Consider the following 55,702-nt stretch of genomic DNA (forward strand, 5'->3'; position numbering starts at 1 on the left):
CCTCTGCTATACGGCACGTAGGTTTTGCCGTGAGAGGCCTTATATAATGTCCGTCGACGCTGCTACCGTCCGCCGCATCGCGCATCTGGCGCGCATTGCGGTTTCCGAGGGCGAGGTTCCGCATCTGCAGGGCGAGCTCAACGCCATGCTCGCCTTTGTCGAGCAGCTCTCGGAGGTCAATGTCGAGGGCGTGGAGCCGATGACCTCGGTCACCCCGATGCAGATGAAGAAGCGGCAGGACGTCGTCAATGACGGCGAGATCGCTGACGATATCGTTGCCAACGCGCCTGCGACCGAAGGGCACTTCTTCCTGGTGCCCAAGGTCGTCGAGTAACTTTAGGGCATTGTCCGATGTGCATGCTTTGCGACGATGAGAAGGCCTATCAGGCCTACATGAACTACCTCGACAAGATGGAGCGGCAGGGCAAGGCTGCCGATCCCAATGTCGCCGTCAATGCCGTGCTCGACGAAATGCAGGCCGCCGCGAATGCGGCCGCCAAGAAAGACGACCCGGCCAACGACAAGACCCTGTCTCCGTTCTTCTGCAGCCCGATCAATAAATAAATGACCGATTTGACATCGCTGACGCTCGCCGAGGCCCGCAAGGGCCTCGCGGCAAAAACCTTCACGTCGCTCGAACTGACCGACGCGCATCTGAGCGCGATCGAGGCCGCGCGCGTGCTCAATGCCTTCGTGATGGAGACGCCCGACCAGGCGCGCAACATGGCGCGCGAGGCGGACAGCAAGATCGCCAAGGGCGACGCCGGCCCGCTCGCGGGCATCCCGCTCGGCATCAAGGATCTGTTCGCGACCAAGGGCGTGCGCACCACGGCGTGCTCGAAGATCCTCGGCAATTTCGTCCCGACCTATGAGTCCACCATCACCTCGCAGCTCTGGCGCGATGGTGCCGTAATGCTCGGCAAGCTCAACAATGACGAGTTCGCGATGGGTTCGGCGAACGAGACCTCGTGCTTCGGTCCCGTCGGCAATCCCTGGCGCCGCGAGGGAAGCAACACCACGCTGGTGCCGGGCGGCTCGTCCGGCGGCTCGGCGTCGGCCGTGGCGGCGCTGCTCTGCATGGGCGCGACCGCGACCGACACCGGCGGCTCGATCCGCCAGCCGGCGGCGTTCACCGCGACCGTGGGTATGAAGCCGACCTATGGCCGCTGCTCGCGCTGGGGCATCGTGGCTTTTGCGTCCTCGCTCGACCAGGCCGGTCCGATTGCGCGCAGCGTTCGCGACAGCGCGATGCTGCTGCGCTCGATGGCCGGGCATGACCCGAAGGATACGACTTCGGTCGACATGGCCGTGCCGGATTACGAGGCCGCGATCGGCAAGTCCGTGAAGGGTATGAAGATCGGCATCCCCAAGGAATATCGCCTCGACGGCATGCCGGCCGAGATCGAGAAACTTTGGACCGACGGGGCGGCCTGGCTGAAAGCCGCCGGTGCCGAGCTGGTCGAGGTGTCGCTGCCGCACACCAAGTACGCGCTGCCGGCCTATTACATCGTGGCGCCGGCGGAGGCGTCCTCCAACCTCGCGCGCTATGACGGCGTCCGCTACGGCCTGCGCGAGCAGGGAAAGAACATCATCGAGCTCTACGAGAACACCCGCGCCGAAGGATTTGGCGCGGAGGTGCGCCGCCGCGTCATGATCGGCACCTATGTGCTCTCGGCCGGGTATTACGACGCGTATTACCTTCGCGCCCAGAAGGTGCGCACGCTGATCAAGAAGGACTTTGAGGATTGCTTCGCCAAGGGCGTCAACGCGATCCTCACGCCGGCGACGCCGTCGGCCGCTTTCGGCATCGGCGAGAAGGGCGGCGCCGATCCCGTCGAGATGTATCTCAACGACATCTTCACGGTGACCGTGAACATGGCGGGCCTCCCGGGGATTGCCGTGCCATCAGGCAAGGATCGCCAGGGCCTGCCGCTCGGCCTGCAACTGATCGGCCGTCCGTTCGAGGAGGAGACGTTGTTCTCGCTCGGCGAGGTGATCGAGCAGGCCGCCGGCCGCTTCACGCCCGCGAGGTGGTGGTGAATGTCGCTGATTTCATCGCGAGCCTCGACGGCGCGGCGCCGGCGCCCGGCTTAAGCGCGCCGCTTGTCGGCCTCTGGTGGGCTGCGAAGGGCGACTGGGACCAGTCGCACAAGATCGTTCAAGACGACAATGGCCGCGACGCCGCCTGGGTGCACGCTTATCTGCACCGCGTCGAAGGTGATCTCGGCAATGCCGGCTACTGGTATCGCCAGGCCGGCAAACCCGCGGCAAAGGATTCATTGGAAGCGGAGTGGCAACGGATCGCTGCCACGCTGCTTGGGAGCACAACATGAGCACGGCCACGCACAAGCTTCTCAAGGGCGCCACCGGCGACTGGGAGATGGTCATCGGCATGGAGATCCATGCCCAGGTGACGTCGAATTCGAAACTGTTCTCGGGTGCTTCGACCGCGTTCGGCGGCGAGCCGAACACCCACGTGTCGCTGGTCGATGCCGCGATGCCGGGCATGCTGCCCGTCATCAACGAGGAATGCGTCAGGCAGGCTGTCCGGACCGGGCTCGGTCTCAACGCGAAGATCAATCTGCGTTCGGTGTTCGACCGGAAGAACTATTTCTATCCGGACCTGCCGCAGGGCTACCAGATCAGCCAGTTCAAGTCGCCGGTGGTGGGCGAGGGTGAGGTGATGGTCGAGCTCGACGGCGGCCGCAGCGTCGCCATCGGCATCGAGCGGCTGCATCTCGAACAGGACGCCGGCAAGTTGCTGCACGACCGGTCGCCGACCATGTCCAATGTCGATCTCAACCGCTCCGGCGTGGCGCTGATGGAGATCGTCTCCAAGCCTGATATCCGCGACGCCGAGCAGGCCAAGGCCTATGTGACGAAGCTGCGCTCGATCCTGCGCTATCTCGGGACCTGCGACGGCGACATGGAGAAGGGCAGCTTGCGCGCCGACGTGAACGTCTCCGTGCGCAAGCCGGGCGCGCCGCTCGGCACCCGCTGCGAGATCAAGAACATGAACTCGATCACCTTCATCGGCCAGGCGATCGAGTACGAAGCGCGGCGCCAGATCGAGATTCTCGAAGACGGCGGCGCGATCGACCAGGAAACGCGGCTCTACGACCCCAACAAGGGCGAGACGCGCTCGATGCGCTCGAAGGAAGAGGCGCATGACTACCGCTACTTCCCCGATCCGGATTTGCTGCCGCTGGAGTTCTCGCAAAGCTTCGTCGACGAGCTGAAGGCAGGGCTTCCGGAACTGCCGGACCAGAAGAAGACGCGCTTCGTCGCCGACTTCGGCCTCTCCGCTTATGACGCGAGCGTGCTGGTCGCCGAGCGCGAGAGCGCGGTGTTCTACGAGACGGTGCTCGACAAGCTCGGCAACCGTGCGCGCGACGGCAAGATGGCGGCGAACTGGGTGATCAACGAGCTGTTCGGTCGTCTCAACAAGGAAGGCCGTGATATTACGGGCTCTCCCGTCTCGTCCGAGCAACTCTCGGGGATCATCGACCTGATCGGCGAGGGCACGATCAGCGGCAAGATCGCCAAGGATCTGTTCGAGATCGTCTGGCAGGAGGGCGGCGACCCGCGTGCGCTGGTCGAAAGCCGCGGCATGAAGCAGGTCACGGATCTTTCTGCGATCGAAAAGGTTGTCGACGACATCATCGCGGCCAATCCCGACAAGGCCGCGCAGGTGAAGGACAAACCGCAGTCGCTCGGCTGGTTCGTCGGCCAGGTGATGAAGTCATCCGGCGGCAAGGCGAACCCGCAGGCGGTCAACGAGCTGCTCAAGTCCAAGCTCGGCGTCTGATCTTGCGCGCTCGGACGAGGTGACGACATGCTTCGTCACCTCGCTGAGAGTTCGCGATGCGACACTCTCGCGCGTCGTCGGCGGCAATCATCATCCCAATCAGGTGCGATGCGACGACCGAATCGCAATCCCGCGATTCGCGCAAAACGGCGGCTTGCACACGCTCAGACGAGCCCTTCGGCCGTTAAGCATGAAAATAATTTCGTTGCCAAAATTCGCGACTCAGAGTCCGCGACTCGCCTTCGCAAGGTGATCGCGCGCTCTGCGGCGTGCGTCATCACGTCGATCATTCGTGATGTGCGCGCGCAGAATAATACTTGCCGCATAGGATATTCTTGCAATCGCGGCGCTCGCTGACGTCGATGTCGCGAGAAGCATTTGCAATCGCGGACGCGTGTCTCTGTGCGTCGGCAAATCAAGCGCGGCTGGCGCACGCGCGTTACGTCGTCAACACTTCCTTAAGTGAGAAGATGTTTTTTTCGTCGTGTTGGTGTATTCGGGGTGAGTGCATTCGATCCCCGAATGCGCACAGCGATTAAAGCCATCTCACACATCGGAGGGCAACATGGCCAAGAAAGCAAAGAAGGCGAAGAAGGCGAAGAGCGCAGTGAAGAAGACTGCGAAGAAGACCCGCAAGGTCGCGAAGAAGAAGAAGTAACTTCGCTTCTGAAGTTGCCGGCTCCTAGCAGCCGGCACGTCATCAGCGCCTCCTAGAGGTTCTGGTCGACGATAGAGGGTGTCGGCGAGACATCAGGTCAACGGTCGGATCGTCAACTTCGCGAGCTTGCTCGTCAAAGTCCGGTCCGGCAGAAGAAACAAGTTTTCTTCGTTCGGTGCGGCTCTCCTTCAAAGGGGCTCCGCAATTCCACAAGCGGCCTTCGGGCCAATTTGGAATCTGGTCCTGACGTGTTCGCCGACGCCCTCGTTCCCTGAGGCCGGGGTATTGCCGGCAACCCTTTTCCCCACATTGTTGATCTGACCGCGACGTAGCCGCGCTGCGCTGTCGCGTTGCCTGCACCAAGCGGGCGAGGGCCGTGGCGAACTGTCGTTGCCGCGACGGCATTGCCCGGGTGTGTGGCTCCGAGCACGCAGGCGGCCATCCCGGCGCGCCGTACCTCGCAAAATGTAGCCACCGTACGCGCGCCACCGCGCCTGATGGTTATCGATGTCCCAAAATCCCAAGGTAAACCGAATCTGACGAATCGCAGAAGTGCCTGCGGATCAGGGATTTCCTGGATTCGCCACGCGGACGGCGCGGCCTCGCGTTTACGTCTGCTTCATCGCGATGCTTAAACTGCGATTCAAATTTCCCCGCCATCATCGCCTCCAACAAGCCGGCAAACGGCATCGGGCAAGAAGCCCTGGGGATGAGTTGAACAGTGCGGGATCCAGAAAGATCACGCACATCAGAGTTGGACGGGAGCCGCGCTCGGGGGAACGAGGCGGCATAAGAAAAAGGGGATGTGTCATGTTTCAGGGTACTTTCGATCTCGATACGGCGACGCCGATCGATGCCAGCGCGCTGTCGGACGTTCTGTTCGAGCGCGGGATCTATTGGGCGAGCGGCCGCTCCGGCCTGGTTGACCTCGTCGCCGCGCACAAATGGTTCAACCTCGCAGCCCTGAAGGGTCGCAAGGACGCCGTCACGCTGCGCCAGGAAGTGGCCGGCCAGATGTCGGAGTCCGAGATCTCGGCCGCGCAGCGCGAGGCGAGGGCGTGGGTGTCCGCGCACTAAGTCGAGCGCGGCGCATCCGGCTCCGCGGTTTCATGGGGCGATTGGGTTGCGCTAAATCAAGCTCTCGGGGCGTGCCGCCATCCAGACCCGTGCGGCATGAGCGATCCCGACAAGAGCCACTCAGGACTGAGTTCAGGACCAGGCGAATGGCTGCCGATTCAGCTCGCGCCTGACGATTGCGATCTGGAACTCGGACAGCCGCACAAAACAGGCATTCTGCCGCTCAGCTTTCCATGCCGCCGCCGGGCCGGTGTCTGGTTCAATGTCTGGGCGGACGAGGCCGTGCTGATCTCGCCGTCGCATTGGCGAATCTGGCGTCGCGAACCTAGCCGCACGAACACCCATATATAAGGAAAGCGCGCGTCGGTCTCAGCTCGCCCGCGCAAAAACCTTGCGCCTGGCTTTTGCAGCCGAGCGACGACCGCTTGCAGATGAAGAAATGCACAGAGCCTGATTCTGGGGCTGGGTGGCGGAGAGAGAGGGATTCGAACCCTCGATACAGCTTGAGACCGTATGACGCTTTAGCAAAGCGTTGCCTTCAGCCACTCGGCCACCTCTCCGGTGCGAGCCTTATGCATCTAATTCCTTGGGCGGGTCAATTTGGAAGCGTGTGTTTTCGTTCAAATATTCCCAACGAATTCCGCACGCATGCGCGCCAAGAGAGACGGCTTGCTCTCAGGTTTGAGAAGCGCCGTGCCGAAAGGGCGGGCTCGGATCCAACGCGTTTGGACGCGACGGCAGAGGTCAACCCCGCCGACGAATCTATGTCTCTCCAAATAAGTAATTGAATTTGCTGGAGAGTTTCTGCATGGCCAGCTTTCCGAGGAAGATGCCAGCTGGCCTACGTCGTCCGACGCCGATGAAGGACTGACCGGCGGGGGAAGGCCTCCGTCTCCATTTGCCGGATGCCGGCGCTGATTCTCCAATCGTCCGAATGACTTCAGCTGCAGCGAGAGTCCACGCGTCGTCGGCCGTTTGCACGCGTCCTGGCGGAGATCACCGAGAGTTACGGCGCGTGACTCATCCATCTTGAGTCGATCCACCGATTCCACGATTCGAGCGTGTCAGAGCCGCCCCTGTGTGTAAGCCGACCTCCGCACCGTCGGATCGGGAAATCCCGAGGCAAATGGAACCGTTCAGAAAACGGTAATGTAAACAATGTGTTGCGAGCGCCGTTCGATCACATCCACGTGTTATTTGTGCAACACTCTCCGGGAAACACGCTTTGCAGGCCCGTTTCGGAGCGTTCTGTTGTTGTGTGTGCAAGGACGTTCGGTAATTGTGACCGGGCGACGGAGGGGGGCATCCCAAGGTCGTCCCGTTTAGGTCTTTCGCTTAAGTCCCTCGCGTTCATGCGGGTGTGTCCGAAGACGCGAAGGCGGCCAGAGCGGTGATTTAAAGGGGGTTGGGGAATTGGCCATTCGGGTCAGTGACCTTCCCTGAAGAGCAACTTGGAGGTTTAACATGAAGTTGGTTAAGAGCCTTTTGCTCGGCTCAGCGGCGGGTCTGATCGCCGTGGGCGGAGCTCAAGCAGCCGATCTCCCCGTGAAGGCCAAGGCGGTCGAATACGTGAAGATCTGCTCGCTGTACGGTGCGGGTTTCTACTACATCCCGGGCACTGACACCTGCATCAAGCTGGGTGGCTACGTCCGTGCTGACTTGGTTCTCGGCGGCGCCGGCGACTACGGCTTCAATCAGAGCTCGGCCTCTGCGAACGGTGGTTCGAACAACCGTCTGACGAACTACTACTACACCCGCGCTCGTATGGACTTCAACGTCGATACCCGCACGGCGACCGAATACGGCGTGGTTCGTACCTATGCTGACATGATCTTCAGCTATGACACGGGCAACGTCACCGGTAGCGCTCCGTCGGCGTTCACCGCTGGTGGCGCGACCCTCGGCCTCTACCATGCGTTCATCCAGTTCGCTGGCTTCACGTTCGGCCGCACCGTGTCGATCTTCGACGCTCCGTGGCAGAGCTATCCGGCTGGCGGTCCCGATACCATTCCGGGCGGCTCCAACCACGTCACCGGTATCAACCAGGTCGCTTATACCGCTGACTTCGGTCAGGGCATCACCGGTTCGCTCGCTTTGGAGAACCCCGATACCCAGTCCAACGGTAACGGCAACCTCTTCAACCTTTCCGGTGCTGCTACCCCGGCGTTCCTGACGGGCGCGTACGGTGGAAACGGCTGGGGCGGAACGCGCTCGCCGGACATCGTCGGTGCTATCCGTGTCGACCAGGCCTGGGGTCTTGCCCAGTTCTCGGTTGCCGCGCATGACCTGCATCCCGGCTACTACGGCACGACCGAACCCACCGGTCACCCCTCCGACAAGTGGGGTTGGGCTGTGCAGGGTGCCTTGTCGATCAAGAACATCCCGACTGGTGCGGGTGACTCGATCAACTTGCAGGCCGTCTACACCGATGGCATGAGCCGTGAAAACTTCCAGGTCCTGTTCCCGCAGACCTTCTTCATGTACAGCGGCACGGGCGTGGCTGGTGCGTATCAGAGCGTCGGCTTCGCCGCCGTCACTGATGGCGTGTTCAGCGCAGCTGGCGGTGGCATCGAGACCACCAAGAGCTGGGGCTTCCGCGGTGGCTTCACCCACAACTGGAACCCCTACTGGGTTAGCGCCATCTACGGTGGCTACGGTGGGGTGAGCTACACCACCAACGCGAAGACCGCGATCTGCGCGACCTTCAACGCCACCTTCGCTGGTTCTGCTGCAACCGCGACCTGTAACCCGGACTTCAACTTCGGCGTTATCGGCGTCAACACCGTCTGGACCCCGGTCAAGAACCTGGCGTTCACGGCAGACCTGAGCTACTCGCGTCTGGACCAGAAGTATTCGGGCACCATCACTGGCCCGAACACTGCGATTGCTACCGCTGCGAAGCCGGCTGCAACGTATGAGCTGAAGGATCAGAACTCCCTGACCCTGCTGCTCCGCGCTCAGCGCACCTTCTAAGTTCGACTATCTACTCGAGCCCCCGGCGGGAAACCGCCGGGGGCTCTTGCTTTTTGGTGACGATGGCCTGATGGGCACATCAATCGAGAGATAATCATCGACGAGAGCAAGACGGACAGAACCGACCTTGTCTTTTGAAGCGAAAGAGGCCGCCCCGAGAGGCGGCCTCTTCGATTCCAGCCTACCGTCACCATCCCGGACTCAGGGCTCTGCAGCTGTCAGAGCTTGCGATATCGCTCCGGCTGGATAGGTGCGCGTCGCAAGTCCTGGAGTTGAAACGCTTCGGTGGGGTCTGGACCGCATGGCCCGACAGGGAGCATCCGCCCTGGCGGTTGCCAGCTGTTTTGACCGCGGATGTCGATAGGGCAGCGAGCATGCGTGCGATCGACAAAGGCAGCAGAGCGAAGTTGGACGTTGCCGGCCTCGTCGTGGCCTTGCTCGTTGTTGTCAGGCCGGCAAATGCTTGCGGCAGGACAGCGGGCAGGGGGGCTGGCATCGAGCGGCCTCACTCAATCCAGGCATGGCCAGAAATTGAGGTGAGCTTCGTTCGTTCGAGAAAGAGCCGGCTCTACTCCACGCTGCCGGCGCCGCGGCGCAGATCGGCATCGATCTGCAGGCGCGTACCGCCGCCGAAGCGGGCGCGGTAGACCTGAAGATTCTCCATGATCCGCTGCACGTAGTTGCGCGTCTCGGAGAAGGGAATCAGCTCCACCCAGTCGACTGCGTCGACCTTGGGGTCGCGCGGGTCGCCGTAGCGGTCGATCCATTTCCTCACGCTGCCGCGGCCGGCGTTATAGGCCGCGAAGGTCATGATGTAGGAGCCGCGATAATCCTCGAGCAGGCCGCCGAGTTCGGCCGCGCCAAGCGTGGCGTTGTAGGACGAATCGTTCTTCAGCCGCGACAGGTCATAGGTTGCGCCGTGCCGCTTGCAGACATAGCGCGCGGCGTCCGGCGTCACCTGCATCAGGCCATAGGCCTGGGCCGGCGACACCACGGAGGGGTTGAATGCGCTTTCCTGGCGCGCGATGGCGTAGACGATGCTGCGCTCGACCTCGGGGCCGATCTGCGAGAATTGCGGAATGCCGTTGACGGGGTAGGCGTAGAAGTCGAACGGCAGGCCGCGATTCAGTGCGGCCTTGCCGACCAGCAGCATGCCGCGCGCGTCGCTATAGCGCTGGGTCAGTTCGCCGAGGCCTGCCAGCGCTTCGGGATCGCCGTTCTCGCCCATGTCGGCAAGCATCGGCACGGCGAGTTCGCGCTCGTCGAGCTCGTAGAGCAATTGCGCCGCGCGCACGATCTCGAGCCGTTCGGCGCCGCGGCCATGCGGCTGGCTGTTGAGCCCGATCTGCGGCAGGCCGAGCTTGGCGCGCGCGAGCTGGCCGTAATAGCTCGTCGATTGCTCGGCGGCGCGAGCGTAGGCGTTGCGCGCTTCCTGCTGGCGGCCGGCGGCCTCCGCCGCGCGACCCTGCCAATAGCCGGCGCGCGCCAGCGTTGTCGGATTGACGCTGCCGACGCCGATGCGGGCAAAATGCTGGGCGGCTGCCGCGGGGTCGTTGAGGAAGCGAAGCGCGATCCAGCCTGCGGTGAACTCCTGCTCGGTCTTGTAGATGTCGCGCGTGGGCAGGGCTGCGTCCCGTGCGATCAGATAGGCGCTGCGGAAGTCCTCGGTGTCGATCATCTTGCGTGCCAGGAGGCGCCGTTCGATCCACCATTCGTCGAGATTGTAGAGCCGGTTCGGATCCTTCGGCGCCGACAGCATCAGCTGAGCCGCTTCTGGAAACTTCTCTTCGCGGCGCAGGAGCTGGATCTTGCTGAAGATGAAGCCGGGATCGCTGTGCAGCTCGCGCGGCACCTCTTCGAGCAGCGCACGCGTATTGGGCGCCTTCCTGTAAGAGGCAATGCGGGCCTTGGCGAGCGCGACATAGCCGGCGCCGAGCCGTCTGGCCGCGCGCAGCGCCGCCTCGTGCTCGCTTCCATAGAGCAGCGTGTCCATCCGCGCCTTCTGGTCACCCGGCGTGAGCAGCGCGCCGAACTGATCAAGCGCGTTGTTCTCGGTGTCTTCCGACATCGGATCGCTGCGCCAGGCTTCGCGCACCAGTCGCTCGGCATTGGCCCGGTCGCCTCGCGCGAGCATCGCCTTTGCGAGCACGAAACGGCCCTTGGCCGAAACAGGGGATTCGTTCTCGAACCACGACCACGCAACTGACGCGTCGCGCCTGTCGTCCCACATCGCAGCTTCAAGACGGCGTCGCAGGAAGGTCTGCGACGGCCAGCTCGGATTGGCGGAGAGGAAGGCGCGGTAGCGCTCGACGCTCGCGCCATTGTCCTCACTGCGCAGGATGATCCATTCCGCGAGCTTTCGCGCGACCGGATCGGAAATCGAATCGGCGTAATTGGTGGCATCGCCGGCCTTGCGCTTGCGCACGAGCTCGATGACGTTTTCCAGCGTGTCCTTGTCGGCTTGCGACGTCGACGAGGTCGCAGCGACCGCGGCCGGCGTGACCGGCTTGCGTGGCGCGGCGTGCTGGCGCGTCGCAGGCGCCAGCACGGGCGTTGCGATCGGTCTGGCGGAGACCGGGGCGGTGGGTCTCACGGCGGCCGTTGCCGCCGGCGTGGCCTTGGGAGCCGAGGCGTTGGAGGCCGGTCGTGACTTCGGAGTGGAGGCCGCGGCTGCGGGCTTCGGCTTGTCCTTCGCGGCATCCTTGCCCGCAGGTTTCTTCGCCGCATCCTTGGTCGGGGCAGGGGCTGCTCCCTTGCCTGCACCCTTGGCGGTTTCTTTACCCGCGCCCTTGGCTGTTTCCTTCGACGTTTCCTTCGACGTCTCCTTGGCGGCGCCTTTCGCGGGCTTCTTCGCGATGTCCTTTGCGGGCTGCTTGGCCGCTGGCTTCGCGGTTCCCTTCGTCGCCTGCTTGGCTGGCTCCTTCGCGGTGTCCTCACTCGTCTCGTTGGACTTGGCGAGCGCGACGCAGCCGATCGACAGGCCGGCCATCAGGCACAGGGCCAGACCGGCAGATCGCCATGCAGCACGAGGAAAGGAGGTCACGGCGGTTCGTCGCCCCGAATCAGTCAATTTGCTCAAGACCTATCTGTACAAGATCTGGCTGTATTTGATTGAATATGCGGACAAAATACCAACAGCCGCTTACCGTCGCCCGGTTTGCACCACCACCGCGGCAAAATCGCGGCTTAAACGGTGCGTCACACGGATGCAGGTCTTTTACCGGCGGGATAGACCCGGTAAGAATGGGGCTTGCTCTAAAATCTCGCCGCGTACGGAGGAAGTCCATGGCAGCCAAGACGAAATTCCGGGGATCGTTCACCGCCTTGGTCACGCCTTTCAAAAATGGCTCGCTGGACGAAGCGGCGTTCCGGTCGCTGGTCAATTGGCAGATCTCCGAAGGCACCAACGGCCTGGTCCCGGTCGGCACCACCGGCGAGAGCCCGACGCTCTCCCACGACGAGCACAAGAAGGTCGTCGAATGGTGCATCGAGGAGGCCAAGGGCCGCGTGCCCGTGATCGCGGGTGCCGGCTCCAACTCCACCAAGGAAGCGGTCGAGCTCGCCCAGCACGCCGAGAAGGCAGGCGCCAACGCCGTGCTGGTGGTGACGCCGTACTACAACAAGCCGACCCAGGAAGGCATGTACCAGCACTTCAAGGCGATCAACGATGCGATCGGCATTCCGATCATCATCTACAACATCCCGCCGCGCTCGGTGATCGACATGTCGGTCGACACCATGAAGCGGCTGTGGGAGTTGAAGAACATCGCCGGCGTCAAGGACGCCACCGCCAGCATGGTGCGCGTGTCGCAGCAGCGCGCGGCGATGGGCGAGGATTTCAACCAGCTCTCCGGTGAGGACGCGACCATCATCGGCTACATGGCGCATGGCGGCCATGGCTGCATCTCGGTGACCTCGAACGTCGCCCCGCGCCTGTGTTCCGAGTTCCACGCCGCTTGGGCGAAGGGCGACACCAAGGCAGCGCTCGCGATCCACGACAAGCTGATGCCGCTGCACAACAACCTCTTCATCGAGAGCAATCCGGCGCCGGTCAAGTACGCGATGTCGCTGCTCGGCAAGTTCGACGAGACGCTGCGGCTCCCGATGGTGCCGGTGTCCGAGCCGACTCGCGTCGCGGTGCGCAGCGCCATGGTGCACGCCGGCCTGATCAACTAGGGGCGTTCGTAGCTTCATCGTCACAGGCAACTCAGGGGGATCACCGATGCTGAAGGAATTCCGCGATTTCGCCATGAAGGGGAATGTCGTCGATCTAGCGGTCGCGGTCATCATCGGCGCCGCCTTCGGCGCCATCGTGACGTCGATGGTCAACGACATCATCATGCCGATCATCGGCGCAATCACCGGCGGCCTGGACTTCTCCAACTACTTCATCGGACTCTCGAGCAAGATCACGGAGCACAATCTCGCCGATGCCAAGAAGCAAGGTGCAGTACTGGCTTATGGCAGCTTCTTCACGCTGGTCGTGAACTTTGCGATCGTCGCTTTCGTGCTGTTCATGGTCATTCGCACCATGAACCAGTTCAAGCGCAAGGAAGAGACCAAGCCCGCGGAACCGCCGAAGCCGTCGGCCGAGGTCATGCTGCTGACCGAGATCCGCGATCTCCTCAAGAAGTGACGCGCGCGCTTCATCCAAACTGTTAGCGTCGCTGCGTATCCCGATCAGGTTTTTCTGTGATGGCCGACAAGAACGAACGACCTATCAAGGTCATGGCGGAAAACCGCAAGGCCCGCTTCAACTATGCGATCGAGGATACGATCGAGGCGGGGATTGCGCTGACGGGCACCGAGGTGAAGTCGATCCGTAACGGCAAGAGCACGATTGCGGAATCCTATGCCGATTCCAAGGATGGCGAGATCTGGCTGATCAACGCCACCATTCCCGAATATCTCCAGGGCAACCGCTTCAACCACGAGCCCAAGCGGCCACGAAAGCTGCTGCTGCATCGTCGTCAGATCAACAAGCTGATGGGAGCGGTCGACCGCGAGGGCATGACGCTGATCCCGCTCAAGCTGTATTTCAACGAGCGCGGGCGGGCCAAGCTGCAGCTCGCGGTTGCAAAGGGCAAGAAGCTGCACGACAAGCGCGAGACCGAGAAGAAGCGCGACTGGAGCCGGGAGAAGGGCCGGCTGATGCGGGCGAGGGGATAATGGAATGACCCAGAAGAACCTGCTCGAGGTTGATTGGAGCCAGATTCCCGCTCCAGCTGACGATGGCGCCGCCGCACACCTGACCGGCCGGACGCTGCCTGCGATCAGCCTGCTCGCGACAGATGACACCTCGATCAATCTGTCGGCGCTTCCGGGCCGGACCGTGGTGTTCGCCTATCCGCGCACCGGCGAGCCTGGCAAGATCGCGCTCGTCGACGATTGGGACATGATCCCGGGCGCACGCGGCTGTACACCGCAAACATGCGCGTTTCGCGACCTGTTCGCCGAACTGAAAGCCGCCGGTGCCGCGCAGGTGTTCGGCCTTTCGACCCAGAGCAACGCTTACCAGACCGAGATGGCGTCGCGGCTGCATCTGCCGTTCCCGGTGCTCTCGGACGAGAAGCTGGCGTTCACGCGCGCCCTGAATTTGCCGACCTTGGAAGTTGCGGGGCTGACGCTGATCAAGCGCCTCGCGCTGGTCGTCGATGACGCCCAGATCACGCGGGTGTTCTATCCGGTGTTCCCGCCCGACCGGAACGCCGGCGATGTGCTGGACTGGCTCAAGGCCAATCCCGCCAAAACCAGGGCCCAATCGAAGCCCTAATCGAGATCGGCTCTCACTTTCGCGAACACGCTGCGGAACATGTCCGGCGTCAGCACGCGGGTGTTCGTGTTGTAGCGGGAGCAGTGATAGCTGTCGTAGAGCCTGAACGCGCCGGCCTGGTGCACGGCGCCGTGGCCGAAGGGGGCTTGCGACGCCTTCAGCTTCAGCGGCTTGAGCACGCTGTCGTGCGCAATCCGTCCGAGCGCGATGATCGCGCGCAGCTTCGGCATCGTTTCGAGATTGGCGACGAGAAACTGCCGGCAGGTATTGATCTCGACCGGCAGCGGCTTGTTCTGCGGCGGAACGCAATGCACGGCATTGGCGATCCGGCAATCGACCAGCTTCAGGCCATCGTCGGGCCGCGCCTGATAGCTGCCCTTGGCGAAGCCATATTCCAGCAGCGTGGCGTAGAGCAGGTCACCGGCATAGTCGCCGGTGAAGGGACGGCCCGTGCGATTGGCACCCTGCATCCCCGGCGCGAGACCGACGATCAGAAGACGGGCCGTGATGTCCCCAAAGGGGGCGACCGGTGCGTTGTGCCACAATGGCTCGCGCGCGCGGTTCGCCTCGCGAAAGGCGACCAGGCGCGGACAGAGCGGGCAGTCACGGTCGGGGACGAGTTTGGAAGCCTGGCGGCGAGACCGGGCCGCCTCACTCCTCGAAGTCGTCATCGCCCCTCGGCGCCATCGTGGTCGCGCGCTGGAGGAACTGCGGGGCGTGGTGGCGGGCCTCGCGCTCGCCGCGATCACGCGGGGCGGGACGCTCGGACGGGTCGCGGCCGAGCTTGGACTGCAACTCGACGAGGTCGGTGAAGACGTCGGCCTGGCGGCGCAGCTCGTCGGCGATCATCGGCGGCTGGCTGGCGATGGTGGAGATCACCGTGACCCGGACGCCGCGGCGCTGCACGGCCTCGACCAGCGAGCGGAAGTCACCGTCACCCGAGAACAGCACCATCTGGTCGATGTGCTCGGCGAGCTCCATGGCATCGACCGCAAGCTCGATGTCCATGTTGCCCTTGACCTTGCGTCGGCCGGAGGCGTCGATGAATTCCTTGGTCGCCTTGGTGACGACGGTGTAGCCGTTGTAGTCGAGCCAGTCGATCAGCGGACGGATCGAGGAATATTCCTGATCCTCGATGATCGCTGTGTAGTAGAACGCCCTCAGCAGCGTCCCGCGGCTCTGAAATTCCTTCAGAAGGCGCTTGTAATCGATATCGAAGCCGAGAGTTTTCGCTGTCGCGTAAAGATTGGCCCCGTCGATGAAGAGCGCGATCTTGTTGGTAGGGGAAGGTGACATTCAGTTTGCTCGCGTAGTGTTCGTGATCATTTGTTTTTTGTTGGCGCGGCAGCAGCAAGCCGCGCAGGTCTAGAGTGCTGCCGAAACCCGTCGAAACCGCAAATCCGGAGAAGTCGGGGCAATCAAGGTATAGTTATGGCGGACTCTCATACACCCGGCGCCGCCCTCGACGGCAGCCCGGGAAACCACCCATCCCAGCCCCAATGTGGGGGTATCAGAGCCGTTTGGCGAGGCCAAATCACAAATTGACCTTGCGAAATCGCCCGGCTCCCTATAACTAGCCCCAATCATCCACATATTTCGTCCCACCCACAACGGAGCGACAGTTCATGGCTCGCGTCACCGTAGAAGATTGTATCGACAAGGTCGACAACCGGTTTGACCTGGTCCTGCTGGCGGCCCACCGTGCCCGCATGATTTCGTCTGGTTCACAACTAACGGTTGACCGTGATAACGACAAGAACCCTGTTGTATCGTTGCGCGAAATCGCCGACACGACGATCTCGCCGGAGGACCTCCGCGAGGAGCTGGTGCACTCCCTCCAGAAGTTCGTCGAGGTGGACGAGCCCGAGCCGGACACCGTGCCGCTGATCGGTTCCGCCGGCGCCAGCGTCGATGCCGACGATACCGAAGTCGCGGTGGAGCGCATGACCGAAGAGGAGCTCCTGAAGGGCCTCGAGGGCCTCGCGCCGCCGGAAGAGCAGCCCGAGGAGGACGAGTAATCGTCTTCTCGCGATCGTCGACTTCTTGTGATCTTATCAAAGGCCCGAACCCGCGTTCGGGCCTTTGCTTTTGTTGGTGTTTTCGTGGTTACCATAGCGTTGCCGGTTCGCGCCGCGCGCCTGTCACTGAATTGATCGGCCGCGCCCGCGAACGGAGCTTAGGATGTGTGCAACGGGCCTCTCCATGGTCCGTTTGAAGGCAGGACGGCATGGTGTATCGACGCCGCAGACCCACGCAGATGCAGGCCGCAACCGAATCGGTTGCCGTGGCCCCGTCTGCGCCGGTGGCACGGCCAGCGAAGCCGCGTGCGCGGATGATGCGTCAATATGACCTCGTCGAGCGGGTCCGGTCCTACAATCCGAACACTGACGAAGACCTGCTGAATCGCGCCTATGTCTACGCCATGAAGGCGCACGGTTCGCAGACGCGCGCGTCCGGCGATCCGTATTTTTCGCACCCGCTCGAAGTGGCGGCGATTCTCACCGACCTGAAGCTCGACGATGCCACCATCGTCGCGGCGCTGCTGCACGACACGATCGAGGATACGGAAGCGACTCGCGCCGAGATCGATCAGTTGTTCGGCCCCGAGATCGGCGCGCTGGTCGAGGGCCTGACCAAGCTGAAGCGGCTCGAACTGGTCTCGCGCGAGGCCAAGCAGGCCGAGAACCTGCGCAAATTGTTGCTGGCGATTGCCGACGATGTCCGCGTGCTCCTGGTCAAGCTCGCCGACCGTCTGCACAACATGCGCACGCTCGACTTCGTGCCGACGGAATCGCGCCGGCGTATCGCCGAGGAGACGCTCGACATCTACGCGCCGCTGGCCGGGCGCATGGGCATGCAGGAAATGCGCGAGGAGCTGGAGGATCTGTCCTTCCGCACCCTCGATCCCGAGGCCTATTCGGTGGTGATGCAGCGGCTCGATGCGCTCGCCGAGCGAAACCGCAATCTGATCGGCGAGATCGAGGACCAGCTCTCCAACAATCTGCGCCACCGCGGCTTGGGCGCGCGGGTCTACGGCCGCCGCAAGAAGCCGTTTTCGATCTGGACCAAGATGGAGCGCAAGTCGGTCGGCTTCGAACAGCTGTCCGACATCTTCGGCTTCCGCGTCGTCGTCAACGACATCGAAGCCTGCTATCGCGCGCTCGGCATCGTCCACACCACCTGGCCGGTCGTGCCGGGGCGCTTCAAGGACTACATCTCGACGCCGAAGCAGAACGACTATCGCTCGATCCACACCACCGTGATCGGTCCGGGCAATCAGCGCGTCGAACTCCAGATCCGCACCGAGGCGATGGACCAGATCGCCGAGCGCGGCATCGCGGCACACGTCTTCTACAAGGAAGGCGTGGGCTCGCCGACCGAATTCCTCAAGCGCGAGTCGAACGCGTTCGCCTGGCTGCGCCATACCATCGGCATCCTCTCGGAGAGTGCCAACCCTGAAGAATTCCTCGAGCACACCAAGCTCGAGCTGTTCCACGACCAGGTGTTCTGCTTTACCCCGAAGGGCAAGCTGATCGCGCTGCCGCGCCATGCCAACGTGATCGACTTCGCCTACGCCGTGCATACCGACGTCGGCAACAGCGCGGTCGGTTGCAAGATCAACGGCCAGTTCGCGCCGCTGTCCTCGGAGCTTCAGAACGGTGATGAAGTCGAGGTGCTGACCTCGGAAGCGCAATCGGCGCCGCCGTCGGCCTGGGAAACGCTCGCCGTCACCGGCAAGGCGCGAGCCGCGATCCGTCGCGCCACGCGTACCGCGGTGCGCGACCAATATGCCGGTCTTGGCCGGCGCATCGTGGAGCGCCTGTTCGAGCGCGCCAAGATCGAATACGCCGACGACAAGCTCAAGGGCGCGCTGCCGCGGCTGGCACGCACCTCGATCGAGGACGTCATGGCGGCGGTAGGGCGGGGCGAGATCAAGGCGTCTCACGTCGCACGCGCGATGTATCCCGACTACAAGGAAGAACGCGTCGCGCGCTACGGCGTCAAGAAGGGGCTCGCCGCCAAGCTCAAGGAGAAGGTGCTTGAGCCATCGCGCAGCCCGGTTGCGATTCCCATCGGCGGCAACAATTCCGATCTGCCGGTGAAATTCGCGCCGAACGGTGGCGCGGTGCCGGGCGATCGCATCGTCGGCATCGTCACGCCGGGCGAGGGGATCACGATCTATCCGATCCAGTCGCCGGCGCTGAAGGATTTCGAGGAGGAGCCGGAGCGCTGGCTCGACGTCCGCTGGGACATCGAGGACTCCGCGCCGCAGCGCTTCCCGGCCCGCATCAAGGTCGAGAACGTCAACGAGCCCGGCGCGCTGGCGCAGATCGCCACCGTGATCGCGGAGCATGACGGCAATATCGACAATATCAGCATGCAGCGCCGCTCGCCGGACTTCACGGAAACGACGATCGATCTCGAAGTCTACGATCTCAAGCATTTGAGCGCGATCCTGGCCCAGCTCCGCGCCAAGGCGGTCGTCGCCAAAGTCGAACGTGTTAATGGATAGACGTCTGTCGTCGTTGCCTGTCTCTCCGATCCCGTGAGTCCCGAAATGCCCGCATCTCCGCTCCGCCTCGGCGTCAATATCGACCATGTCGCGACCGTCCGTAATGCCCGCGGCGGCCGCCATCCCGATCCGGTCCGTGCCGCGCTGCTTGCGATCGAAGCCGGTGCCGACGGCATCACCGCGCATTTGCGCGAAGACCGCCGGCACATCCGCGACGAAGACATGGCGCGCCTGAAGGCCGAGATCTCCAAGCCGTTGAATTTCGAGATGGCGGCGACCGACGACATGATGCGCATCTCGCTCGCGACCAAGCCGCATGCGGTGTGCCTGGTGCCGGAGCGGCGCCAGGAGGTGACGACCGAAGGCGGGCTCGACGTGGTCGGCCAACAAAATGCCCTCGCGCCCTACATCGCGCGGCTCAACGATGCCGGCATCCGCGTCTCGCTGTTCATTGCCGCGGATCCTGCACAGATCGAGATGGCGGCGCGGCTGCGCGCGCCCGTAATCGAGATCCATACCGGCGCCTGGTGCGACGCCGTAGTCGACGGCCACGCCGACAAGGCCGAGGCCGAATGGCAGCGGATAATCGCGGGTGTGAAGGTCGCAAGGGCGGCAGGGCTGGAAGTCCATGCCGGCCATGGGCTGGACTACGCGACGGCGGAGAAGATTGCCGCACTGCCCGAGATCATGGAGCTCAACATCGGCTATTACATGATCGGCGAGGCGCTGTTCGTCGGTCTCGCCGAGACGGTGCGCAAGATGCGCGCGGCGATGGACCGTGGCCGGAGCCGGGCATGATCATCGGCATCGGCTCCGACCTCATCGACATCACCCGCGTGGGCAAAGTGATCGAGCGTCACGGCGAGCGCTTTCTCGAGCGCATCTTCACCGCGGCCGAGCGGGCCAAGGCGGAGCGGCGCGCCAAGAACGAGAAGATGGTGGTGGCGACCTACGCCAAGCGCTTTGCCGCCAAGGAGGCCTGCTCCAAGGCGCTCGGGACCGGCATCCGGCAGGGCGTCTGGTGGCGCGACATGGGGGTGGTCAACCTGCCCGGGGGCCGGCCGTCCATGCGTCTGACAGGGGGCGCGCTGTCCCGGCTTCAGGCCCTGACCCCGGCGGGATACGAGGCCCAGATCGATCTGTCGATCACCGACGACTGGCCCTTGGCGCAGGCCTTCGTGATCATTTCCGCCGTCCCGCGGGCCAAGCCCTGAGGGCCAGACGGTCGCTTTATAATTCTCATTAAAAATCAATATCTTATTGGTTTTTGATGCGATCCTTGATTGCGTGGCCTGCGACAACCGTCTAAAAGTCCGCGAACGCAAATCAGGCTGGGCGAATTCGGCTTTACGCCGGAATTGGCCCTCACTATCAGAATCAGGACAATCTCCTTGGGCCGCGAACCGGTGGGCCGTTCGTGGGAGGAGGGCGTTCTATGATCGCCGGCCGGAATTGAGAGAGCAATGAGCGTGACTTCGGGAACGAAAACTGAAAGCGGGGTCGGTGAAACGATCCGGGTTGTGATCCACGCTCTCCTGATCGCGCTGGTGATCCGCACCTTCCTGTTCCAGCCGTTCAACATCCCGTCCGGCTCGATGAAGGCGACGCTGCTGGTCGGCGACTATCTGTTCGTCTCGAAATATTCCTATGGCTACAGCCATTACTCGATCCCGTTCTCGCCGCCGCTGTTCTCGGGACGGATCTGGGGCTCGGATCCGAACCGCGGCGATGTTGTCGTGTTCCGGCTGCCGAAGGATGACACCACGGACTACATCAAGCGCGTGATCGGCCTTCCTGGCGATCACATCCAGATGAAGGACGGTCTGCTCTACATCAACGACACCCCTGTCGAGCGCCAGCGCATGAGTGAGTATGTCGGCGAAGATCCCTGCGGCTCCGAGGGCGGCGGCATCTCGCGCGTGAAGCGATGGAAGGAAACGCTGCCGAACGGCGTCTCCTACGAGACGCTCGATTGCGCCGACAACGGCTACATGGACAACACCAACGTCTACACCGTGCCACCTGGCCATTTCTTCATGATGGGTGACAACCGCGACAACTCCACCGACAGCCGCTTCCTCGGTCAGGTCGGCTACGTGCCGCAGGAGAATTTGATCGGCCGCGCCCAGATGATCTTCTTCTCGATCGGCGAGGGCGAACACGCCTGGATGTTCTGGCGCTGGCCGTGGGCGGTGCGCTGGAATCGCTTCTTTAAAATCGTCCGATGAAAGACGAAGCCAAGGACATCACGACCGAACCGATCGAGGCGCAAGCCGCTCCTGAGGGCGAAGCTGCAACCAAGACGCTTGCGCCCAAGACGGGTGAAGCCAAATCTGCTGAAACCAGGACTGCGGAAACCAAGTCTGCTGAAACGAAGTCTCCGGCGAAGAAGAAGCGGACGCGAAGCAGCAAGGCCAAGGCGAAAGCAGCGGCTGACGCGAATGCGGCGCTCGAGGCGCGTATCGGCCACAGCTTCGCTGACCCGAACCTCTTGATGCAGGCGATTACGCATGTCTCCGCGCTGAAATCGGGGCGCAAGCGCGGCGACAGCTATCAGCGGCTGGAGTTCCTCGGCGACCACGTGCTCGGGCTTGTCGTCTCCGACATGCTCTATCATGCCTTCCCGAATGCCGATGAGGGCGAGTTGTCCAAGCGGCTTGCTGAACTCGTGCGCAAGGAAAGCTGCGCCGACGTCGCCAAGTCGCTCGGTCTGCTCGACGACATCAAGCTCGGCTCGGTTGGCTCCAGCGCTGATGCCCGTCTGCGCAAGTCCATCCTTGGTGACATCTGCGAAGCCGTGATCGGCGCGATCTTCCTCGACGGTGGCCATGCGGCGGCGGACGAGTTCGTCAAGAGCAACTGGACCGAGCGCATGCACAAGCCGCGGCGTCCGTTACGCGATCCCAAGACGGTGCTGCAGGAATGGGCGCAGGGGAAGGGGCTGCCGACGCCGGTTTACCGCGAGGTCGAGCGTACCGGCCCGCATCACGATCCGCAGTTCCGCGTTGCAGTGGACCTGCCGGGACTGGCGCCGGCCGAAGGCATCGGTGGCAGCAAGCGCGCGGCAGAAAAGGTGGCGGCCTCAGTCATGATCGAACGTGAAGGTGTTGGCGGCGGCAATGACGGCTGAAACAAGCGGCGAGGCGCCCACTGCGACGCGCTGCGGTTTCGTTGCGCTGATCGGCGCGCCGAATGTCGGCAAGTCCACGCTGGTCAATGCGCTGGTCGGGGCCAAGGTCACGATCGTGTCGCGCAAGGTGCAGACCACGCGTGCCCTGATCCGCGGCATCGTGATCGAGAACAACGCGCAGATCATTCTGGTCGACACGCCCGGCATCTTCCTGCCCAAGCGCCGGCTTGACCGTGCCATGGTCTCGACTGCCTGGAGCGGAGCGCATGACGCCGACCTCGTCTGCGTGCTGCTCGATGCCAAGAGCGGCATCGACGAGGAGGCCGAGGCGATCCTCACCAAGGTCGCCAGCGTGAAACACGAGAAGATTCTGGTGATCAACAAGGTCGACCTGGTCCAGCGCGAAAAGCTGCTGGCCCTGGCGCAGGCGGCGAACGAGCGCATGCCGTTTGCGAAGACTTTCATGATCGCTGCGATCTCGGGCGACGGCGTCGATGATCTCAGGCACACGCTAGCCGAAATCGTGCCGCCGGGGCCGTTCCTCTATCCCGAAGACCAGATGTCGGATGCGCCGATGCGGCAGCTTGCGGCCGAGATCACCCGCGAGAAGATCTATCGCAGGCTGCACCAGGAATTGCCGTATCAGTCCACGGTCGAGACCGACAAGTGGGAAGAGCGCAAGGACAAGTCCGTGCGGATCGAGCAGACGATCTTCGTGGAGCGCGAGAGCCAGCGCAAGATCGTGCTCGGCGCAGGTGGCGCAACCATCAAGTCGATCGGGGCAGACTCGCGCAAAGAGCTCGCCGAAATCCTCGGTGTGCCGGTGCATCTGTTCCTGTTCGTCAAGGTGCGCGAGAACTGGGGTGACGATCCCGATCGCTACCGCGAGATGGGCCTGGAATTTCCCAAGGAATAGCCAAGAAAAGATCAGTCGCCGATGAGTGTGCCCCGCAACGTCCAGCGTTTCGAAGCGCTGCTCTATGCCTCGCTGATGCTGGATGCGTTGTCGGTGGCGGTTCAGGACCGCACGCCCACCATCGAGATGACGGAGCAGATGATCATGACCGGGACGCTGCTCGCCGGCGGGATGATCGTGTTGCTGGTCTATTTCGTCTGGCTGGCCGCGCATTGGCGCAAGAACTGGCCGCGCTGGGTGCTGGCGGCGGCGCTGGTTCTGTCCGTGATCTCACTCGCGCAGATTCTTGGCGAGCGAGGCCTTGAGCTGGACAGCGCCATCGAGATCGTCTCCTGCGTGCTGACGGCCTTCGGCCTGTATTTCTCCTTCAGCGGCGACGCGCAGGGCTGGTTCAACGCGTGACGCCGTCGGCGCATGACGCATTCGGCTAATCCGCCCTACGAATGAAGAGCGGAATCCGCTACACTTCATCCCATGGAATGGACCGACGAAGGTATCGTGCTGGGCGTGCGGCGGCATGGCGAAAGCAGCGCCATCGTCGAGCTCCTGACGCGGGCGCACGGCCGGCATCTCGGGCTCGTGCGCGGCGGCGCCGGCTCGCGGCTACGGCCGCTGCTGCAGCCCGGCAACAGCGTCAGCGCGGTGTGGCGGGCGCGGCTCGACGAGCATCTCGGCACCTACGCCCTCGAGGGGTTGAAGCTCCGCGCCGCAACGCTGCTGGGATCATCCCACGGTGTCTATGGCGTCACCCATCTGGCCTCGATTGCGCGGCTGCTGCCGGAGCGCGATCCGCACGAAGAGATCTTTGCGCTGCTCGAACATTCGCTCGACGATTTCGACGACATCGGCAGTGCCGCAGTGCATCTCATCCATTTTGAGCTGGCCATGCTCGCCGAGCTTGGCTTTGGGCTGGCGCTCGAAAACTGCGCGGTGACGGGGGAGACCACGGACCTGATCTATGTTTCGCCAAAATCCGGCGGCGCGGTGTCGCGCGGCGCGGGCGAGCCGTGGCGCGACCGGCTGCTGCGGTTGCCGCCGTTCCTGCGCCAGGGCGAGGTGCACGACGATCTTACCGACGAGGATCTCCAGGACGGCTTCCGGCTCACCGGCCTGTTCCTGCTTCGCCACGTCTTGGAGCCGCGGGGCCAGACCCATTCCGACGCGCGCGCGGGCTTCATCAATGCCCTGATCCGGCAGCAGGCCAAAGCGGCGCTCCATGCGCCATGAGCTGGTTGCTGCGCTGCAGCGTTGCTTGAAAAAAATAAGGTTCCCCCGGAACCAAATCCGGCCGTCTGCGTTGGCCGGGCTGGTTCCACAACGGGGACAGCCCAAATGTTGATCAGGGGTTTTGCGCTGACCGCGGCGCTGCTGGCTTTTGCGCCTGATGCAATGGCTGGCGAGCCGCAACCCGGCGTGTTTCGCCGGGCCTCCTGTACCGTCGTCCGGTACTATGTGGCGAAATATTCCGCTGCGGCTGCAGAGACATGGGCTCGGTCACATGGCGCGACCGACGCCGAAATCGAGGCGGCACGCCGCTGTGTTGCCAATATGCCGGCGACGCCCCCGGCAAAGGTCCAGCCGACCGTGACGGCAGGCTGGGCAGGGCAGTAGAGGCCCACAGGGAACCAATCCATCCTTGCCCGATTCTCTCCCACGGTTTAACCGGGCGGCATGGGAAAACGAATCGTTCCGCCGGAAGAACCGGCCGAAATTCACGATGTGCCGCTGCGTGAGGCCCTGGAAGAGCGCTATCTTGCGTACGCGCTCTCCACCATCATGCATCGCGCGCTGCCTGACGCGCGCGACGGCCTGAAGCCGGTGCACCGGCGCATCCTCTATGGCATGCGCCTGCTCAGGCTCGACCCCGGCACGCCTTTCAAGAAATCTGCCAAGATCGTCGGCGACGTGATGGGTTCGTTCCATCCGCATGGCGACCAGGCGATCTACGACGCCATGGTGCGCCTCGCGCAGGATTTCTCCTCGCGTTACCCGCTGGTCGACGGCCAGGGCAATTTCGGCAATATCGACGGCGATAACCCCGCCGCCTACCGCTACACCGAAGCTCGCATGACCGACGTCGCGCGGCTTCTGCTCGACGGCATCGATGAGGACGGCGTCGAGTTCCGCGCCAATTACGATGGCCAGTCGAAAGAGCCGGTCGTGCTGCCCGGCGGCTTCCCGAACCTGCTCGCCAACGGCGCGCAGGGCATCGCGGTCGGTATGGCGACCTCGATCCCGCCGCATAATGCTGCCGAGCTTTGCGAGGCCGCGCTGCATCTGATCGAGAAGCCCGACGCCAAATCCAAGGCGTTGATGAAGTGGGTCAAGGGACCTGATTTTCCGACCGGCGGCATCTGCGTGGATTCCAAGCAGGCGATTGCCGAAGCGTACACGACCGGCCGCGGCTCGTTCCGCGTTCGCGCCAGATGGACGCAGGAGGAGGGTGCGCGCGGCACCTGGGTCGTCGTCGTCACCGAGATTCCCTTTCTGGTGCAGAAGTCGCGGCTGATCGAGAAGGTCGCCGAACTGCTGGACCAGAAGAAGTTGCCGTTGGTCGGCGACATTAGGGACGAGTCGGCCGAAGACGTCCGCATCGTGATCGAGCCGAAGTCGAAGAACGTCGATCCCGCTCTGATGATGGAATCGCTGTTCCGGCTGACCGAGCTCGAAAACAAGATTCCGCTGAACCTGAACGTGCTGATCAAGGGCCGCATCCCCAAGGTGGTGGGGCTTGCGGAATGCCTGCGCGAATGGCTCGACCATCTGCGCGACGTGCTGATCCGACGGACCAACTTCCGCAAGGCCGAGATCGAGCGCAGACTCGAGATCCTCGGCGGCTTGTTGATCGCCTATCTGAACATCGACGAGGTGATCAGGATCATCCGTACCGAGGACGAGCCGAAGCCGGCCTTGATCAAGGCGTTCAAGCTCACTGAGGTGCAGGCGGAATCCATTCTCAACATGCGCTTGCGCAACTTGCGCAAGCTGGAAGAGATGGAGATCCGAACCGAGGACAAGGATCTGCGCAAGGAATTGAAGGGTATCGAAGGCCTGCTCGCCTCGGAGCCCGAGCAGTGGAAGAAGGTTAGCGAGCAGGTCGGCAAAGTCCGCGACATGTTCGGACCGAAGACGCCGCTCGGCAAGCGCCGCACCACCTTTGCCGACGCACCCGAGCACGATCTCGCCGCGATGGAGGAAGCCCTCGTCGAGCGCGAGCCGGTGACGGTGGTGGTCTCCGACAAGGGCTGGATCCGCACCATGAAGGGTCATGTCGAGGATCTCTCGGGGCTGGCCTTCAAGCAGGACGACAAGCTCGGCATCGCCTTTTTCGCGGAGACGACGTCGAAGCTGCTGCTGTTCGCAACCAATGGAAAGTTCTTCTCGATCGATGTGGCGAAGCTGCCGGGCGGCCGCGGCCACGGCGAGCCGATCCGCCAGTTCATCGATCTCGAGCCGGAGGCTGCTCCCGTCACGCTGTTCGTCAACAAGGGCGGTCGCAAATTCCTGGTTGCGAGCAGTGAAGGCCAGGGTTTCGTCGTCAACGAGGACGACTGCGTCGGCACCACCAAGAAGGGCAAGCAGGTCCTCAACGTCGACATGCCGAGCGAGGCGCGCGTGGTCACCGAAGTGACCGGCGACACCGTGGCGGTCATCGGCGAGAACCGCAAGATGCTGATCTTCCCGCTCGAGCAGGTATCCGAGATGGCGCGCGGCCGCGGTACGCGGTTGCAGAAGTACAAGGACGGCGACCTGTCTGACGCGGTCGTCTTTGAGGCGAAGGCTGGCCTGACATGGAAGGACTCCGCTGGCCGCGAATTTTCCGCGACCATGAAGGAACTCGCCGAGTGGCAAGGCAATCGCGGCGATGCCGGCCGCCTGCCGCCGAAGGGCTTCCCGAAGTCGAACAAGTTCGGCAAGGTGATCGGATAGGGCGGTCTCGTTGCAAGTGACAATGTGGAGCCCATGCGGCCTCCACATCGTCATTGCGAGCTGTCAGAGCGCCGATCCTCCAATTCGCATTCCACTTCACTGCTCGGTCTGATACCGTCCGCCATCCTCTGGAATGTCGAGACGTAACGCGATGTACGATGTCATTGTTGTCGGCGGCGGCTCAGCCGGCGCTGCTGTTGCGGCCCGGCTTTCCGAGGATCACAGGCGCCGTGTCCTGCTGTTAGAGGCAGGCCTCGACTGGCGCGCTGACGAAGCGCCCTGGGAAGTCAGGACGCCGAATCCGATCCCGATCATCCACAAGCGCGAATATCAGGAGAAGTGGCAGTGGCCCGATCTCTTGACGCGCCGGGTGGCGGGGCAGGAGCCGCGCTTCTACTGGCGCGGCAAGGGGCTCGGCGGCTCCTCGATGATGAACGGCCAGATCGCGATCCGAGGCGTCGCCGATGCCTTCGACGATTGGGCCGCCAAGGGCTGCACCGGCTGGTCCGCCAGGGAGGTGATGCCGCTCTTCTCGGTGATCGAGGACGATCTTGAATTTGGTGATACCGAGGGACATGGACACGGCGGACCGCTGCCGGTCTATCGCGCGCCGCCGGACAAGTGGGGCCCGATCGATCGCGGCTTGCGCGATGCGGCGCTGGCGAGTGGCTATCCCTGGTGCGCCGATCTCAATGGTCCGGACGGCGAAGGCGTTGCGTGCTATCCCATCAACAGCCGCGACAGCCGCCGCATTACGACCAATGAGGGTTATCTGGAGCCGGCACGTGGCCGTGCCAGTCTGGAAATTCGTGGGCGTGCGCTGGTCGACCGTGTGCTGATCAGCGACGGCCGGGCGACCGGGTTGCGCGTTCACATTGAGGGGCAAGGCACCAGCGAGATCAGTGCGCGGCAGATCGTGCTGTGTGCCGGCGCGATCCACAGTCCGGCGATCCTGCTGCGCTCGGGCATCGGGCCGGCCGACGAGTTGAAGGCGATGGGGATTGCGGTCGAGCGCGATCTGCCAGTCGGCCGTCACTTCTTCGATCACCCGTTGTTTCGCGCCACGATCCAGCTCCACGAAAACCTGAGGCCGACCGATCGGGACACCCGCCACACCAATTGCTGTGTGACCTATTCCTCCGGCCTCGCCAATGGCGGCAAGCGCGACATGATCCTGATCGCGTTCAATCACCGCGGCATCGGCGTGCCCGGGGCGATCGGCGCCGGTCTGTTCAACGCCTATTCGCGCGGCACCCTCAAGCTGGCTTCCCCCGACCCATCGATCGATCCCATCGTCGAGGAGAACATGCTGGCCGATCCCCGCGACATGTTGCGGATGATGGACGCGGTGAAGCGCCTCGCCGTGATCACCTCGCAGCCGGCACTCGCCGGCATCGCGGATTGGATCAGGCTGACCGACACCGATCTGACATTGCCGCAGGCCGCCGCGCTGCCCGATCACGAGCTCGATGCGCTGCTGCGGCGTGAGACCGGCGACATCCAGCACGCCGCCGGCAGTTGCCGCATGAGCGGCGTCAACGATCCCGACGGTGTGGTCAATCCTGACGGCACCGTGAAGGGCATCTCGGGCCTGCGCGTCGCCGACGCTTCGATCATGCCATCCGATTGCCGCGCCAACACGCACTTCACGACGGTGGTGATTGGCGAGGCGATCGCGCGAATGATGATGCGGTAATTCTGCCGCGGCCACCTCCGCGTCATTGCGAGCAAGTGGCGAGGCCATCTCAGCTCGATCGGCCCATCATCCGTCACATGTATTGTCTTGTACTTTGGAGAAACCGCTCCTTCTCGCCCGGTGCGTAACCCTGCGAAGCTCCATAGTAAGGTTCATTGTATTGATTGTACGGCGCAGCCCGATAGTGGATCGGCGGCTTAGGTGAGGTGTATGTTTGGCGAGAATGACGCCGATGGGTCCCTCTGGCCGTGGCACCGGCGTAATATGGGTTGAGGATGCACATCTGACCGTTGGCCGACGCCCTGCATTGGTCCATCGTCGTGAAGCTGCACCTATAGTAGGGGCTGGTTCCGAAAGAGACGACGTGCAAGCAAACGGGAAAAGCCGGATCATATCGTTGAGCTCGGGCGTGCCCCGCTGCCAAGGCGATACTGACTGCTAGAATCGTCAAAGCCCATTTGCGCATTGGAGATTCCTCCAAGTTGGCCCAACGCACCGGTGACACTCCGACCATCGCCAGTATTGATCCAAGTCAATGCTCGGAGATCCGCGATGGCAACTTGCACACGACGAATCTGTGAGTGCACGCCCTCAAATCACCCCCGCCATCCGCAACGCCACGCCTGCCGCGCAACTGCAGGCGAGCACCGTCAGCATACCCAGCTTGAAGCGGAAGATCGCTGCTGCGGCGGCGATCGACAACAGGAGCGCGGGAACATCGACGCTCGTCAGCACAGGCCTGTCGAAATCGAGCGCGAAGGCGTGCACCGGCACGGTTTCGCGGAACAACGTGTGCAGTGCGAACCAGATCGAGAGGTTGAGGATCACACCGACGACGGCGGCGGTGATCGCGCTGAGTGCGCCGGCCAGCCCCGTGTTGCCGCGCAGTCGCTCGATATAGGGACCGCCGACGAAGATCCAGAGGAAGCAGGGCGTGAACGTGACCCAGGTCGCGAGCAAGCCGCCGAGAATTGCCGCCAGCATGGGCGAAAGGCCGCTGGCGTCGCGGTAGGCGGCCATGAAGCCCACGAACTGAAGCACCATGATCAGTGGACCCGGCGTGGTCTCGGCCATGCCGAGGCCGTCGAGCATCTCGTGCGGCTTCAGCCAGTGATAATGCTCGACCGCCTGCTGGGCCACGTAGGCCAGCACCGCATAGGCGCCACCGAACGTGACCATTGCCATTTTTGTGAAGAACAGCGCGATCTGGCTGAACACGCTGGCCTGGCCGAGGACCAACAGCAACACGATCACCGGCACCAGCCAGAGCGAAAGCCACAGCGCGGCGGTGCGGATCGCGCGCCCGGTGTCGGGGCGAACATGCTCCGGCACGGCCTCGCCGAGCATGCTGTCGATCAGGGCGCTGTTGCTGCCGTGGCCATGCGCGGCGGGCGCGAACTCCGGACGGCCGGCGCGCGCGCCGACATAGCCGATGATGCCTGCAGCGATGATGATCACGGGGAACGGGACGGCGAAGAAGAAGATCGCGACGAAGGCCGCGGCCGCGAGCGCGATCATGATGCGGTTCTTCAGCGCGCGCTTGCCGACGCGGAAGACGGCCTCGATGACGATGGCGAGTACCGCGGCCTTCAGGCCGAAGAACAGCGCCTCGACGAAGCTGACATTGCCGTAGGCCGCATAGATGTAGCTCAGGCCCATGATAGCGATGATGCCGGGCAGGATGAACAGCCCGCCCGCCATCAGCCCGCCCTTGGTGCGATGCATCAGCCAGCCGACATAGGTGGCAAGCTGCTGCGCCTCTGGTCCCGGCAGCAGCATGCAGTAGTTCAGCGCATGCAGAAAGCGGCCTTCGGAGATCCAGTTCTTTTCCTCGACCAGGATGCGATGCATCACCGCGATCTGGCCCGCGGGCCCGCCGAAGCTGAGGCAGGCGACGCGGAGCCAGACGCGAAAAGCTTCGCTGAGGCTGATGCCGTGACCGGCATCAGCCCCTGCTTGGGCGTTACGGATATCCATCACGCCTTGACCTTGTTGGTCGGCCAGTTGTGAGTCTCGCCCGTAGCGTCGCGGCACCATCGATAGAAGGCGTCGTAAAGGAGCATGCCGGCCTCGAGTTGTTCGAGGTCGTCGTCGTACATCCGCGACAACCCGAGTGAGGCTGCCAGGAGGCCGGGCGCTTCCGGTGCCAGATCAGGCCGCGCCGTGTCGGCGCCGCGCACCAGCGTGGCCAGCCGCAGCAGCGCCGGCGTGGCGATGCCGAACTCCTCGATCATCACGTCGAAGGTGCAGAGCCCGCCGCGGTGACTCCAGAACACGTCCTCGATGTCGAAGGGAGCGGCGTGGAAGCGCTCGCCCACCGCGACCACCTCGGAGGGCGCCACATAAAGGAACACCGCATTGGGATCGACGAAACGGCGGATCAGCCAGGGGCAGGCGATGCGGTCGACCTTCGGCCGGGCCCGCGTCACCCAGACCGTGCGCCCCTTGGCGTCGCGCGGCGGGAGCTTGCGGGCGTCGAGCAGCGGCAGCTTGGCCGCCTTCCAGCCTTCGAAACCGTCTTCCAGCGTTTCTGCGTCAGCGCCGAGCTGTCTCAGCCATGCGGCTGTGCCCTGCGCGAGCTTGGCGCCGCGCAGGCACGAGACGATGGTGGAGCGGCCGGCGAACTCGCCGCCCCATTCCGCCACGGTCTCATGGCTGAGCTTGATGGAGCCCGGGATCAGCCGCCGGTCTGCGGCAAAATCCTCCTCGCTGCGAACGTCGATCAGAACAGGGGCGTTGGCCGTGCCGATCAGGCGCGCCAATTTATCGGATGATATGGTCGTGAAACTTGACATGATGCGTCCTCGAAAGATCGGGGGACGCGATACTTGGGCATGTCGCCTCGTGGGGAGATCGCTCAATCCCCATGCGCTCATTACAGCGAAACCGCGCCGGCCTGTCAATCGTCGGTTTCATGGGCGATGTGCGTTAGCAAGGTATGCTGTTGCGCCTATAGTGAGGGAAAGCGGAATTCCACGGCCGGACTGGGGTTGATCCTCAGTCGCTGCAAGAAGGCTCTTCCAGGAGGGACCAAGGATGACACGCAAGTTCACGCTCGCTCTCGCCATCGCCGCGCTCGTGCTGTCTGCCCAGGCCGCGTTCGCGCAAAAGCCGGGCGTCGAAAAACTCTACATCCTCAATTGCGGAGAGGGCGTTGCCGGCGATATCTCGCGCTGGTCGCCCGGGGTGAACGAAGGCAAGTCGATGGACTTCGTCGACACCTGCTATCTCATCAAGCACAGCCAGGGCTGGTTCTTGTGGGACACCGGCATTCCCGACGCCGTCGCGTCAATGCCGAACGGGCTCGCGCCGGCCGATCCCAAGGCCGTCACCTGGCGGCGTCCGAAAACGCTTGCGGCGCAGCTCGAGCAGATCGGCGTGAAGCCCGCCGACGTCAAGGCGATGGCCGTCTCGCATACGCATCCCGACCATATCGGCAATGTCGAGATGTTCCCGCAGGCGACGCTCTACGTGCAGAAGGCCGAGTACGACTGGCCCGCTGCCAATAATGCGCCGCGCTTCAAGCCCTCGCATCCGGTCGAGCTTCTTGCCGGCGACAAGGATGTGTTCGGAGACGGCAGCATCACCATCCTGTCGACGCCCGGCCATACGCCAGGACATCAGTCGCTGCTGGTGAAATTGCCGAAGACCGGGGCGGTCGTGCTCTCAGGTGATGCCGTCCACTTCAAGGACAATTGGGACAACCGACGTGTGCCCAGCATGAACGCCAACAAGGAGCAGAGCGCGGCCTCGCTTCAGAAGATCGCCGACACGCTCGACAAGGAGAAGGCGCAGCTCTGGATCAACCACGACAAGGCGCAACGCGACGGCCAGAAGATGTCGCCGGAGTTTTACGACTGAGGCTGAGTCAGCTCTTCGGCACCGTGCGGGGCGGGCTATGATTGTCGGTCATGCTGCGCTTGTGGGCGAAAGCGCCGGCACGGTCAATCCGGCCGCCGCTCTGCGCGGATCAGGAACAGCGCCGCCAGCGCCGACAGGCTCAGCGCAGAGGAGACCATCAGCACCTTCGCGCCCATGACGTCGATCAACAGGCCGAAGGCCAGCGGCGCCACAGCCTGCGCCAGGCGTGCCGGCGCGCCGATGATGCCGAGGCGATAGCCGAAATCCTTCGGGCCGAAGATCGAGAGCGGCAGCGTTCCGCGCGCGATCGTCAAAATGCCATTGCCGGAGCCGTGCAGCAGCGCAAAGGCGCTTGCGGCGGGCGCGCCGAAGATGGCGACGACGGCCGCGCCGATCGGGTGCGTCAGGCAGGCAAGCCGTGTCGACCACAGCGGATGGAAACGGCTGAGCACGCTCGCTTCGAGAATGCGCGCGATCACCTGCGCCGGGCCGATCAGCGCGCCGGCGGCGATCGCCTCGACATGCGTCGCGCCCGTGGCTTCCAGGATGCGTGGGAAATGCACCGCCATCGCGCCAGTGACGGTCCAGACCGCGGCGAAGACAAAGGCGAGCAGGATCATGGTGCGGTCGATCGGCAAATGCGGCTTCTCCGCCGTCACTGCCGCCTGCTTCGCGCCCTTGATCGTCGGCAGCATGAAAAAGTTGAGGGGCAGGCCGATCAGGATGTTGGCTGCGGCCCAGGCAAAACAGGTGTCGCGCCAGCCGAAATGAGCAAGCCCCCAGGCGGTGAGCGGCCAGCCGACGGTCGAGGCAAAGCCCGCCATCAGCGTGATGCCGGTGATGGGCCTGCGCGCCTCCGTGCCGTAGATGCGGCCGAGCGCAGCAAAGGCGGCGTCATAGAGTCCCATCGCCATGCCGATGCCGAGCACGAGCCAGGCGAACGCCATCACGGCGACGGAGTGCGAGAAGCCGAGCAGGGCGAGGCCGGCGGCAATGGTCAGGTTCGAGGCCGACAGCACCTGCCGCCCGCCGACGAGATCGATCTGCCGGCCGATGCGTGGACCCAGCATCGCCGAGATCACGAGCGAGGCTGAGAACGCGCCAAAGATCCAGTTCGAGGAGACGCCGAGATCATGCGCCATGGGATCGGCGAGCAGGGCCGGCAAATAATAGCTGGAGGCCCAGGCCAGGGTCTGCGTCGTGCCGAGCGCGAAGATAATCGGAAGCTGGCGCTGGCTCATGTCGCGATATTTCTGGCCGTCTGTGTCATCATTTGCATTTGCGGCCCCAGGCGCGAGCGCGTCAACAGCGTCCGCGACATATTCGACCTGCTCCGGGCGGGAGCCTTCGCGGGGCGACGTTTTCGCGTGGCCTTTCGCTCGTCACGAATGCACGCCATAATGACGCATGCAACTCACCTCCCGCCTCGCGCTGATGAACTGGCTGACCGGTCAGGGGCTCACCGGCCTTCCCGAAATCGAGCTGCTGCGCGGCTTCTGCGAGCGCTGCCGCGCGGAAGGGCTGGAACTCTCGCGCGGTCTCGTCGTCATCGACACCCTGCATCCGATCTATGAGGGCCGCGGCTTCCGCTGGAGTGACCGGGCCAGCAACGAGAGCGATGTGTTCGAATATGGCTCGACCGCCGAAGGCGATGCGGCCAAGAGCTGGCGCCGCTCGACTTTCTTCCACATGCTCGAGCATGGCCACGACGAGATGGTGATCGATCTGGCCGACGCGCCCTCGATGGATTTCTCGCAGATCGGCGAACTCGCCGAGAAGGGCCACAAGCACTATGTCGCCTTCGTGCATCGCTTCGGCGAGAACGGCGCGCTCGGCCTGATGGATTGCCTCTATTCGTGCTGGACCACGCGGCGCGATGAAGGCTTTGACGAAGCCCAGCTGGAGGCTCTGCGCGATCTCGTGCCGGTGCTGGGGCTCGCGATCAAGTCGGCGCAGCAGGTCGACATCGCGCGCACGCTCGGCCGCGTCTATCTCGGGCGTGGCGCCTCCGAACAGGTGCTGGGCGGACGCATTTCGCGCGGCGTCACCGAGCGCATCAACGCCGTGCTCTGGTATTCGGATTTGCGCGGCTCGACCGGGATCAGCGAGAGCATCGGGCCGGACGAGATCATCCCGTTCCTCAACGACTATGCCCAGGCCGTGATTGACGCGATTCACGAGGCCGGCGGCGACGTCCTGAAGCTGATCGGCGACGGTGTGCTCGCGATGTTCACAGGCGAGGACATGGCGCACGCCCGCCGTGCCGCGCTACGCGCCGAGCATCTGTTCCGCCAGAACGTCGCGGCGCTGAACGCGCGCCGGACGGCTGACGGCCGGCCGACCACATCCGCCTATATCGGCCTGCATGTCGGCGAGGTCTTTTACGGCAATATCGGCAGCGAAGACCGGCTCGACTTCACCGTGGTGGGGCCGACAGTGAACGAGGTCAGCCGTATCGCCTCGATGAGCCGCTCGGTCGACCGCGAGCTGCTGGCCTCGGCCGAGTTCTACAAGGGCCTCGACGCCGCCGGCCGCCGCTATCTCGTCTCCACCGGTCGCTATGCGCTGCGCGGCATCGGCCGCGCGCAGGATCTCTACACGCTCGACCCCGATGTCGATGCGAGCGAGCCGGTGACAGGCAGCTACGAGCGGTATCTGGCGAATTAGGCCCGCGCCGTCACTTCATCCCCCACCATGGCCGGCTGCCGATCGAGCGCTACTGCCGGCGACAGCCAGATCACCAGCGCCTGCACACCGAACACGGCTGCGGCGAGATACAGGCACGCCTCCGCGCTCCAGACACCGCCGACGATCGCGCCCAGCGCCGAGCCGAGCGGGCGGGCGCCATAGCTCATGATGTTGATGGCGGAGACGCGGCCGAGCAGGCGTGGTGGCGTGACCGACTGGCGCAACGTCGTGGTCGAGATCACCCAGAGGATCGGCCCGACGCCGAGCAGGAAGAAGCTGAGACCGGCAAGCCAGGGTGAGGGCACCAGCACCGTCAGCGCCATCACCACGGCTGCGACGAAGCCGGTGACCGGGCCGAGGCCGACCACTGTGCCGAAAGCAATGCGTTTCATCACGCGCGTGGCAAACAGCGCGCCGATCACCATGCCGACCCCGTACATCGTCAGTACAGTACCGACCCCGGCGGCGGTCAGGCCGAGATGGCGCACGGCGTAGGGCACGAACACTGCGATCTGCAAAAACCAGCCGGTGTTGAAGATGAATTGGGTGATGAACACGGGACGCAGCAGCCGGTGATGAAACACGAAGCCGGCGCCTTCGCGAATGTCCTGGAACGGATGGCGGCGCGGCACCGGCGCACGCGCGGGCTCGTAGAGGCCGGACAGCAAGACCACGGCGATCGCCGAGAGCGCGGCGGCAAAGCCGAAGGCCGGGCTGGCGCCCCACCATCCCACCAGGGCGCCGCCGAGCGCGGGGCCGCTTGCGAAGGCGATGGTGCGCGCCAGCTCGATGCGCGCATTCGCAGCCGGCAGCAGTTCCGCGCTCACCAGCGAGGGCACCAGGGCGGGGGCCGCGACGCTGTAGACGACGGTGCCGCACACAGCAGCAAAGCCGAGCAACGCCAACAGCGACAGATTGAGCGCACCGAGTGCGAGCAGCAGGACGATGGTCGCCAACGCCACCGCGCGCAGCGCCTCGGCCCCCGCCATCAGCGAACGTCGGGAGATGCGGTCGGCAAGCAGGCCGGCCGGAATCGCGAACAGGACGAAGGGCAGGGTGAGCGCGGTCTGGAGCAGGCCGGTCTGCCCTTCCGCCACGCCCAGCGTCAGCACGGCGACGATCGGGGCAGCAGCCAATGCGATCTGCTCGGCCGACTGCGCGGCGAGGTTGGACCAGGCGAGGCGGTTGAAGGTGTCGGGGAGGCGGGGCGGATTCGACATGGCTCATTTCCTGCAAACTCGTGATGGCGCCAGTATCGGCGTCCGAGCGTCCCCAAACCCACCCGCTTCCCGACAGGGCGGTGCAAAACGGGGACGGTGGGCGGGAACCTACGCGGCTAGATGCAGTTGCAAATGAGTTGCAATAAGGCTCGACTTCGGTATTCTCGCCCCATGGATGCCCGATCGCCCGATCTGACCCAGGATTCTGCCCAAAACGCCGGCGGCTGGCGCACTGACGCGCCGACCACGAAGAGCCTCGCCGAGGTGAACGCCACGGTGGCCATCCCCGCGGCCGGAGCATGGTGGCGGCGGCTGCTGGCCTTTGTCGGCCCGGGCTACATGGTCTCGGTCGGCTATATGGACCCCGGCAATTGGGCGACCGACCTCGCCGGTGGATCGAAGTTTGGCTACACGCTGCTCTCGGTCATCCTGCTCTCGAACTTGATGGCGATCCTTCTGCAGTCGCTGGCGGCACGGCTCGGTATCGTCACCGACCGCGACCTCGCGCAGGCCTGCCGCGCGACCTATTCGCCGGCGGTCAACTTCCTGCTGTGGCTCGCCTGCGAGGCGGCGATCATCGCCTGCGATCTCGCCGAGGTGATCGGCACCGCGATTGCGCTGAAACTCCTGTTCGGCATTCCCCTGATCGGCGGCGCACTGATCGCTGCGCTCGACGCATTCCTGCTGCTCGTCCTGATGAACCGCGGCTTCCGCTTCCTCGAAGCCTTCGTCATGGCGCTGCTGGCTGTGATCGCGGTGTGCTTCGCGGTCCAGATCGTCGCCGCGGCGCCGCCGGTTGCGGAGGTGCTGCGCGGCTTTGCGCCGAAGACCGACATCTTCACCAATTCCGAGATGCTCTACATCGCCATCGGCATCATAGGCGCAACCGTGATGCCGCATAATCTCTATCTCCACTCCTCGATCGTGCAGACGCGCGCCTATGCGCGCAACGAGGAGGGCCGGCGCGAAGCGATCAAATGGGCAACGACAGACTCGACCGTTGCGCTGATGCTGGCGCTATTCATCAACGCCGCGATCCTCGTGGTGGCGGCCGCGACCTTTCACAAGAGCGGCCATTCCGACGTCGCCGAGATCGGCCAGGCGTTTGAGCTGCTCTCGCCGCTGCTCGGTCTTGGCATTGCTTCGACATTGTTCGCCGTGGCGCTGCTGGCTTCGGGCCTGAATTCGACGGTCACCGCGACGCTCGCCGGCCAGATCGTGATGGAAGGCTTTCTCGATCTGCGCCTGCCGAACTGGGCGCGCCGCCTGCTCACGCGCGGCATCGCCATCATCCCGGTGATCGCCGTCACCGCGATCTATGGCGAACGCGGCACCGCGGATCTGCTGGTGTTCAGCCAGGTCGTGCTGTCGATGCAGCTGCCCTTCGCCGTCATCCCGCTGGTGCGCTTTGTCTCCGATCGCCGCAAGATGGGGCAGTTCGCGATACCGCCATACGTCGCCGCGATCGCGTGGATTGTCGCGGGCGTGATCGTGATTTTGAACGCCAAGCTGCTGGTGGATACGCTGTTCGGGTGAGGGCGCTAATCCTGCGGCTCGGACGTCGCATCGCCCTGTGCGTCGATGCGAAGCCAGCCTGAGGGGGCAAGCCGCTGCTGCGGCAGGAAGCGGGCCTTGTAGTCCATCTTCTTGGAGCCTTCGATCCAGTAGCCGAGATAGACGTAAGGCAGGCCTTGCCGGCGCGCGCGCGCGATGTGATCGAGGATCATGAAGGTGCCCATCGAGCGGCTGACCTGGTTCGGCTCGAAGAACGAATAGACCATCGACAACCCGTCGCTGAGCACGTCGGTGAGCGCGACCGCGATCAACTCCTCGCCGCGGCCGGTGATGCCGCTGTCGGGGCCACGCTTGCGGTACTCGATGATGCGGGTTTCGACATGGCTGTCCTCGACCATCATGGCGTAGTCGAGCACGGTCATGTCGGCCATGCCGCCATGGCGGTGGCGCGCGTCGAGATAGGCGCGGAACACCGAATATTGCTCGGACGTCGGCACCGCGCTGCGCTGCTCGCCGACGATGTCGGCGTTGCGCGCCATCACCTTGCGGAAGTTGCGGGACGGACGGAACTCGTTGGCGACGACGCGGACCGAGACGCAGGCCCGGCACTGATCGCAAGCGGGCCGGTATGCGATCGACTGACTGCGGCGGAACCCGCCATGGGTCAGGAGGTCGTTGAGATCGCCGGCGCGGTCACCCACGAGGTGCGTGAACACCTTGCGCTCATGCCGACCCGGCAGATAAGGGCAGGGGGACGGCGCCGTGAGGTAAAATTGTGGGGTGTCGCGCGAGTGCTGGGTCAAGGGACGTCGTGGGCCTCCGAAGTGAGCATCAGCATCGCGCTACGAAAGCTCCCGGTCAATCGGTCCGCTGGGCTGGTCAGATCGGCCAGCCTAGCGGATCCAGGTTAGTAGGTCCTTGATCACAAGGTTCTCAATAGGTCCTCGCCGTCTGGGGGACGGGCGCCCGAACGGAATTGTTGATCACGATCGTGCCCAGCACGAAATCATGCAGCAGGCGCCGGCGGCCGTTGAACAGTCCAACGAGCACCACGAACGGCGACAAGAACGAGACCGAGACCCAGAACAGCACGGCATGGGTGGCGCCGAGCACAAAGTAGCCGGGCGCGCCGTACCAGGTGCGCAACTCCAGATCCATGATCCGCATCCCGATCGTCGCCGACGATGGACCGCCGATGCAAGCGCCGTAATAGACGATGGCCCAGATCACGGAGGCCGGCCAGGCTAGCCAGAACAGTGCCCAGCCGAAACCGAGCGTCACCACGCCGAACAGCGCGATGAAGATGTAGCCGAGGATAACGGGAACAGAGATCACGACCATGTCGATCAGGAACGCGAACACGCGTCGCGTCGCGACACCGCGGAACAGTTCCGGATGCAAATAGGGATCATAGGCGTGCGCCGCGCCATCGCTGCGCCAAGGGCGCGCTTGCGGGCCGGAATTGCCCGAGTCCGAATACGACATTGTCCGTTCTCCCAGCGAAAACTCCGCAAGGCAGGACATGGGAACACGCATTTCCCCTGCCAAGGGCGCGCAGGCATTAACAAGCCGAAATATTCCGGCGATTCGGGGGCGGGAGCGGCCTCTGGCGCAGGATCTCGTAAGGTGGGCAAAGGCGCGTTTTGCGCCGTGCCCACGATAGCTCACACTTGAGTGCGCAGCTTCTCCGCCGCCTTCGGCGCAAAGTAGCTGAGTACGCCGTCGGCGCCGGCGCGCTTGAAGGCGAGCAGGCTCTCCATCATCGCGCGGTCGCCGTCGAGCCAGCCGTTGTTGGCGGCCGCCGCGATCATCGCGTATTCGCCGGAGACCTGGTAGGCGAAGGTCGGCATCGCAAACGTGTCCTTCACGCGGCGGACCACGTCGAGATAGGGCATGCCGGGCTTCACCATCACCATGTCGGCGCCCTCGGAGATGTCGAGCTCGACCTCGCGCAGTGCTTCGTCGGTATTGGCGCTGTCCATCTGATAGGTGCGCTTGTCGCCGGTCAGCGTCTTGGCCGAGCCGATGGCGTCGCGGAACGGGCCGTAGAAGGCCGAGGCGTACTTTGCGGCATAGGCCATGATCTGCACATCGAGCAAGCCGGTGCGGTCCAGCGCCTCGCGGATCGCGGCGACGCGGCCGTCCATCATGTCCGAAGGCGCGATGATGTCGCAGCCGGCTTCCGCCTGCACCAGCGCCTGGCGCACCAGCACCGCGACCGTTTCGTCATTCAGAATCTTGCCGTCCGAGATCAGGCCGTCGTGGCCGTGGCTGGTGAAGGGATCGAGCGCGACATCGCAGAGGATTCCAATCTCCGGAAATTCCTTCTTGATCGCGCGCACCGCCTGGCAGACCAGATTGTCCGGGTTGGTCGCTTCCGAGCCCTCTTCGTCGCGCAAGGACGGGTCGGTGTAGGGAAACAGCGCGAGGCAGGGGATCGTCAGTTTCATCGCGCGCTCGGCCTCGCGCACGGCCTGGTCGACGCTGAGGCGCTCGACGCCGGGCATCGAGGCGATCGACTCGCGCTTGTTGTTGCCGTCGATCAGGAATAGCGGCCAGATCAGGTCGTCGGTCGTGAGCACATTCTCCCGCACCATGCGCCGGGCCCATTCGGCCTTGCGGTTGCGGCGCGGGCGGACGGTCAGATCGAGGGCATGGGGCACCGCGGCACCCGTCCCGCGCGCGACCTCGCGCAGTTCGATCGGACGTCCGTATTTGATCGCCATTACTGTTCTCCCGACTGGAATTATTCTTATACCAGCTCGCATGGTTCCCGTCACCGCGGCCTGACCTTCCGCAGGGTGATGGCAGCCGATTGATTTTGCGGGGCGAAACAGCCAGAAGGGGACATGTCCGAGATCTCCACCCGCGATACGGCCCGCGACAGCGCCAATGCCAGGGACGCCGTCAGAGACAGCGCCCGAGACAGCGCGATGTCGGTGGCCGCGATCTCGTCGGAGCGGGCCGAGTCCGACGAGAATGTCTGGACGCGCCGGCTTGTGCTGTTCCTGCGAGTGATGGCGCTGTTGTCGATCCTCAAGGGCCTCTACCACTGGGCACAAGTGACCGGCTTCGTCGGCGGCGAGGACGAGGCGTTCGAGAACCAGTCCATGGCCTGGCAGGCTTCGACCATCTACTTTGCCGTGATCGAGCTCGTCGCCGCCGTTGGCCTTTGGCTCGCCACGCCCTGGGGCGCTGTGGTGTGGCTCACGACCGTGGTCTCAATGGCCGTGATCGAGCTGATGTTTCCGGGCATCTATGGCGGCAGCTTGATCGTCGTCGGCGTCGAGGCGTTCATGCTCGCCGCTTATCTCGCGCTCGCCTGGATGGCCGCGCGTGAACGGCCGCCGTAGCGCAGACGATTCAACACACACACGCTCTCGCGCCCCGGACGCTGCGCAGCACGCAGTGATGCGCTGCAGAGCCGGGGTCCAATCTCTCGGCAAATCTAACTTTTGGCTTTCTAGGTCCCGGATCTGCGCTTCGCTTGTCCGGGACACGCGCGCCGAGTTTGCGAAGTCGTGGTGACTTGGTTGACCGCTGGTTGCCTCAAATTCGAGGTAACTTTTCATTGACCTAGCGATTTCAGCCACAGCTCTTACGTGAGCGTTTCGAAACGGGGCGGGGCTGTTCTGGAATGTGACATCAGGAGCGGACGGAGGGTGAACAGGACCTTGTGACGGTCAACAGACGGTTGCGAAAAGTGCTTGTGGGACAGGCTTAATCCGCAATTCACTGTCTTAAATTCATGATCTCTTTATTCTCTTATTTAAGCCGATCTTCAAACGCCCCCCTTAAGTTGCACCTATCAGACGGAGCACAAGTTTCGTCGAATAAGTGTCGATAAAAACGACAACAGGGGAAGTGTCATGATGAAAGCCGTCGCAACTGCGGCAGATACCGCAGAGCGCGTTTCGGGCCCGCAGGGTTCGGTGCAGTCGCTCTATCTGGAAGCATTGACTCTGGTGGAGCGGCTGCATCGCCGGCTCCTCGACGTGATCAAGGACGAGTTCGATCGTCGTGGCCGCGCCGACATCAACTCCGTGCAGGCGCTCCTGCTCTATAACATCGGTGACAAGGAGCTGACCGCGGGCGAGCTGCGCACGCGCGGTTACTATCTCGGCTCCAACGTCTCCTACAATCTGAAGAAGCTCGTCGAGCTCGGCTTCCTCGACCATCAGCGTTCGCGCGTTGACCGCCGCTCGGTGCGCATCCGCCTGACGCCGCAGGGCCAGGAAGTCCGCCGCATCGTCGACTCTCTCTACCAGAAGCACGTCAAGACGGTGGAGCAGGTCGGTGGCATCTCCGGCGAGGAGTTCTCGACCCTCAACAAGTCGCTGCACCGCCTCGAGCGGTTCTGGACCGACCAGATCCTGTATCGCCTCTGATTTCCAGAGGAACAAGGCCAAGCCGGCCCATAACAAGACCGGCAGGCCTTCTGACGTGCTTGCCTTCCCCAAGCGCGCCGGCCCGGCTTGCTCCGGACCGGTGCGTTTTGACGTCATTTCGCGCTTGCGAAAAAATGACCTGATAGGCGGAACCAGATCCTCGCGTCACAGTTGTCTTTCCGGATTGGAGGACGCGATGCTGGTCGAGCGCGGGATGCAGGCAATGAACGTCGAACTCGTGAGCGATGCCTATGCCATCGCCGCGAATTACCTCCGCCGCTCCGGCTCGATCCCCGACACGCTCGTCACCAACGAACGCCTGCTCGAGATCATCATCAAGCTGCTCCAGCACGGCGAATTCAACAAGCTCAGGCTCGCCAACAAGGCGATCACGCGCTTCGAGGCGCAGCCCGAGGCCAGGGCGGTTGCCTGATCAAGACTCCCAAAATTCTGCAAGACCAGAGGGTGCCATGGAAGCTGCCATCGACCGCATCATGAAGACCTATGACCTGCTCGCCAACCGGACGGCGGCGGCGAGCGATGAGGCGCGGATCAAGGTGACCAACTACCTCAACACTCTGATGGAAGCCGGGGAAAAGGACACCCACAGGTTGACGGTCTGCGGCCTGACCTATCTGCGCCAGCTCGACGGCAGCGTGGATCCGGTAAAGGCGGGGTATACCGGGCTGTAGACCGGCAGAGCGGAGGGGCAATTTGCTGCCCGGAGGGCCACCGGCCCAGCCGGCGCAAGGGTTGGGCCGCCGAACCGGCCAATCCGCGTCTCCATGCCGGGCAGTCCCGTCAGCTCGCGGGGCTCGAAATCCGACCATCTCCACAATATCTGGCATAATTCCGAGGCCCGACCCGCAAATGCTTGGCCGGGGCGGGGTGATGTGGTAGATCGCGCTCGCCGCTTCCGATCGCCACACCAAGACCCCCGTAGCCCGCCAAAAGGCTGCGGCGCTGGAGATATTCGCAAGATGACCCTCGCAAAGACCGCCTCTGCGCCCGATTCGTTTTTCACGGCCTCGCTCGAGCAGGCCGACCCGGAAATCGCCGCCGCCATCAAGGGCGAACTCGGCCGGCAGCGTCATGAGGTCGAGCTGATCGCCTCCGAGAACATCGTCAGCCGGGCCGTGCTGGAAGCGCAGGGTTCGGTCATGACCAACAAGTATGCAGAGGGTTACCCGGGCGCGCGCTATTACGGCGGTTGTGAGTGGGTCGACGTCGCCGAGAACCTCGCGATCGATCGCGCCAAGAAGCTGTTCGGCGCCAACTTCGCCAACGTGCAGCCGAACTCCGGCAGCCAGATGAACCAGGCCGTGTTCCTGGCGCTGCTCCAGCCCGGCGACACCTTCATGGGACTCGATCTTGCGGCCGGCGGCCATCTCACCCACGGCTCGCCCGTGAACATGAGCGGCAAGTGGTTCAAGGCTGCGCACTACACCGTGCGCCGCGAGGACCAGCTCATCGACATGGACGCAGTCGCCAAGCAGGCCGAAGAGGTCAAGCCGAAGCTGATCGTCGCCGGTGGCTCCGCCTATTCGCGCGCCTGGGATTTCAAGCGTTTTCGTGAGATCGCGGACTCGGTCGGCGCGTACCTGCTGGTCGACATGGCGCATTTCGCGGGCCTCGTTGCCGGTGGCGTTCATGCTTCGCCCGTGCCGTATGCCCACATCACCACCACCACGACACACAAATCGCTGCGTGGACCGCGCGGCGGCCTGATGCTGTGGAATGACGAGGCGCTGACCAAGAAGTTCAACTCGGCGATCTTCCCGGGGCTCCAGGGCGGCCCCCTGATGCATGTGATCGCAGCCAAGGCGGTCGCCTTCGCCGAGGCATTGCGTCCGGACTTCAAGATCTATGCGAAGAACGTCGTCGAGAATGCCAAGGCGCTGGCCGAGGCGATGAAGAGCCATGGGTTCGACATTGTCTCCGGCGGCACCGATAACCATCTGATGCTCGTTGACCTCCGGCCGAAAGGCCTGAAGGGCAACGCCTCGGAGAAGGCGCTGGTTCGCGCCGCCATCACCTGCAACAAGAACGGCATTCCCTTCGACCCCGAGTCGCCGTTTGTCACCTCGGGTATTCGCCTCGGCACGCCAGCGGCGACCACCCGCGGCTTCGGCGTCGCTGAATTCCAGCAGGTCGGCGGCATGATCGCCGAGGTGCTCAACGCGATCGCGCAGTCCTCCGACGGCAAGGCGCCGCTGGTGGAAGCCGCGATCAAGGAACGGGTCAAGGAGCTCACCGACCGGTTCCCGATCTATCAGTAAGGCTGGGATCAACGGATGCGCTGCCCGAACTGCAACAGTCTCGATACGCAGGTAAAGGACTCGCGTCCGACCGAAGAGTCTTCCGTCATCCGCAGGCGGCGCGTGTGCATCGCCTGCAATTTTCGGTTCACCACTTTCGAGCGCGTGCAATTGCGCGAGCTCACGGTGATCAAGCGCAACGGCCGTCGCGTGCCTTTTGACCGCGACAAGTTGATGCGTTCAGTGTCGATCAGCTTGCGGAAGCGGCCGGTCGAGCCTGAAAGGGTGGAGAAGATGGTCTCCACCATCGTGCGCGAGCTCGAGACCGGGGGCGAGGCCGAGATCTCCTCCGAGGTGATCGGCGAGACCGTGATGGAGCATCTGCGCACGCTCGATGACGTCGCCTATGTGCGCTTCGCCTCGGTCTACCGCAATTTCCGCGAGGCCAAGGATTTCGCCGACGTGCTCGGCGAGCTCTCCGGTGAGGAGGAAGCGCGGCTCGCCGCGATCCGCAAATGATCTTCCGCATCCTGGAGGATCAGTTCGCCCGGAAGATCCGTGAGTCCAAGGACGCCGATCAGCGCTTCATGCAGCTGGCGCTGGCGCTTGGCCGGCGCGGGCAGGGGCGCACCTGGCCCAATCCGGCCGTGGGCGCCGTCATCGTCAAGGACGGCGTCATCGTCGGCCGCGGCTGGACGCAGTCCGGCGGACGGCCGCATGCCGAGCCTGAAGCGTTACGGCGGGCAGGCGAGGCGGCGCGCGGCGCCACGCTCTACGTCACGCTCGAGCCTTGCTCGCATTTCGGCAAGTCGCCGCCCTGTGCCGATGCGGTGATCGCCGCCGGCATCAAGCGCGTTGTGGCGGCGATCGAGGATCCCAATCCTGAAGTTGCAGGGCAGGGCCATGCGCGCCTTCGCGCCGCCGGCATTGCGGTGGATGTGGGCCTGTGCGCGGCGGAGGCCGCGTTCGACCATGCCGGCCATTTCCGTCGCATCCGCGACAGGCGTCCGCACGTCATCCTGAAGCTTGCGGTCTCGCCCGACGGCAAGATCGGCGCTGAGGGCGGCAAGCCGCTTGCGATCACGGGCCAGGCCGTGCGCGATCGCGTGCATCTCCTGCGCGCGCGAAGCGATGCGGTCCTCGTCGGTATCGGCACGGTGCTGGCGGATGATCCGCAGCTCAATTGCCGCCTGCCAGGCATGGCGGCGCGCTCGCCGGTACGCGTCGTGCTTGACCAGAGCCTGCGCATCCCGGCCTCGAGCCAGCTCGTGCGCTCCGCGCGCGAGACGCCGCTTTGGGTGATCGGCTCGGAGGTTGCGGAAGCGGCCGTTGCGACCCGCCTTGGCGCAGCCGGTGCGCAAATCATGCGCATGCCGCCGAACGGTGCATCCGGGCTCGATCTTCCGGCCGTGCTGCATGCGCTGGCCGAGAAGGGCATCACGCGGCTGATGGTCGAGGGCGGCAGCCGCGTTGCGGCATCCTTCGTATCGGCCGACCTCGTCGACGAGATCTGGTTGTTCCGCGGAGCGGAAGAGGTTGGCCCCGCCGGGGTCGATGCGCTCGATGCATTGCCCCTGTCGAAAATCACGCAGTCGCAGGCCTACAAGGTTCATGCTAGCGAGACGTTCGACCACGATACTCTCACCATCTACGAGCGCGCCTAACATGTTCACCGGCATTGTCACCGATATCGGCGAGATCGTCAGCTTCAAGCCCGTGGCGCAAGGGCAATTGCACCGTCTGCGTATCGCCTGCAGCTACGATCAAGCTACCATCGCCGACGGCGCCTCGATCGCCAACAACGGCGTCTGCCTTACTGTGGTCGCCTCCGGCGTCGCCGATGGCAAGGATTCTAAACAAAGTACCTGGTTTGACGTCGATGCCGCCGCCGAGACGCTGGCGCTGACGACGGCGAAGCACTGGAAGCTGGGCACGCGGCTCAATCTCGAGCGTGCGCTCAAGATCGGCGACGAACTCGGCGGCCACATCGTCGCCGGCCATGCCGACGGCATCGCCACCGTCGTCAGCCGCGAGGACCTGCCCGACATGGCGCGGTTCAAGCTCTCCACGACGCGGGAGCTGGCGCGCTTCATCGCTACCAAGGGCTCGATCACGCTCGACGGCGTGTCGCTGACGGTCAATACGGTCGATGACGCGACCTTTTCGGTGCTGATCATCCCTCATACTCTTGATGTCACGACCATCGGCGGCTGGAAGGCGGGCAGTGAGGTGAATATCGAGGTCGACCTGATGGCCCGCTATGCGGCGCGGCTGACGGAAATGACGGTTTAAGAACTTGGCTTACGTGCCCGCGGCGACTACATAACGCGCCGACCCAAGAGACGACTGACTAAAACGGATCGAGACGATGGCAGACGCGCGGCGCGCACCCCTGAAGGACCAGACCGACATTTCCGGCGCGCGTGCGCTTGTGGTCGAGGCGCGGTTCTATGACGATCTCCAGGACGCGCTTCTGGACGGTGCCGTGACCGAGCTGAAGGCCGCCGGCCTGACCCATGACGTGATCACGGTTCCCGGTGCGCTGGAGATCCCGGCGGCGGTGGCGATTGCTGTCGACGCGGCTGCGGCGAACGGCAAGCCCTATGACGCGGTGATCGCGCTTGGCTGCGTGATCCGCGGCGACACCATTCATTTCGAGATCGTCTCGCAGGAATCCTCGCGCGCGCTGATGGATCTCGCGGTGGCGCGCAAGCTGCCGCTCGGCAACGGTATCCTCACCGTCAACAACGAGGACCAGGCCTGGGCGCGGGCGCGCGCCAGCGAACTCAACAAGGGCGGCGATGCCGCGCGCGCCGCGATCGCGATGCTGCGCATCAAACGCCGTCTGGCGCGGGCCTGAGCCATGGCTGACATCAGGAAACCGGCAGGTCCTGCGGAGAAGAAGGCGAACCGGCGCGGTGCGGCGCGGCTTGCGGCCGTCCAGGCGCTGTACCAGATGGATATCGCCGGCGCCGGCATCAACGACATTTTTGCGGAGTTCGAAAGCCACTGGCTCGGCAACGAGGTCGAGGGCGACACCTATCTGCCGGCGGAAGCCGCGTTCTTCCGTGACGTCGTCTCCGGCGTCGTTCGCGACCAGAAGAAGCTCGATCCCCTGATCGATGAGGCGTTGTCGAAGGGCTGGCCCTTGAAGCGGATCGAGGCGATCTTGCGCGCGGTGTTGCGGGCAGGGGCCTATGAGCTCCAGCATCGCAAGGATGTGCCCGGCCGCGTGGTGGTCTCCGAATATGTCGATGTCGCCAATGCCTTCGTCGACCGCGACGAGACCGGCATGGTCAACGCAGTGCTCGACCAGATCGGCCGCCAGTTTCGCGGTGACGAATTCGGGCGGGGCTAGGTCGCACATTCCGCTGTCACCACCCGCGAAAGCGGGTGATCGAGTACGCCGCGGCAGCGGCAATTGATTTCGGGCGTCTCGGCGTACTGGATCGCCCGGTCGAGCCGGGCGATGACCGTGAAGTGTGGGGCTAGCGCCGATGACCAACGCACAAGACGCTTCCGCCGAAGACTCCCTCATCGCGCGCTATTTCAAGCCGCTGGCGACTGATCCCGGTGCGTTCGGGCTGGTCGATGACGCCGCGATCCTGTCCTCGTCCGGCGACGACATCGTCGTCACCACCGATGCCGTCGTCGAAGGCGTGCATTATCTTGCCAACGATCCCCCCGAAACCATTGCGCGCAAGGCGCTTCGGGTGAACCTGTCTGATCTCGCCGCCAAGGGGGCTGCGCCCGCCGGCTTCGTGCTGACGCTGGCACTGCGCGCCAAGGAAGACTCCTGGCTGAGGCCGTTTGCGGATGCGCTCGGCGAGGACGCTGAGACCTTTGCCTGTCCGCTGCTCGGCGGCGACACGGTATCGACGCCGGGCCCGCAGATGATCTCGATCACGGCCTTCGGCCGCGTGCCAAAGGGGCGGATGGTTGGCCGCACCGGCGCGCGGCCGGGCGACGTTATCCTGGTGACGGGGACGATCGGCGATGCCGCGCTCGGCCTCGATGTGCTCACCGGTGGTGCTGCGGCCACGGCGCTGACGTCCGATCCAGCTGCAAGAGAAGCGCTGATCGCGCGCTATCTGATCCCGCAGCCGCGCAACGTGCTGGCGCAGGCCGTGCGCGACCGCGCGACCGCGGCGATGGACGTCTCCGACGGGCTCGCGGGCGACCTGACGAAACTCTGCGCGGCGTCCGGCGTCTCGGCCACGATCAACGTGGCGCGCGTGCCCCTCTCACCCGCTGCGGCCGGCCTGGTTGCCTGCAACGCCATTTGCGTTGAGACGCTGCTTGCCGGGGGCGACGACTACGAGGTGCTCTGCACGGTGCCGCCGGCACAGAGCGATGCGCTGATGGAAGCGGGGCGGGCAGTGGGTCTGGCCGTCACGGCGATCGGCACCATCGTCGCGGGCCATGAGCGGCCGTGCTTCCTGGATGGGCAAGGCCAGGAGTTGGTCTTGAAGCGGCTGTCCTACAGCCACTTTTAGGAATTGCGCCAGGCTGGCGCCCAGCCGCGCGGGATTAGGTCTAAATACCTGCCGAGATCGGCCTTTTCGGCCTTATCCGGCGTTGCACCCTCAATTTGATTTTGGCAAGCTTGCAATCGACTAGGGCCGCCCCTTCGGGCAAGGGGCGGCCCTGTTCAACATAAGGGCGCCGCACCGCTTGTCGGAAAAACAAAAGGCGCCGGGGGTACGTACATCAAGGATCTGAGGCAAAAAATCACATGACAGCATTATGGTTGATTGTGCTCTGCGGAGTGCTTTCCGTCGTCTACGCGATTTGGGCGACGTCTTCGGTGTTGAGCGCGGATGCGGGGTCACCGCGCATGCAGGAGATCGCGGGAGCGGTCGCTGAGGGTGCACAGGCGTATCTGCGACGCCAATACACCACGATCGGAATTGTCGGCATCGTCATCTTCGTGCTGCTTGCCTACTTCCTTGGTCTCTACGTCGCCATCGGCTTCTTGATCGGCGCAATCCTGTCGGGGGCGGCCGGCTTCATCGGCATGAACGTCTCTGTCCGCGCCAATGTGCGCACCGCGCAGGCTGCGACGACGTCGCTCGCCGGCGGCCTCGAACTCGCCTTCAAGGCGGGCGCGATCACCGGCATGCTGGTGGCGGGTCTCGCGCTGCTTGGCGTGACGCTGTATTTCGGCTTCCTGGTTCACTCGCTGAAGCTCGCACCCGACAGCCGCACCGTCATCGACGCCATGGTGGCGCTCGGCTTCGGCGCCTCCCTGATCTCGATCTTCGCCCGTCTCGGCGGCGGCATCTTCACCAAGGGTGCGGACGTCGGCGGCGATCTCGTCGGCAAGGTCGAAGCGGGCATTCCCGAGGACGATCCGCGCAACCCGGCCACGATTGCCGACAACGTCGGCGACAACGTGGGCGATTGCGCCGGCATGGCCGCCGACCTCTTTGAGACCTACGCAGTGACAGCGGTCGCCACCATGGTGCTCGCGGCGATTTTCTTTGCGAAGACGCCGATCCTCGCCAACATGATGACGCTGCCGCTCGCGATCGGCGGCATCTGCATCATCACCTCGATCATCGGCACCTTCTTCGTGAAGCTCGGGCCGAGCCAGTCGATCATGGGCGCGCTCTACAAGGGCCTGATCGCAACCGGCGTGCTGTCGCTGATCGGCATTGCCGGCGTGATCTACTATCTGATCGGCTTCGGCAAGCTCGACGGCGTCGAGTACACCGGCATGTCGCTGTTCCAATGCGGCGTGGTCGGCCTCATCGTCACCGCGCTGATCATCTGGATCACCGAATACTACACCGGTACGGACTATCGTCCGGTGAAGTCGATCGCCCAGGCCTCGGTGACCGGTCACGGCACCAACGTGATCCAGGGTCTCGCCGTCTCGATGGAAGCGACCGCGCTGCCCGCGATCGTCATCATCGCCGGCATCCTGGTCACCTACAGCCTCGCCGGCCTGTTCGGCATCGCGATCGCGACCGCCACCATGCTGGCGCTGGCCGGCATGGTCGTAGCCCTCGACGCGTTCGGCCCGGTGACTGACAACGCCGGCGGCATCGCCGAGATGGCGGGTCTGCCCAAGGAAGTGCGCAAGTCGACCGACGCGCTCGACGCGGTCGGCAACACCACCAAGGCGGTGACGAAGGGATACGCGATCGGCTCCGCCGGTCTCGGTGCGCTCGTGCTGTTCGCGGCCTACAACCAGGACCTCAAGTTCTTCGTTGCGGACTCCGCGAACCACGCCTACTTCGCCGGCGTCAATCCGGACTTTTCGCTGAACAATCCGTACGTCGTGGTGGGCCTGCTGTTCGGTGGCCTGCTGCCATACCTGTTCGGCGCGATGGGCATGACCGCGGTCGGCCGTGCGGCCGGCGCGATCGTCGAGGAGGTACGTCGTCAGTTCCGCGAGAAGCCGGGCATCATGCAGGGTACCGACAAGCCTGACTACGGCAAGGCGGTCGACCTGCTGACCCGTGCGGCGATCAAGGAGATGATCATCCCCTCGCTGCTTCCGGTGCTGTCGCCGATCGTCGTCTACTTCGTGATCTACGCGATCGCGGGCGGCGGCGTGGCCGGCAAGTCCGCGGCGTTCTCGGCGGTCGGTGCCATGCTGCTCGGCGTGATCGTGACGGGCCTGTTCGTCGCGATCTCGATGACCTCGGGCGGCGGCGCCTGGGATAACGCCAAGAAGTACATCGAGGACGGTCATTTCGGCGGCAAGGGCTCTGACGCCCACAAGTCGGCCGTGACCGGTGACACCGTCGGCGATCCCTACAAGGACACCGCGGGCCCCGCGGTGAACCCGATGATCAAGATCACCAACATCGTGGCCTTGCTCCTGCTGGCGATCCTGGCGCACTGAGCGGCGCTGACGTGAAAATGAGAAAACCCCGCGGTGCGAGCCGCGGGGTTTTTGTTTGGCAATAACCTCGTTCGCTGCCTGCGAACAAACACGGAGATCAATCCATGTCGCTCTCATCCGCCCGGAATTATGCACTCCGAGCCGCCAAGTCGCAGGATCAGAAGGAGGCCGCCGAATTGCTATCCAAGGCCATATTGGAACTCGCTTTGGCGATCGAGACCACCGATGCCAAGGTCAAGAAGATCAACAAGTCGTCCTAGGCGCGATGCAACTGGGTCTAAACATCATCGCTTCTTGTGGCAGCGATCCAAGAAAAACCCCGCGAGATGCGGGGTTTTTGTTTGATGGATCGGACGCTCTCGCCGCGTCATTGCACGTCCATTTGCAGCCCTTCCTTCTGGATGATGCCGGCGAACTTCTTCGTCTCGGCATCCACGAAGTCGGAGAATTGCTGCGGTGTGCCGTAGTCGGTGCGGGCGCCCATGGCGATGATCTGCTTCTTGATGTCGTCGCGCTCCAGCATCGCCTTGACCTGGAGATTGAGCGCCTCCAGCACCGGGGCCGGGACGCCCTTCGGCAGAAACACCGAAAACCATGACGACACGTCGAAATTGGCAAGCTCCGGCGCGCTCTCACGCATGGTCGGCAGGTTCGGTGCGAGCTCGCTGCGCTCGATCGTGGTGACGCAGAGGCCGTTGAGCGTGCCGTTCTGCACCTGCGGCAGGCTCGGATAGAGATTGTCGAACAGGATCTGGATGTCGCCGGCGAGCGCGGCCTGGAGCGCCGGTCCGGCGCCGCGGAACGGGATGTGCGTCATCTTCAGTCCGGTGAGCTGGAGGAACCAGGCGCCGGTGAGGTGAGGGCTCTGGCCGACGCCGGAGGAGGCGTAGCTCAGCTTGTCCGGATTGGCCTTCAGATAGGAGACCAGCTCGGCGATCGACTTGATGCCGGTCTTCGGATGTGCCGACACGATGTTCGGGATCCGGATCATGTTGGTAACAGGCTGTAGCTGCTCAGGCTTGTAGCTGAGGTTCTTGAAGATGCTGTAGGCGATTGCGTTCGGACCGGGATTGCCGATCAGGATGGTGTGGCCGTCAGCCTTGGAGCGAACCACCTCGGCTGTCCCGATCGTGCCGCCGCCGCCCGAGCGATTCTCCACGACCGCAGTCTGGCCCCAGGCGGATTGGAGATGGGCGGCGAGCAAACGGCCCATCACATCGGTTGAGCCGCCGGCCGCAGCCGGCACAATGATGCGGACGTTCTCGGTCGGCTTCCAGTCGGCGAGGCTCGATCGCGGTAGGAGCGCTGCGGCCGAGAGCCCCGCCGCTCCCGCAAGCACGTGACGACGGGACAATAATCTGTTCTGAAGTTTCTTGAGCACGAATCCACTCCCAGCTTTCTTGTTTTGCAGGGAGCGTAGGGAACCGGGCCTACAACGGCAAGCCGCATGCGACTGCGAGCGACGTGCGGAGAGCGTCACGACGCCGCAGGCAGAGAATGCCGGCTCACGTTCTCAGTTGAAGCTGAGCAGCTTGAACAGCGGTGCGAGGTAGCTCATCTCCTGACCCGACGTCGGCGTGGTCCGGCTGATGGAGTCGAAGATCTTGCCGTCCTGGAGGCCGTAGTTCGCAAGCCGGCGCACGCGGCGGTTCTTGTCGAAATAAATCGCGATCACGCGCTGGTCGACGACCTTCTGGTTCATGAAGGCGACCATGCGCTCGGAGCGTTGCGAGATGTAATAGAACACTTCGCCGTCCAGCGTCGCGACGGTGGAGGGCGTACCCATCACGATCAGCACCTGGTCCTGGCTCGCGCCGATCGGAATCTGCTCGAGTGCGCCAGGCGGCAGGATGTAGCCCTTCTGGAACTGCTCGCCGGTGCACCCCGCAAGGGCGCCGCCGACCAAGGCCACGGCCGCGAGCACGCGCAGGCCGCGCCAGCGCGCAAATAGGCCGCGCCGCTTGTCCGCGCGCAGGCTGGTCTGGTTCGTTATCGTCATCGTGGAACTGATTCCGTCCCCTTGCGTCGCGCGAGGCGCTGAAGTACCGGGCGGAGGCTCTGAATGCAACTCACGCGCGCCCGCTTGCGGAAACCACAATGCTTTGGCCGTTCAATCACTTCAGGAAACCCCGGCTAGCCCCGGCCGGCACCATTGAGGCCATCTATGGCATGATCGTGACGCAGGCGCGAGAACCCATATTTTACCGGGACTTGGGCGTACCGGATACGGTTAATGGCCGTTTCGACCTGTTGCTTCTGCACCTCTGGCTGTTGCTGCGGCGGCTGCGGACTGCCCAAAGCGGGGTGGAGCTGTCGCAGGCCCTGTTTGATCGGTTCTGCGAGGACATGGACGACAATCTGCGCGAGATGGGCGTAGGTGACCAGACCGTCCCGAAGCGGATGAGAGCCTTCGGCGAGGCCTTCTATGGCCGCGCCCAGGCCTACGACCAAGCCTACGACCAGGCCGTCGAGACCGATAATGAGGCGCTGGCGCAGGCGATCTGCAAGAATATCTTGAATGGGGCCGGCATGGATCAGGCGCGGCTTCTGGCAGCCTATGCGGTGACTGCGAATGCGGATCTCGGCCAGACAGGCGACCCCGCGTTGTTGCTTGGAGCATTCAAATTTCCCGCACCGCTTCGGGAGGACGAGGCATCATGAACCGACCGATGACCGGACCCGACCCCTGGCGCGCGCCCGTGATCGTGGCGCAGATTCCCGATACCGGCGTGCACCGTAAGCTCGAAGCTTCGGCCGCAGAGCGCCAGGCCATGGCCGACCTCGCGGGCCTGCGCGACGTTCTGTCGGCTCATGCCGAATTCGACGTGGAGCCGAAGAGTGGTGGCCGGGTCCAGGTCACGGGTCGCGTCCAGGCCCGGGTCGGCCAGACCTGTGTCGTCACGCTTGATCCGATCGAGAGCGAGATCGACGAGGAGGTCGACCTGACCTTTGCGCCCGAGGCCGAGACGCGCCGCCTGGAGGACCTCATCGAGGAAGGTCAGGACGACGAGGATCCCCCGGAGGTCGCCGATCCGCCGGAGGCCATCGTCAACGGAATCATCGACCTCGGCCGGATTGCGACCGATGCGCTGTTCCTGGCGATCGATCCTTATCCGCGCAAGCCGGGTGTCGTGTTCGAGGCGGAGGTCACCGCGCCCGACCCCGAGGACCATCCGTTCGCTGCGCTGAAGGCGCTTCAGGACAACAAGCAGGGGAAGAAGAAGGGCAAATAGTCGAACCTTCCCCGTAAGACCGCTGTGTGACGGGACGTGAGGTGTTTGTGGGACTAGTTTGAAAGGCCTGTCTATCCGTTTGATTGTTATGTCAATTCTTTGAATTGGAGGATCCGTCGTCGGATCGCCCTTAATCCAAAAGGCTGGGGGCAAGAGGTTGTTTCGGGATAGCAAAACGCTATTGTCCGCCCCGGTTCGGGTGCGGCGTGGCGCTTGGCCGGTCGCCATGTCCATGGCGGACCCATCTCGCGGCCCCGCTCGTCGACGACCGCACCAGACCAGGTTTCCGGGACTTCTATGCCAAGCAAGGTTCGCATCGCGCTGGACGCCATGGGGGGCGACGCCGGCGCCGCCGTGGTCATTCCGGGCGCTGCCATCTCGCTCGCCAAGCATCGCGACACCGAATTCCTGCTGGTCGGGGACCGCGCCAGGATCGGGCCCGAGCTCGATCGGCATCCACATCTCAAGGCCGTTTCGAAGATCATCCATACCGACGTCGCCGTCAGCGGCTCGGACAAGCCGAGCCAGGCGCTACGGCGCGGTCGCAAAACCTCCTCGATGTGGCTCGCGATCGATGCGGTGAAGAAGGGGGAGGCCGATGTCGCGGTCTCCGCCGGCAATACCGGCGCACTGATGGCGATGGCCCGGTTCCATCTGCGTACGCTGCGGGGCATCGACCGCCCGGCCATCAGCGGGATTTGGCCAACCAAGCGCGGCCAGTCGGTCGTGCTCGATCTCGGCGCCACGATCGGCGGCGATGCACGCCATCTGGTGGCGCTCGCCGTGATGGGTGCGGCCATGGTGAGCGTGGTGTTCGACAAGAAGCGCCCCACGGTCGGCCTGCTCAACATCGGAACCGAGGAAATCAAGGGGCACGAGGAGATCCGCGAGGCCAACGAAATCCTGCGCGCGATGAACCTGCCGGAACTCGAATATGTCGGTTTCGTCGAAGGCGACGGCATCGGCAAGGGGACGGCCGATGTGATCGTGACCGAGGGGTACAGCGGCAATATCGCGCTCAAGGCTGCCGAAGGAACCGCACGCCAGATGGCGGAATTACTCCGTAACGAGATTCAGCGGAGCTGGCTGTCCAAGCTCGGTTATCTGTTTGCGCGCAATGCCTTCCAGGCCCTGCGCGACAAGATGGACCCGAACAAGTCGAACGGCGGCGTGTTGCTGGGTCTCAACGGACTGGTGGTCAAGAGCCAC

At 63.9% G+C, this 55,702-nt stretch carries 56 protein-coding genes and 1 tRNA gene (1 of these 57 only partly in view); 43 read left to right on the plus strand and 14 right to left on the minus strand.

Annotated elements, in window-relative coordinates; genetic code table 11:
• The first annotated feature begins 46 nt into the window (after window positions 1-46).
• The 7 genes from gatC to JQ631_RS07665 all read left to right on the plus strand — a co-directional run bounded on the left by gatC (window position 47) and on the right by JQ631_RS07665 (window position 5,894).
• Entirely contained in the window at window positions 47-334 is a 288-nt protein-coding gene (gene gatC, locus JQ631_RS07635; RefSeq protein WP_007611211.1) for an Asp-tRNA(Asn)/Glu-tRNA(Gln) amidotransferase subunit GatC, read from the plus strand.
• 17 nt (window positions 335-351) lie between these two features.
• A complete protein-coding gene (locus tag JQ631_RS07640) occupies window positions 352-564 on the plus strand; it encodes a hypothetical protein (protein WP_092235898.1) in 213 nt (70 codons plus the stop codon).
• Entirely contained in the window at window positions 565-2,040 is a 1,476-nt protein-coding gene (gene gatA / locus JQ631_RS07645; protein WP_212325183.1) for an Asp-tRNA(Asn)/Glu-tRNA(Gln) amidotransferase subunit GatA, read from the plus strand. It abuts the gene before it with no gap.
• The gene (locus tag JQ631_RS07650) at window positions 2,031-2,333 is read left to right on the plus strand and encodes a hypothetical protein (RefSeq protein ID WP_212325185.1); all 303 of its coding nucleotides are present in this window, start codon (window positions 2,031-2,033) and stop codon (window positions 2,331-2,333) included. The genes gatA and JQ631_RS07650 overlap by 10 nt, the downstream gene beginning before the upstream one ends.
• Window positions 2,330-3,808 (plus strand): Asp-tRNA(Asn)/Glu-tRNA(Gln) amidotransferase subunit GatB, encoded by a 1,479-nt coding sequence (gene gatB / locus JQ631_RS07655; protein ID WP_212325187.1) that lies wholly within the window; start codon window positions 2,330-2,332, stop codon window positions 3,806-3,808. The genes JQ631_RS07650 and gatB overlap by 4 nt, the downstream gene beginning before the upstream one ends.
• Window positions 3,809-5,276: 1,468 nt before the next feature.
• Window positions 5,277-5,543, plus strand: a complete 267-nt coding sequence (locus tag JQ631_RS07660; protein ID WP_212325189.1) for a hypothetical protein — start codon at window positions 5,277-5,279, stop codon at window positions 5,541-5,543.
• 96 nt (window positions 5,544-5,639) lie between these two features.
• A complete protein-coding gene (locus tag JQ631_RS07665; RefSeq protein ID WP_212325191.1) occupies window positions 5,640-5,894 on the plus strand; it encodes a hypothetical protein in 255 nt (84 codons plus the stop codon).
• A gap of 116 nt (window positions 5,895-6,010) precedes the next feature.
• On the opposite strand, the gene JQ631_RS07670 is transcribed toward JQ631_RS07665, so the two are convergent.
• A tRNA-Ser gene (locus tag JQ631_RS07670) sits at window positions 6,011-6,103 on the minus strand.
• A 904-nt stretch (window positions 6,104-7,007) separates the two neighbouring features.
• Here JQ631_RS07670 and JQ631_RS07675 point away from each other — a divergent pair.
• Complete coding sequence (locus tag JQ631_RS07675) at window positions 7,008-8,516, plus strand: porin (protein WP_212325193.1); 1,509 nt, start codon at window positions 7,008-7,010, stop codon at window positions 8,514-8,516.
• A 568-nt stretch (window positions 8,517-9,084) separates the two neighbouring features.
• Here the strand turns inward: JQ631_RS07675 and JQ631_RS07680 are convergent.
• Complete coding sequence (locus tag JQ631_RS07680) at window positions 9,085-11,505, minus strand: transglycosylase SLT domain-containing protein (RefSeq protein ID WP_212328529.1); 2,421 nt, start codon at window positions 11,503-11,505, stop codon at window positions 9,085-9,087.
• 296 nt (window positions 11,506-11,801) lie between these two features.
• On the opposite strand from JQ631_RS07680, the gene dapA reads away from it, so the two are divergent.
• Genes dapA through JQ631_RS07700 form a run of 4 tightly spaced genes read left to right on the plus strand, consistent with a single transcriptional unit; the run spans window position 11,802 to window position 14,289 of the window.
• Window positions 11,802-12,692, plus strand: coding sequence for a 4-hydroxy-tetrahydrodipicolinate synthase (dapA, locus tag JQ631_RS07685; RefSeq protein WP_212325195.1), 891 nt, complete (start codon window positions 11,802-11,804; stop codon window positions 12,690-12,692).
• A gap of 46 nt (window positions 12,693-12,738) precedes the next feature.
• The gene (gene mscL / locus JQ631_RS07690) at window positions 12,739-13,152 is read left to right on the plus strand and encodes a large conductance mechanosensitive channel protein MscL (protein WP_212325197.1); all 414 of its coding nucleotides are present in this window, start codon (window positions 12,739-12,741) and stop codon (window positions 13,150-13,152) included.
• Between the two features lie 59 nt (window positions 13,153-13,211).
• Window positions 13,212-13,685 (plus strand): SsrA-binding protein SmpB, encoded by a 474-nt coding sequence (gene smpB / locus JQ631_RS07695; RefSeq protein WP_027530006.1) that lies wholly within the window; start codon window positions 13,212-13,214, stop codon window positions 13,683-13,685.
• A gap of 4 nt (window positions 13,686-13,689) precedes the next feature.
• Window positions 13,690-14,289: a peroxiredoxin gene (locus tag JQ631_RS07700; RefSeq protein WP_212325199.1), complete on the plus strand. Its 600-nt coding sequence runs from the start codon at window positions 13,690-13,692 to the stop codon at window positions 14,287-14,289.
• Here the strand turns inward: JQ631_RS07700 and JQ631_RS07705 are convergent.
• Together JQ631_RS07705 and JQ631_RS07710 are read right to left on the minus strand one after the other, a co-directional pair.
• Window positions 14,286-14,960, minus strand: a complete 675-nt coding sequence (locus tag JQ631_RS07705) for a uracil-DNA glycosylase (protein WP_212325200.1) — start codon at window positions 14,958-14,960, stop codon at window positions 14,286-14,288. The genes JQ631_RS07700 and JQ631_RS07705 overlap by 4 nt on opposite strands.
• Window positions 14,941-15,585 carry a LabA-like NYN domain-containing protein gene (locus JQ631_RS07710; protein WP_148773836.1) on the minus strand — a complete coding sequence of 215 codons (645 nt, stop codon included), beginning with the start codon at window positions 15,583-15,585 and terminating at the stop codon, window positions 14,941-14,943. Before JQ631_RS07710 ends, JQ631_RS07705 begins: the two co-directional genes overlap by 20 nt.
• Before the next feature lie 329 nt (window positions 15,586-15,914).
• Here JQ631_RS07710 and rpoZ point away from each other — a divergent pair, with 329 nt between their 5' ends.
• The 12 genes from rpoZ to JQ631_RS07770 all read left to right on the plus strand — a co-directional run bounded on the left by rpoZ (window position 15,915) and on the right by JQ631_RS07770 (window position 28,474).
• On the plus strand, window positions 15,915-16,307 hold the full coding sequence (gene rpoZ / locus JQ631_RS07715) for a DNA-directed RNA polymerase subunit omega (RefSeq protein ID WP_008133017.1): 393 nt from the start codon (window positions 15,915-15,917) through the stop codon (window positions 16,305-16,307).
• A gap of 209 nt (window positions 16,308-16,516) precedes the next feature.
• Entirely contained in the window at window positions 16,517-18,802 is a 2,286-nt protein-coding gene (locus tag JQ631_RS07720; protein ID WP_212325201.1) for a RelA/SpoT family protein, read from the plus strand.
• A 45-nt stretch (window positions 18,803-18,847) separates the two neighbouring features.
• Complete coding sequence (locus tag JQ631_RS07725) at window positions 18,848-19,600, plus strand: pyridoxine 5'-phosphate synthase (protein ID WP_212325202.1); 753 nt, start codon at window positions 18,848-18,850, stop codon at window positions 19,598-19,600.
• On the plus strand, window positions 19,597-20,016 hold the full coding sequence (acpS, locus tag JQ631_RS07730; protein ID WP_212325203.1) for a holo-ACP synthase: 420 nt from the start codon (window positions 19,597-19,599) through the stop codon (window positions 20,014-20,016). The genes JQ631_RS07725 and acpS overlap by 4 nt, the downstream gene beginning before the upstream one ends.
• Window positions 20,017-20,265: 249 nt before the next feature.
• A complete protein-coding gene (lepB, locus tag JQ631_RS07735) occupies window positions 20,266-21,030 on the plus strand; it encodes a signal peptidase I (protein ID WP_212325204.1) in 765 nt (254 codons plus the stop codon).
• Window positions 21,027-21,932, plus strand: a complete 906-nt coding sequence (rnc, locus tag JQ631_RS07740) for a ribonuclease III (protein WP_212325206.1) — start codon at window positions 21,027-21,029, stop codon at window positions 21,930-21,932. Before lepB ends, rnc begins: the two co-directional genes overlap by 4 nt.
• Window positions 21,922-22,848, plus strand: coding sequence for a GTPase Era (era, locus tag JQ631_RS07745; protein ID WP_212325208.1), 927 nt, complete (start codon window positions 21,922-21,924; stop codon window positions 22,846-22,848). The genes rnc and era overlap by 11 nt, the downstream gene beginning before the upstream one ends.
• A gap of 21 nt (window positions 22,849-22,869) precedes the next feature.
• Window positions 22,870-23,250, plus strand: coding sequence for a hypothetical protein (locus tag JQ631_RS07750; protein WP_212325210.1), 381 nt, complete (start codon window positions 22,870-22,872; stop codon window positions 23,248-23,250).
• A gap of 72 nt (window positions 23,251-23,322) precedes the next feature.
• Window positions 23,323-24,075 carry a DNA repair protein RecO gene (gene recO, locus JQ631_RS07755; protein ID WP_212325212.1) on the plus strand — a complete coding sequence of 251 codons (753 nt, stop codon included), beginning with the start codon at window positions 23,323-23,325 and terminating at the stop codon, window positions 24,073-24,075.
• A gap of 105 nt (window positions 24,076-24,180) precedes the next feature.
• Window positions 24,181-24,459, plus strand: a complete 279-nt coding sequence (locus JQ631_RS07760; RefSeq protein ID WP_212325214.1) for a hypothetical protein — start codon at window positions 24,181-24,183, stop codon at window positions 24,457-24,459.
• Between the two features lie 60 nt (window positions 24,460-24,519).
• Complete coding sequence (gene parC, locus JQ631_RS07765) at window positions 24,520-26,778, plus strand: DNA topoisomerase IV subunit A (protein WP_212325215.1); 2,259 nt, start codon at window positions 24,520-24,522, stop codon at window positions 26,776-26,778.
• Between the two features lie 151 nt (window positions 26,779-26,929).
• Entirely contained in the window at window positions 26,930-28,474 is a 1,545-nt protein-coding gene (locus JQ631_RS07770) for a GMC family oxidoreductase (protein WP_212325216.1), read from the plus strand.
• A 73-nt stretch (window positions 28,475-28,547) separates the two neighbouring features.
• On the opposite strand, the gene JQ631_RS07775 is transcribed toward JQ631_RS07770, so the two are convergent.
• The 3 genes from JQ631_RS07775 to JQ631_RS07785 all read right to left on the minus strand — a co-directional run bounded on the left by JQ631_RS07775 (window position 28,548) and on the right by JQ631_RS07785 (window position 31,269).
• Complete coding sequence (locus tag JQ631_RS07775) at window positions 28,548-28,988, minus strand: DUF3551 domain-containing protein (RefSeq protein WP_349644962.1); 441 nt, start codon at window positions 28,986-28,988, stop codon at window positions 28,548-28,550.
• A gap of 77 nt (window positions 28,989-29,065) precedes the next feature.
• Window positions 29,066-30,451, minus strand: coding sequence for a chromate efflux transporter (chrA, locus tag JQ631_RS07780; protein ID WP_212325218.1), 1,386 nt, complete (start codon window positions 30,449-30,451; stop codon window positions 29,066-29,068).
• Window positions 30,451-31,269, minus strand: a complete 819-nt coding sequence (locus JQ631_RS07785) for a chromate resistance protein ChrB domain-containing protein (protein ID WP_212325219.1) — start codon at window positions 31,267-31,269, stop codon at window positions 30,451-30,453. The genes chrA and JQ631_RS07785 overlap by 1 nt, the downstream gene beginning before the upstream one ends.
• A gap of 241 nt (window positions 31,270-31,510) precedes the next feature.
• Here JQ631_RS07785 and JQ631_RS07790 point away from each other — a divergent pair, with 241 nt between their 5' ends.
• Window positions 31,511-32,335, plus strand: coding sequence for an N-acyl homoserine lactonase family protein (locus tag JQ631_RS07790; protein ID WP_212325220.1), 825 nt, complete (start codon window positions 31,511-31,513; stop codon window positions 32,333-32,335).
• 83 nt (window positions 32,336-32,418) lie between these two features.
• Here the strand turns inward: JQ631_RS07790 and JQ631_RS07795 are convergent, their stop codons facing one another.
• On the minus strand, window positions 32,419-33,576 hold the full coding sequence (locus JQ631_RS07795) for an MFS transporter (RefSeq protein ID WP_212325222.1): 1,158 nt from the start codon (window positions 33,574-33,576) through the stop codon (window positions 32,419-32,421).
• Between the two features lie 166 nt (window positions 33,577-33,742).
• Here JQ631_RS07795 and JQ631_RS07800 point away from each other — a divergent pair, with 166 nt between their 5' ends.
• Complete coding sequence (locus JQ631_RS07800) at window positions 33,743-35,002, plus strand: adenylate/guanylate cyclase domain-containing protein (protein WP_212325223.1); 1,260 nt, start codon at window positions 33,743-33,745, stop codon at window positions 35,000-35,002.
• Here JQ631_RS07800 and JQ631_RS07805 read toward each other — a convergent pair.
• Window positions 34,999-36,243: an MFS transporter gene (locus JQ631_RS07805; protein WP_212325225.1), complete on the minus strand. Its 1,245-nt coding sequence runs from the start codon at window positions 36,241-36,243 to the stop codon at window positions 34,999-35,001. The genes JQ631_RS07800 and JQ631_RS07805 overlap by 4 nt on opposite strands.
• 171 nt (window positions 36,244-36,414) lie before the next feature.
• Between JQ631_RS07805 and JQ631_RS07810 the strand changes: the two genes are divergently transcribed.
• Complete coding sequence (locus JQ631_RS07810) at window positions 36,415-37,779, plus strand: Nramp family divalent metal transporter (RefSeq protein WP_212325227.1); 1,365 nt, start codon at window positions 36,415-36,417, stop codon at window positions 37,777-37,779.
• A gap of 5 nt (window positions 37,780-37,784) precedes the next feature.
• Here the strand turns inward: JQ631_RS07810 and JQ631_RS07815 are convergent, their stop codons facing one another.
• The 3 genes from JQ631_RS07815 to hemB form a co-directional block, all read right to left on the minus strand.
• Window positions 37,785-38,561 carry an arginyltransferase gene (locus JQ631_RS07815; RefSeq protein WP_212325229.1) on the minus strand — a complete coding sequence of 259 codons (777 nt, stop codon included), beginning with the start codon at window positions 38,559-38,561 and terminating at the stop codon, window positions 37,785-37,787.
• Window positions 38,562-38,691: 130 nt separating this feature from the next.
• Window positions 38,692-39,243, minus strand: coding sequence for an RDD family protein (locus JQ631_RS07820; RefSeq protein WP_212325230.1), 552 nt, complete (start codon window positions 39,241-39,243; stop codon window positions 38,692-38,694).
• A gap of 179 nt (window positions 39,244-39,422) precedes the next feature.
• Window positions 39,423-40,484: a porphobilinogen synthase gene (gene hemB, locus JQ631_RS07825; RefSeq protein ID WP_212325231.1), complete on the minus strand. Its 1,062-nt coding sequence runs from the start codon at window positions 40,482-40,484 to the stop codon at window positions 39,423-39,425.
• Window positions 40,485-40,607: 123 nt separating this feature from the next.
• Here hemB and JQ631_RS07830 point away from each other — a divergent pair, with 123 nt between their 5' ends.
• From JQ631_RS07830 to JQ631_RS07890, 13 genes are all read left to right on the plus strand, one after another.
• Window positions 40,608-41,111, plus strand: coding sequence for a DUF6163 family protein (locus JQ631_RS07830; protein ID WP_212325232.1), 504 nt, complete (start codon window positions 40,608-40,610; stop codon window positions 41,109-41,111).
• Window positions 41,112-41,627: 516 nt separating this feature from the next.
• On the plus strand, window positions 41,628-42,146 hold the full coding sequence (gene ldtR / locus JQ631_RS07835) for a transcriptional regulator LdtR (RefSeq protein WP_027529973.1): 519 nt from the start codon (window positions 41,628-41,630) through the stop codon (window positions 42,144-42,146).
• Between the two features lie 196 nt (window positions 42,147-42,342).
• Complete coding sequence (locus JQ631_RS07840; protein WP_212325233.1) at window positions 42,343-42,579, plus strand: hypothetical protein; 237 nt, start codon at window positions 42,343-42,345, stop codon at window positions 42,577-42,579.
• A gap of 37 nt (window positions 42,580-42,616) precedes the next feature.
• On the plus strand, window positions 42,617-42,838 hold the full coding sequence (locus tag JQ631_RS07845; RefSeq protein WP_212325234.1) for a hypothetical protein: 222 nt from the start codon (window positions 42,617-42,619) through the stop codon (window positions 42,836-42,838).
• Window positions 42,839-43,126: 288 nt separating this feature from the next.
• Window positions 43,127-44,425 carry a serine hydroxymethyltransferase gene (glyA, locus tag JQ631_RS07850; protein WP_212325235.1) on the plus strand — a complete coding sequence of 433 codons (1,299 nt, stop codon included), beginning with the start codon at window positions 43,127-43,129 and terminating at the stop codon, window positions 44,423-44,425.
• A 15-nt stretch (window positions 44,426-44,440) separates the two neighbouring features.
• Window positions 44,441-44,923: a transcriptional regulator NrdR gene (gene nrdR / locus JQ631_RS07855; protein WP_212325236.1), complete on the plus strand. Its 483-nt coding sequence runs from the start codon at window positions 44,441-44,443 to the stop codon at window positions 44,921-44,923.
• The gene (ribD, locus tag JQ631_RS07860; RefSeq protein ID WP_212325238.1) at window positions 44,920-46,068 is read left to right on the plus strand and encodes a bifunctional diaminohydroxyphosphoribosylaminopyrimidine deaminase/5-amino-6-(5-phosphoribosylamino)uracil reductase RibD; all 1,149 of its coding nucleotides are present in this window, start codon (window positions 44,920-44,922) and stop codon (window positions 46,066-46,068) included. The genes nrdR and ribD overlap by 4 nt, the downstream gene beginning before the upstream one ends.
• A gap of 1 nt (window position 46,069) precedes the next feature.
• A complete protein-coding gene (locus tag JQ631_RS07865) occupies window positions 46,070-46,696 on the plus strand; it encodes a riboflavin synthase (protein WP_212325240.1) in 627 nt (208 codons plus the stop codon).
• Window positions 46,697-46,772: 76 nt separating this feature from the next.
• Window positions 46,773-47,264: a 6,7-dimethyl-8-ribityllumazine synthase gene (gene ribH, locus JQ631_RS07870; protein WP_212325242.1), complete on the plus strand. Its 492-nt coding sequence runs from the start codon at window positions 46,773-46,775 to the stop codon at window positions 47,262-47,264.
• Window positions 47,265-47,267: 3 nt separating this feature from the next.
• Window positions 47,268-47,762 carry a transcription antitermination factor NusB gene (gene nusB / locus JQ631_RS07875; protein ID WP_212325244.1) on the plus strand — a complete coding sequence of 165 codons (495 nt, stop codon included), beginning with the start codon at window positions 47,268-47,270 and terminating at the stop codon, window positions 47,760-47,762.
• 139 nt (window positions 47,763-47,901) lie between these two features.
• Complete coding sequence (gene thiL, locus JQ631_RS07880; RefSeq protein WP_212325245.1) at window positions 47,902-48,900, plus strand: thiamine-phosphate kinase; 999 nt, start codon at window positions 47,902-47,904, stop codon at window positions 48,898-48,900.
• 239 nt (window positions 48,901-49,139) lie between these two features.
• Window positions 49,140-51,260, plus strand: coding sequence for a sodium-translocating pyrophosphatase (locus tag JQ631_RS07885; RefSeq protein WP_212325246.1), 2,121 nt, complete (start codon window positions 49,140-49,142; stop codon window positions 51,258-51,260).
• Window positions 51,261-51,364: 104 nt separating this feature from the next.
• Complete coding sequence (locus JQ631_RS07890; RefSeq protein ID WP_212325247.1) at window positions 51,365-51,520, plus strand: hypothetical protein; 156 nt, start codon at window positions 51,365-51,367, stop codon at window positions 51,518-51,520.
• Between the two features lie 107 nt (window positions 51,521-51,627).
• Here the strand turns inward: JQ631_RS07890 and JQ631_RS07895 are convergent, their stop codons facing one another.
• Window positions 51,628-52,641 (minus strand): Bug family tripartite tricarboxylate transporter substrate binding protein, encoded by a 1,014-nt coding sequence (locus JQ631_RS07895; protein WP_212325248.1) that lies wholly within the window; start codon window positions 52,639-52,641, stop codon window positions 51,628-51,630.
• Between the two features lie 132 nt (window positions 52,642-52,773).
• Window positions 52,774-53,259 (minus strand): outer membrane protein assembly factor BamE, encoded by a 486-nt coding sequence (locus JQ631_RS07900; RefSeq protein ID WP_212325249.1) that lies wholly within the window; start codon window positions 53,257-53,259, stop codon window positions 52,774-52,776.
• Between the two features lie 98 nt (window positions 53,260-53,357).
• On the opposite strand from JQ631_RS07900, the gene JQ631_RS07905 reads away from it, so the two are divergent.
• The 3 genes from JQ631_RS07905 to plsX form a co-directional block, all read left to right on the plus strand.
• Window positions 53,358-53,921: a ubiquinol-cytochrome C chaperone family protein gene (locus JQ631_RS07905; protein ID WP_212325250.1), complete on the plus strand. Its 564-nt coding sequence runs from the start codon at window positions 53,358-53,360 to the stop codon at window positions 53,919-53,921.
• The gene (locus tag JQ631_RS07910) at window positions 53,918-54,493 is read left to right on the plus strand and encodes a YceD family protein (protein WP_212325252.1); all 576 of its coding nucleotides are present in this window, start codon (window positions 53,918-53,920) and stop codon (window positions 54,491-54,493) included. The genes JQ631_RS07905 and JQ631_RS07910 overlap by 4 nt, the downstream gene beginning before the upstream one ends.
• A gap of 297 nt (window positions 54,494-54,790) precedes the next feature.
• Window positions 54,791-55,702, plus strand: partial view of a phosphate acyltransferase PlsX gene (gene plsX, locus JQ631_RS07915; protein ID WP_212325254.1) — the 5' portion only. 150 nt of this gene lie beyond the right edge of the window; only the first 912 of its 1,062 coding nucleotides appear in the window; the start codon lies at window positions 54,791-54,793; its stop codon lies off the right edge, out of view.

The organism is Bradyrhizobium manausense (assembly GCF_018131105.1).
GTDB lineage: Bacteria > Pseudomonadota > Alphaproteobacteria > Rhizobiales > Xanthobacteraceae > Bradyrhizobium > Bradyrhizobium manausense_B.

Coding starts and splice junctions, on each gene's coding strand:
- JQ631_RS07840 (WP_212325233.1), top strand. CDS start 42,343: ATGCTGGTCGAGCGCGGGATGCAGGCAATGAACGTCGAACTCGTGAGC.
- JQ631_RS07865 (WP_212325240.1), top strand. CDS start 46,070: ATGTTCACCGGCATTGTCACCGATATCGGCGAGATCGTCAGCTTCAAG.
- nusB (WP_212325244.1), top strand. CDS start 47,268: ATGGCTGACATCAGGAAACCGGCAGGTCCTGCGGAGAAGAAGGCGAAC.
- JQ631_RS07830 (WP_212325232.1), top strand. CDS start 40,608: ATGTCCGAGATCTCCACCCGCGATACGGCCCGCGACAGCGCCAATGCC.
- JQ631_RS07725 (WP_212325202.1), top strand. CDS start 18,848: ATGCCCGCATCTCCGCTCCGCCTCGGCGTCAATATCGACCATGTCGCG.
- JQ631_RS07750 (WP_212325210.1), top strand. CDS start 22,870: ATGAGTGTGCCCCGCAACGTCCAGCGTTTCGAAGCGCTGCTCTATGCC.
- JQ631_RS07885 (WP_212325246.1), top strand. CDS start 49,140: ATGACAGCATTATGGTTGATTGTGCTCTGCGGAGTGCTTTCCGTCGTC.
- parC (WP_212325215.1), top strand. CDS start 24,520: ATGGGAAAACGAATCGTTCCGCCGGAAGAACCGGCCGAAATTCACGAT.
- JQ631_RS07660 (WP_212325189.1), top strand. CDS start 5,277: ATGTTTCAGGGTACTTTCGATCTCGATACGGCGACGCCGATCGATGCC.
- era (WP_212325208.1), top strand. CDS start 21,922: ATGACGGCTGAAACAAGCGGCGAGGCGCCCACTGCGACGCGCTGCGGT.
- glyA (WP_212325235.1), top strand. CDS start 43,127: ATGACCCTCGCAAAGACCGCCTCTGCGCCCGATTCGTTTTTCACGGCC.
- acpS (WP_212325203.1), top strand. CDS start 19,597: ATGATCATCGGCATCGGCTCCGACCTCATCGACATCACCCGCGTGGGC.
- ribD (WP_212325238.1), top strand. CDS start 44,920: ATGATCTTCCGCATCCTGGAGGATCAGTTCGCCCGGAAGATCCGTGAG.
- thiL (WP_212325245.1), top strand. CDS start 47,902: ATGACCAACGCACAAGACGCTTCCGCCGAAGACTCCCTCATCGCGCGC.
- nrdR (WP_212325236.1), top strand. CDS start 44,441: ATGCGCTGCCCGAACTGCAACAGTCTCGATACGCAGGTAAAGGACTCG.
- JQ631_RS07845 (WP_212325234.1), top strand. CDS start 42,617: ATGGAAGCTGCCATCGACCGCATCATGAAGACCTATGACCTGCTCGCC.
- rpoZ (WP_008133017.1), top strand. CDS start 15,915: ATGGCTCGCGTCACCGTAGAAGATTGTATCGACAAGGTCGACAACCGG.
- JQ631_RS07785 (WP_212325219.1), bottom strand. CDS start 31,269: ATGTCAAGTTTCACGACCATATCATCCGATAAATTGGCGCGCCTGATC.
- JQ631_RS07790 (WP_212325220.1), top strand. CDS start 31,511: ATGACACGCAAGTTCACGCTCGCTCTCGCCATCGCCGCGCTCGTGCTG.
- JQ631_RS07700 (WP_212325199.1), top strand. CDS start 13,690: ATGACCCAGAAGAACCTGCTCGAGGTTGATTGGAGCCAGATTCCCGCT.
- JQ631_RS07810 (WP_212325227.1), top strand. CDS start 36,415: ATGGATGCCCGATCGCCCGATCTGACCCAGGATTCTGCCCAAAACGCC.
- JQ631_RS07705 (WP_212325200.1), bottom strand. CDS start 14,960: ATGACGACTTCGAGGAGTGAGGCGGCCCGGTCTCGCCGCCAGGCTTCC.
- JQ631_RS07680 (WP_212328529.1), bottom strand. CDS start 11,505: ATGGCCGGCCTGTCGATCGGCTGCGTCGCGCTCGCCAAGTCCAACGAG.
- JQ631_RS07800 (WP_212325223.1), top strand. CDS start 33,743: ATGCAACTCACCTCCCGCCTCGCGCTGATGAACTGGCTGACCGGTCAG.
- JQ631_RS07795 (WP_212325222.1), bottom strand. CDS start 33,576: ATGAGCCAGCGCCAGCTTCCGATTATCTTCGCGCTCGGCACGACGCAG.
- rnc (WP_212325206.1), top strand. CDS start 21,027: ATGAAAGACGAAGCCAAGGACATCACGACCGAACCGATCGAGGCGCAA.
- gatB (WP_212325187.1), top strand. CDS start 2,330: ATGAGCACGGCCACGCACAAGCTTCTCAAGGGCGCCACCGGCGACTGG.
- hemB (WP_212325231.1), bottom strand. CDS start 40,484: ATGGCGATCAAATACGGACGTCCGATCGAACTGCGCGAGGTCGCGCGC.
- JQ631_RS07720 (WP_212325201.1), top strand. CDS start 16,517: ATGGTGTATCGACGCCGCAGACCCACGCAGATGCAGGCCGCAACCGAA.
- JQ631_RS07910 (WP_212325252.1), top strand. CDS start 53,918: ATGAACCGACCGATGACCGGACCCGACCCCTGGCGCGCGCCCGTGATC.
- JQ631_RS07775 (WP_349644962.1), bottom strand. CDS start 28,988: ATGGTCGGAGTGTCACCGGTGCGTTGGGCCAACTTGGAGGAATCTCCA.
- JQ631_RS07770 (WP_212325216.1), top strand. CDS start 26,930: ATGTACGATGTCATTGTTGTCGGCGGCGGCTCAGCCGGCGCTGCTGTT.
- JQ631_RS07760 (WP_212325214.1), top strand. CDS start 24,181: ATGTTGATCAGGGGTTTTGCGCTGACCGCGGCGCTGCTGGCTTTTGCG.
- JQ631_RS07900 (WP_212325249.1), bottom strand. CDS start 53,259: ATGACGATAACGAACCAGACCAGCCTGCGCGCGGACAAGCGGCGCGGC.
- chrA (WP_212325218.1), bottom strand. CDS start 30,451: ATGGATATCCGTAACGCCCAAGCAGGGGCTGATGCCGGTCACGGCATC.
- gatC (WP_007611211.1), top strand. CDS start 47: ATGTCCGTCGACGCTGCTACCGTCCGCCGCATCGCGCATCTGGCGCGC.
- JQ631_RS07675 (WP_212325193.1), top strand. CDS start 7,008: ATGAAGTTGGTTAAGAGCCTTTTGCTCGGCTCAGCGGCGGGTCTGATC.
- JQ631_RS07665 (WP_212325191.1), top strand. CDS start 5,640: ATGAGCGATCCCGACAAGAGCCACTCAGGACTGAGTTCAGGACCAGGC.
- smpB (WP_027530006.1), top strand. CDS start 13,212: ATGGCCGACAAGAACGAACGACCTATCAAGGTCATGGCGGAAAACCGC.
- mscL (WP_212325197.1), top strand. CDS start 12,739: ATGCTGAAGGAATTCCGCGATTTCGCCATGAAGGGGAATGTCGTCGAT.
- gatA (WP_212325183.1), top strand. CDS start 565: ATGACCGATTTGACATCGCTGACGCTCGCCGAGGCCCGCAAGGGCCTC.
- JQ631_RS07820 (WP_212325230.1), bottom strand. CDS start 39,243: ATGTCGTATTCGGACTCGGGCAATTCCGGCCCGCAAGCGCGCCCTTGG.
- JQ631_RS07905 (WP_212325250.1), top strand. CDS start 53,358: ATGCTTTGGCCGTTCAATCACTTCAGGAAACCCCGGCTAGCCCCGGCC.
- ribH (WP_212325242.1), top strand. CDS start 46,773: ATGGCAGACGCGCGGCGCGCACCCCTGAAGGACCAGACCGACATTTCC.
- recO (WP_212325212.1), top strand. CDS start 23,323: ATGGAATGGACCGACGAAGGTATCGTGCTGGGCGTGCGGCGGCATGGC.
- JQ631_RS07710 (WP_148773836.1), bottom strand. CDS start 15,585: ATGTCACCTTCCCCTACCAACAAGATCGCGCTCTTCATCGACGGGGCC.
- JQ631_RS07805 (WP_212325225.1), bottom strand. CDS start 36,243: ATGTCGAATCCGCCCCGCCTCCCCGACACCTTCAACCGCCTCGCCTGG.
- JQ631_RS07890 (WP_212325247.1), top strand. CDS start 51,365: ATGTCGCTCTCATCCGCCCGGAATTATGCACTCCGAGCCGCCAAGTCG.
- ldtR (WP_027529973.1), top strand. CDS start 41,628: ATGATGAAAGCCGTCGCAACTGCGGCAGATACCGCAGAGCGCGTTTCG.
- JQ631_RS07640 (WP_092235898.1), top strand. CDS start 352: ATGTGCATGCTTTGCGACGATGAGAAGGCCTATCAGGCCTACATGAAC.
- dapA (WP_212325195.1), top strand. CDS start 11,802: ATGGCAGCCAAGACGAAATTCCGGGGATCGTTCACCGCCTTGGTCACG.
- lepB (WP_212325204.1), top strand. CDS start 20,266: ATGAGCGTGACTTCGGGAACGAAAACTGAAAGCGGGGTCGGTGAAACG.